The following is a 57,647-nucleotide window of genomic DNA, read 5'->3' as shown; positions in this document are numbered from 1 at the left end:
TCGTTCAACAACTGAGAAAACCATCGCTTGAAATGGTTCTTGCGTAAGTCCTAAAAGTTAAACCCAAGCGATTCGCTCCCTTAACCCGGAGGCCAAGTCATTTGCCGGCCGCCCAGCAGATGCAGATGCAAGTGGTAAACATCCTGTCCGCCTTTCCTGTTGCAGTTAAAGACGGTTCTGTAACCTGCTTCAGCTATGCCTTCCTGTTCAGCCAGCTTGGTTGCGGTTTGCAATATTTTGCCTGCCAGCAAAGTATCGTCAAGGTCATTCAAGGTTGCAATGTGGCGCTTGGGGATGATCAGGATATGTACCGGAGCTTGGGGACGAATGTCCCTGAAAGCCAGTACATTTTCATCTTCAAAAACCACGTCCGGCTTGATTTCACCGGAAACCATTTTGCAAAATAAACAATCAGTCATCGTTTCACCTTTTTTCGGTTAGTGGGAAATCGTTCGATCGCCTTTATATTTCTACTCGGCCGTTAAACGCATGCGATAAGGTGCTGCTGTCGGTAAACTCCAGCTCACCGCCCATCGGTACGCCATGGGCAATTCTGGTCGCCGCCACTTGGTGTTTCCTGGCCAGCTCGCCGATAAAATAGGCTGTTGCTTCGCCTTCAACCGTGGAGTTGGTCGCCAGAATCAGTTCCTTGATATGGCCTGTCGCCAGCTGTTGTTCAAGTTGATCCAGGCCCAGTTCATCGGGTCCTATGCCGTCCAATGGAGATAGGCGGCCATGCAATATAAAATAGCGTCCTTTGAACCCTGTTGCCTGATCGATAATCCAGGCATCGGCGGGACTTTCCACAATGCAGGTGATGGCGTCGTCTCTTGAGCCGTCGGTGCAGATTTCGCATAGCTCGCCTTCGGTCAAGGTGCGGCATTGCCTGCAATAGCCTATTTCCTCAATGGCCCGTAGCAGCGTTTGGGCCAGCATTTTGGCGCCGTTGCGGTCGCGCTGGAGCAGATGAAACGCCATGCGCTGAGCGGATTTAGGGCCGACGCCGGGCAGACAGCATAAATTTTGTATCAATTGCCCTAATAAGCCTCTTTTATGCATATTAAAAAGGCAGTTGGAATCCGGGAGGCAACGGAAGTCCTGCGGTGACATCCGCCATTTTTTCTTTTTTCATTTTTGCGACCTTATTGACCGCGTCATTGATAGCCGCGGCAACCAAGTCTTCCAGCATGTCTTTATCGTCGCCGAGCAGGGATGGGTCGATGGTTACTTTTCTGGCTTCGCGTTTGCCGGTCATCAGGATGGTCACCAGACCGCCGCCGGACTCGCCCATAACCTGCATGGAATTTAGCTCTTCCTGTGCTTTTTTTAAGTCTTCCTGCATTTTCTGGGCTTGCTGCATGATGTTGCCGAGTGCGTTTTTCATTTGTTTTTCTCCTGTCTCGTTAAATCGGTTCTATAGTACCGGGCATAACCCGGGCTCCCAAGTGTTCTTTTAAAGCCTGGACGTTTTCGTCTGAATTAACCGCGTCAACCGCTGCTTGCTGTTTGTCTTCTCGTGCCTTGGTCAATTGCACAGCGGGTGTGGCTATTGTTGTTTTTTCGGTGGTGATGACCAGTTTTAAAGGCGATTTACGGTAAGCCTGCAACGCCTTTTGTAAATTTTCTTCGGTGCGGCTGCTGCGCAGTTGTTTATGTCCAGGATCTAAGATCAAGGTACAAACGGTATCATCAATATTTTCCAATACGCAATTATGGGCCAACTCTCTGGTTAAGCCGTTAATCTTCATTGCTGCAACCATTTCCGCCCAAGTGCTGTGGTGTTGTGGCTCGACGGCTTGCGGAATATTATTTTCAGCGATAGGGCCGGGTTGTTTCGTTTCCGGTGGCGGGCTGTAGGCAGGCTGTGCTTGAGTGGGAACGGTTTTATTAGCAGGCTGACGGACCAGGGCGGGTTTGGCAGGCGTCGATTCTATGCCGGTCGGTCTGAAAGTCAGCATGCGTAACATGACCATTTCAAAACCGCTACGTGGATCGGGCGCCAAATCCAGGTCGCGTTGTCCTACCAAGCCTATCTGGTAATAAAGCTGGACATCTTCCGGCGTCAGTTTGGCTGCCAATGCCGCAATCATGTCCACATCAAAATCATGATCGATTGCGGTCGGTATTTGTTGCAGTAAGGCGATGCGATGCAGGACTTGCAAAATTTGTTGCAGCACATCGCTAAAGTCCGGCGTTAAATTGGCTAATTCATTTATTTTATCCAGTATCGCCGCCGCATCGCCGTCGGCCAAGGACGTTAAAATATCCTCAATAGGTTGTTGCGCTACGGTGCCCAGCATCGCGTTGACTTCTTCGGTGCCGACCTTGCCGTTGCCGTAAACAATGGCCTGATCGAGTAGGCTTAAGCCGTCCCGCATACTGCCGTCGGCAGCACGCGATAACAACTTTAACGCGGCCGGCTCGGCTTCAATGCGTTCCTGCTGAAGGATAAATTCCATCTGGGAAAAAATCTGGCCGGGCAGTAAACGTTTGAGATTAAACTGCAAGCAACGGGACAGCACGGTGACAGGGATTTTGTGGGGGTCGGTGGTAGCCAGCAGGAATTTTACATGCGGCGGCGGCTCTTCCAGTGTTTTTAGAAGGGCATTGAAACTATGGCCGGACAGCATATGCACTTCGTCAATCAGGTAGACTTTATAACGACCGTGATTAGGCGCGTATTGTGCGTTGTCGAGCAGGTCGCGGGTATCTTCAACCTTGGTGCGGGATGCCGCATCGACTTCGATTAAGTCCAGGAAGCGTCCTTCATCCAGATCGCGGCACACGCTGCATTCGCCGCAAGGATTGAAATCCTGGAGATTTTCGCAATTGATGGCTTTGGCTAAAATACGGGCAATGGTGGTTTTGCCGACGCCGCGCGTTCCGGTAAATAAATAGGCGTGATGAAGCCGGTCATGTTGCAAAGCGTTCATTAACGATTTGACGACATGCTCTTGTCCGACGACTTCTGTGAAATTATGGGGACGCCATTTTCTGGCGAGAACCTGATAATTCATGGCAGGCTCAAAGGTAAGTAAGAGTTGGGTGGCGATCATGCCAGCCACATCCCGGCACACGAATCTGCTGCTACCGTTGCTCCCTTCCGGGCCTGGCGGGGTTTACAGCGTATCGTTGCGGGAGGACCGACACGATCACCATTAAACATTAGCCGTACTGGCTAAAGGACGGTTATTATCGTTGAAGCGGTTTAATAACACAAGCCGAAAATGGCATATATTTTGAAATAAACTAAAGCGACGCGATGATATGACCAATTACCCCGGCCAAATGATCACCGCCGTCCTGAGCCGGCTCTTGCCGAAACTGGACATACGGTCGAAATCCTCGCAGGCGATAGGAATAAATTGGCAGTCAAGTTCGTTTTGGCGTATTTCTTCGGGGTCAGGATCGTGCATATATAGGCAGTCATCGTCGAAGCCGCTCATGACCACCCAGTGCGGCGCTTTTTTTCTATCCATTTGAAACGTGCTGATCAGGATTAACGGTATCGCCCCGGCCTTGAAAGCACCGATCAGGTCGCTCTGGCTGATATTGGCGTAATGTATTTTAATGTCTTGCTGTTGTGCCTCTTGCTTAAAACAGTTATCGACTAATTCGATGACCCGTTTTTTTTCATCACTGCGCACACTATCGATAAATAGCGGCCCAGTCTGGTTGACCCAAACCTCAACTGTAAATTGCCGCCGCTTTGCCGCCAGCGCCAAACCGATCGGGTGACAGCCGCCAGGCCCGGACGTCATAAAAATAGTGGTCGCTTCACGCCACAGGCTGAGTTCTTCCTCCTGCGACGGTTGATAAGACCTGTTTAAACCATGCATGGCCATCATCAGCGATGCCGGCCCACAGGTAAACGGCGTGGTTTGCCTTAGCCAGTGCACCGAACGGTGTTGGAAATTGCCGTGATAACGGCGGATGCGTTTTTGGTAACGCAATGCGTCTTTGTGGTCTTGATAATAATCGCGGTAGATGCCGAATTTTTTGTAGCCCAGCCATTCATAAAGTTTGATCGCCGAAGTATTATCGACGCTGACTTCAAGCCGTAGATACAGCCTGCCGGCATCGCTGGCGGCCTGTTCGCCGGCCGACATCAGCAATTTGGCGATGCCTTCGCCTCTATGCTGAGGTGCAACGGCCAGCGAATAGACTCTGGCCAGCCGGGTGCCGGGGTGGTAAATAATCAGGTTATAACCGACGATTGTTCCTTCCATATCGGCAACCAGTAGAGCGCGATGTTCTGTGGTTATCCAGTGCTTGAAGCTGCGTCGGCTTAATTGATCGGTGTCGAAACAGCTTTCCTCAAGCGTGACCAATTGATTAAGATCGGTTAACAACACAGGGCGAATTACAACACTCAAGAGGATACCCCCTGCAAGCCTTGCGCAATCACCTGTCTGGCGCGGAACAATACCATTTCCTGCCATGCCTGATCACTTGGACAAAAATGACGGCGCATGATTTTGCTGTGTTCCAGGCGGTCTTGCTCGTTACCGGATTGCGCCCATAACTGATGGTCGCGCAGTAGTATTTCAAATAATTGATCGGTGCTAAACGTGCCGAATTCGAGGGTGACGTAACAACTGCGTTTATTCATGATCGCATGCCAGGCATAATCCAGAAGCCCCGTTTTCGGCACCGAGCTGGACGTACCCAGCAGCGGCAATGCAACCGAATCGCCATACCAATGATGGGCTGTACGCGTTCCCCCACTGTCCGGCTGATGGTCGCAAATAATTTCGCCGTAGCCGTAAGAGCCCAGTCCGGTATGTAGGTCGATGACCGCCAAATCACGCTGTTGCAGGGTATATCGGCGCATCAGGTCTTCGCAGACCAGTCTGCCGTGCGCGGGCGCTTTGCCGCCATAAAACGGCCCGGGCGGATCGCTGTATTGTCCGGCGCTGACGGCTTTTTCCAGGGCTACGCGGCCATGTTGTTGTTCAAATCCGGCAAGAGCGATTTTTCGTTGTGCGGCATCTTCCAGGTAGAACGTATCTTTGAGCAGGTCATAGCCTTTGTTTTCAGGCAAGGGCCTGGAAAAATCGATAGCATTACGGTTAAGATCAATGCCGTCGGCATCGCAACGCCGTTGCCAGGTATAACCCCACGGCGTCAGCGCGTGTATCATTAACACCGCGGTATTGTCCGGAATGACGACATGCCCCCCGGTAATCAAGCCTATCTGATCGATTTGTATCGCGCTACCGGCAAAGCCTTCAATACCGTGCGTTCCACCGATTAGAACCAGTACTCTTGAAGCATCTTCCGAACCGATCCAGACCGTGTCGGTCGTCAGTTCTTCGCCTTCGGGCCCGCTGCCGGCACACCGATAAGATCGGCATTGCTTATGGCAGGACAATTTTATTGTCTGTTCCAGCCATCGCTGCCGGGCAACGGCATAACTGCCGGGAAAAACAGCGGTATCGAAAGCGGCAATAGGAAGATGATAAGACATAACAGTTACCTAAAAGTTTCTTTCATTAGCATAGCCCCTGTTAAGTTAAATTAGGAAATATTTTTCAATCCGTATAAAAACTCCTTGTGCAATCAACCGGCCGGTTACAGAATTAAGCCTTACCTAACTTACAGGAGTTTTTATGGCGCGTACTCTTCTGGTTGTTGACGATCTCTCCGACTGGAATCCTTATTACCCCAGTGATCAAGTCATCACTTTTGAAACTTATCTTGCGACCGAGCAGGATGAATCTCAGCAACGTGTCCGCATCATCAATCTTTGCAGCAGCTATCGTTATCTTTCCGACGGCTATTATTGCTCGTTGCTGGCCGAAGCCAGAGGCCATCACGTTATTCCTTCAGTTAAAGTGCTGAACGATCTGGGTAAGAAAGCGCTCTACCGCTTGCAGCTCGATGATTTGTCGCAAACGCTGGAGCGCGCATTTAAAACCGCCGACAAGGACAGGGAAGTCACCTTGATGAGTTATTTCGGCACCACGCACGATCCTGCTTTTCATGAACTGGCCAGATTATTGTTCGAGCGCTTTTCCTGTCCGATTCTGGAAGTGACCTTGCACTACTACCCGCAGCAATGGGAGATCATCGGCTTAAAGGCTATATCGCATCGGCATCTGGATGATGCCCAGCAAACCGTTTTTGCCGATGCACTGGATAAATTCAGCACCAAAGTCTGGCGCAAAGGCCGCGCCCGTAAAGCGGCCCGATTCGATCTTGCGATACTGGTTAATCCCGAAGAGCAGTTACCGCCAAGCAACCGTGGCGCATTGAAAAAATTCATCAAAATCGGCAGGCAATTGGGTATTGAAATAGAGCTGATCACCCAGCAGCATTATGTGCGTTTGCCCGAGTTTGACGGTTTGTTTATCCGCGAAACCACCAATATAGATCACCACACCTACCGTTTCGCCAAAAAAGCCGAAGCCGAGGGGCTGGTGGTTATCGACGATCCGACGTCGATGCTGCGTTGCACTAATAAAGTTTACCTCGCCGACTTGTTCCGTACCCATAAGGTACCTACGCCCAAGACCTGGCTGCTGCATAAAGGCAATACCGCGCATTTGGACAGAGTGGAAGCGGAAGCCGGATTTCCGGTGGTAGTAAAAATCCCGGACGGTTCTTTTTCTCGCGGCATCGTTAAAGTCAATGACCGGAAAGAGCTGGAACTTAAAGTGGAAGAGCTGTTCCAAAAATCCGCGTTGCTGCTGGCGCAGGAATTTCTCTATACCGACTTTGACTGGCGCATCGGGATTTTCAATAACAAAGCTTTATATGCATGCCGTTATTACATGGTTAAAAACCACTGGCAGATTTACCGTCACGGCGGCAGCCGAATCGATACCGGCAGTTTCGCCACCTTGCCGACTTTTGAAGTACCCAAAGCCGTACTCGACGCCGCTTTAAAAGCGACCCAGCCGATAGGTAACGGTTTATATGGCGTCGATGTTAAAGAAAAAGACGGCAAAGGTTATGTCATCGAAGTCAATGACAATCCCAATATCGATAGCGGTGTCGAAGATAAATATCTGGGCGATGAACTGTATCGATTGATTATGACCGAATTACTGCGGCGCATGGAAAATCGCAGTAAAGGCGTATGATTGCTTCTTATGCCATTATCCTCCTGCGAGCTATTTTCTTTCTAAAACTTTAATCAGAGGCAGCCATGTTCAAAGCCAATTTATTTACATTCTTGCTTATAGCAGCAATGACTTTTCAAAACGTTTATGCGGATGACGATATAAATTCTGCGTTGCTGAAAACGCAAGACTGCCTTAGAAACCAAAATTGCGATGCCGCGAAGACCGAGACAGGAAGGGCGGCTGAGCAGAAGGCTTTAGAGGCAGTGGGTGGAAACGCCGGTAACATGCAAGAGCTATATAACATCTCTGCCGATATCATGCCTATCCTGCTGCAACAAACGGGCGGAGATCCGGCAAAAATGCAAGCCCTGATGCTGAAAGCTCAGACTGATCCAGAGAGTTTCTTGAATTCATTATCGCCGGAAGTGCAAGCCAAGATTAAAAACGCCTCGGATGCAGTAGAAAAGAATAAGGCGGCCGGGCAAAAGCCGTAATTTTAAATCTTATAAACATCAATTTGATAAATTTAGGTGTGCAAGCTTCGCCTCGGCAATTGCTCCTGCATTGCTATCTCCTGCATCTTGCAGTCGTAAAGCGCCTACTTTTGATGCTGGCAAGGCAGGCGAAGCCTGCACTTCAAAGCATCTCTTTCATGCCAGTTGGATTAGGCGGAGCCCTCAAGCTTCGTTTTGTTGAAAATCTTGTTAAATAGAGGCTAATCATGCGGCGCAATGCGCTACAAGACGTTAAACTATGGCAATAATTTTTTGTAATCCGCTAAGCCGGATTGCGCCTTACCACCCTATTGAATCATCCTGTATTTAAGTGATGGCGGCCATACCAGATGGCTTTGATTTAAAAATGAAGAAAATTAAGAAAACTAAGAAAGTTAAGAACATCAATCAAACGGACTTGTTTGAACTGTTAGAACAGCTGGAACAATTGAAGGAGGTCGAATCGGAATTAAATATGACTTCTTCGCTTGGACTGTTGGAATTAAACACGATTGTAGAAAAACAAGTTGATTGGGTCGATTCGGAGCTATTAACTTAACCAGATCCGTAACCTTTAGATTGGGAACCCGGCAGCGAAGCTCTAGGTAACCGCTTCTGCATCCATGCAGTCGCAGTTTCGCGAAACGGGAAGCTGGAGCTTCCGTAGCTTAATTTCAAGCTAGAACTTTTTTTATCGTTCCCACGCTCCGGAGACTGTGAAAGTATTTTTGAAAATATGACGCATACTATTTTAGTGACTTCTAAGTCATTGTTTTATTCATGTGGGAGGGGCTTTAGCCCCGACTTTCGGGGCTAAAGCCCCTCCCACATGAATACTTTCACAGTCTCTCCGGCGTGGGAACGCCGTGATGAACGCTCCAGCGTCCCATTGACTGGTTGAGAGTTTTATCGTTATTGGTGTCCCGCAACGCTGGAGCGTGGGAACTATTAAAAATTCATGAAGATCAATTAAATTTCGAGGAGAGAAACATCATGCCGATTATCTCTATGTTTTATGGCATCATAATCCGTTTGTACTTGATGGATAACAAGCAGCATAACCTGCCGCATGTCCATGCCAAATATGCCGAGTTCGAGGCATCCATCGACATCGTTGACGGTGAAATTCTTTCAGGTGAATTGGCCGCGCAAGCAATTGCGTCTTGTGCAGGCTTGGATAGAGCTGCACCGCGACGAACTGATGGCCGATTGGGAACTGGCTGTCAGTGGCGAGAATCCGTACAAAATCGCTCCACTGTGAGGCCGCTATGTATTGGGATGTAAAAACTGTGAAGCCGTTGCCGGATTTTTGCATCTATGTCGAGATCGAAGATGGACGCAAGGGAGTATTTGACTTGAAGCCGTACCTCGATCACGGCGTTTTTCGTGAGCTTCGGAACGTGCATTATTTCAATCAGGTCGGCATTCTATTTGGGGCAGTAACTTGGCCCAACGAGCAGGACATCGCTCCTGAAACGCTACTTGCTGAAATGGTTCCGATGGAATCAGTCGCGTCTCATTAGGGCGGTAGTTCTGACGAAGGAAGCGCATCAATCATGAATTAACCAGGAGTCTACTATATATGCAAACCAGCAGCCAATTAATACACCATAACCAGACTACCCTTCCTGAACCCGTTTTGGAAGCCCTGAATCTGCGCGAAGGCGATGAGATTGTTTTTGAAATCGATTAGGCCGGTGTCCACCTGCGCAAAGCCCAGCCTATTGATGCTGCCTTTACAAAAGCGTTGCAAGATACTTTGAGCGAATGGGATTCTGCTGCGGACAACGAAGCGTATGCAGATCTTTGAATCATTTTCAGTTGTGATAGTGCCTTTCCCGTTCACGGATCAGGATACGACAAAAAGACGGCCTGCTATTATGCTTCCAATACCTTATTTAACGCTTCAGTGGGGCATTCAGTTTTGGCGATGGTTACCAGTGCCAAAAATTCCAATTGGTTACACGATGTGAATATCTCCGATTTGAAGAGCACCGGACTTTCTTCAGCTTCCATTGTTCGAATGAAATTATTTACCTTGGATAATCGCTTGATCATCAGGAAAGCCGGTATTCTAGCTGACTCCGATCAGTAAGCAGTTATAAACGCTTTCAATCAGTTGTTTAACCGTTTTTGAAACTATGTTCCAGGTTAGCGAAAAATAAATAGTTAGCTAGGCCTTAAGTTGGACTTCGTGTCTACGTAGTTGAAAGGTACGCACAGCGTACCCTACGAGGCTTGATTAAACAGGTTGCAGATTGGCCTTATTCAACTTTCCATCGATATGTTGATCAGGGGCTTTATTCGTTGGATTGGGCAACGTCCTCAAGTATTCGTTTTGTTGATGGCGAGCGTGGGTGAGTATTTTGCGAGATAGATGCTAATCATGCGGCGCAATACGCTACGCTATTGCGCCCTACGGATTCTACAGATACCCTCTTACCAACTGATTATTTATTTTTCCTGACCTTGGTTACGCCATTTTTGATAAAACGCAATAAAGCACACTGTAGGGCGTCAATAGCGTAGCGTATTGCGCCGCATGAAGTGCAGATAGCGCCTTACCGTGTTGTATAAGCCATCACGCCGATTCCTATCAGGTGAACGAACCTGTAGAATGGGTAATCAAAAAATTAAACCACTATTTATATGACCGAAAAAGAAGAATTTGCAAAAAAACTTGAAGAATTTGTCACCGAATTTAAAGAGCATATTAGTAGTGATGACGGTCAATGGACAATAAAAGGCTTCATCGATATTTTTAAAAACGTATACACAATTTCTTCTGATACGAAAATTGTATCGAAAATTCTTGAAATTCATCTATTCCCTAAAATTTTGCAGTTTGCACAAACTAATGGATACAAGGTAGTTCTTGCTGATCACCAGAATTATTACCCCGACATATCATTTGTCAAAGCCAGCGATGAATCCATCAGATTCGCTGTTGATTTTAAGACAACCTATCGGAACCCAAAAAAGTCACATTTATGCAATGGATTTACACTGGGCTCACACGGCAAATATTTTGAACATCGCACCAGTACCAAAAATATCCAGTTTCCCTACAGTACGTATTCAGGCCATTTCTGTCTTGGCATCATCTACGATAGGGTAGATGGCGCAACCATTGATGAAACAAGAGCGTACAATATCGATGAACTGCATTCAATTGCTTCGGTAGTAAGAAACTTCCACTTTTTCGTTGCAGAAAAATGGAAAATCGCCAGCGACAAAGGCGGTAGCGGTAACACAGCCAACATAGGAAGTATCAATAATATCGCCGATATAATCAGTGGTCAGGGTATGTTTTCAAAGCTTGGCGAACACTGGTTTGATGAGTATTGGATAAACTACAGAAAAATAACGATCCTAGACGGAAAAGGTGAAGCAAAAATAATCTCTACGCTACGAGATTTCGTAGAGTACAAAAACGGTGATCTATCTTTGGTTATAAATAAGAGGAATGGCGAAGAATGATCGCAAAAACCGGTGTGCCACCGATCAAGTCGCAAGGCATAAAAACCAAGCTTGTACCTTGGATAAAAAGTATTGTCCCTAGCGATTTTACTGGTGTGTGGATTGAGCCTTTTATGGGAACTGGTGCAGTAGCTTTTAATGTCGCGCCTCAGCGTGCAATTTTATGTGACGCCAATCCTCATTTAATTAATTTTTATTCCGGTATAGCTTCCGGGGAAATAACGCCAGAAGTGGTTAAGGAATACCTAATACGCGAAGGCGAACTCCTCTTATCAAAAGGTGAAGATCATTATTACTTTATAAGGGATAGGTTTAATTCCGAGCATTCTCCACTAGATTTTCTATTCGTTAATCGCGCCGGATTTAATGGCATGATCCGCTTCAATCGAAAAGGAGGATTCAACATCCCTTTCTGTAAAAAGCCGCAACGCTTCGCGCAAGCCTATATAACGAAAATCACTAATCAAGTGGATTGGGCTTGTAAAATAATTAAGACAAAAGAATTCGTATTCAAACATCAAGATTTTAACAAAACCATTTCTGAAGCATCACCATCAGACATTATCTATTGCGATCCACCTTATATTGGTAGGCATGTTGACTACTATAATGGCTGGGATGATTCTCACGAAAGAGAACTATTCGATAGGCTTTCTGATTTTGAAGGAAAGTTTATTTTATCAACATGGCATCATAATGATTACCGGGAAAACGAATACATCAAAACCATATGGTCAAAGCATTCCGTTCTCACCCGTGAGCATTTCTATCATGTTGGAGGTAAGGAAACAAACAGGAATCCTGTTATTGAAGCTTTAGTGACAAATTTCAATGCTATTTCTATTGAACGAAAAAAAGAAAGCCCAATTCAATACTCGCTGTTTGAAACGCAAGCGAAATATGGCGCGGCATAATAAATCATTTCGGCAAACACGCTAAAGTTCACTGTCGAGTTGAGCTTTTATTACTGTTCGTAATTAAACCCAGTCCATGCTAGCTACCCTAGTCCGCTTCTCCATCCGTTTTTACGGCATTGTTATCGCGCTTGCGATATTAATCCTACTCTACGGCAGTTACCGTTTCGCCACGGCGGGTCTGGATATTTTTCCCGAATTCTCGCCCAAGCAGGTCATCATTCAAACCGAATCGCCGGGCCTTTCTTCGGAGCAGGTTGAGGTGCTGGTCACCCAGCAAATCGAAACCTCGATCAGCGGTTTGATCGGCATGAAGTCGGTGCGTTCGGAATCGATTCAGGGCCTGTCGATTATTATTGCGACTTTTGTCGAAAATAGCGATGTGTACCGCAACCGCCAGCTGATCAGCGAGCGCTTGAGCACGCTATCGGGACTGCTGCCAATGGGCATTACGCCGGTTGCGATACCGTTGTCGTCATCTTCGGCGACGGTTTTAACGATCGGTTTAAGCAAGGATGGCCAGCCGGATTTAATGGCTCTGCGCAGTTTGGTCGACTGGACGATAGTGCCGCGCTTGAAGGCCGTTCCGGGAGTCGCCGACGTGAACGTGTTCGGTGGCGATATTCAGCAGCTGCAAATCCAGGTCGATCCGCTGCAATTGCATCGCTTTAACCTGACGCTGGAAGACATTATCCTGGCTGCGTCACAGGCCGGGCATATTCAGGGCGGCGGTTTTATCGAAAACGACAACCAGCGTTTTACCTTGCAGGTCACCGGGCAACCCGCCACGCCGGAACAATTCGGAAAAATTATCGTCAAGCGGGATCAGGGCCGCAACGTGACTTTGGGCGAAGTTACTACGATTAAATATGCACCGGAGCCGCCGATCGGTGCGGCGCAAATTCTGGGTAAGCCCGGCATTGTGATGATGGTGATCGGCCAGTACGGAGCTAATACCTTGTCGGTGTCCCGGCAGGTCGAGCAGACGCTGCAAGAGTTCGAGCCGATTTTCAGCAAGCAGGCTATTAATTTTTACTCGCACCTGTTCCGCCCTGCCGATTATATCGAACGCTCGATGAGCAATTTGTCCGGGCATTTGCTGATCGGCGGTTTGTTCGTGCTGATCATCCTGTACTTGTTTTTGTTTAATTTCCGCACTGCATTTATTTCCGCGCTGGCGATTCCTGTGTCGTTGGTCGGTGCGGTCATTGCGCTGCTGGAATTCGGGGTCAATCTCAACATCATGGTGCTGGGCGGCTTGGCTATCGTATTGGGCGAGGTGGTTGACGATGCGATTATAGATACCGAAAACATTTTCCGGCGCTTGCGCGAGAACCGTCTGTTAGCCCGGCCGCTGCCGGTAGCCGATGTGGTTTATAGTGCATCGCTGGAAGTGCGAAGTTCCGTGGTTTACGCCAGCTTCATCGTCGCGCTGGTTTTTGTGCCGTTATTAACCTTAAGCGGCGCTGCCGGGCGCTTGTTTGCGCCATTGGGATATTCCTACATTCTGGCGATTTTAATGTCTTTGCTGGTCGCGCTGACTTTAACGCCGGCGCTGTGCTATGCGTTGCTTGGCAATGCCGACTTCGCCAATGACGATCCGCCGCTGATCAAGCGCATCAAGCCGCATTACAAGGACTTGCTAAGCACGGTTTCCAGGCATTTCAAGCCGGTCATTATCGGCAGCGTTATCGTTTGCTTGGCAGGCTTGTCGGCTTTTTTCAGTCTCGACAGCAAGTTCCTGCCCGAATTGCGCGAAGGCCATTACATTGTGCATACCACCAGCATTCCCGGCACTTCGTTACAGGAATCGATCAGAATCGGCAGCAAGCTGACCGAGCAATTTATGACGATTCCCGGTATACAATCGGTATCGCAATGGGCGGGCAGGGCAGAACGGGGCGCCGATACTTACGGTAGCCATTACAGCGAGTATGAAGTGAGGCTTGAGCCGATGTCGGGCGCGGAGCAGCAGCAGATAAAGGATCGACTGCGGGCGGTTCTGGTCGGTTTTCCGGGCATTTTGTTTGAGGCCAATACTTTTTTAACGGAGCGGGTCGATGAAACCATTTCAGGCTACACCTCGCCGGTGGTGGTTAATATTTACGGCAACGACCTGAATCAGCTCGATGCGAAAGCGCAGGCGGTGGCCGAGATCATGCGCGACATAGACGGCGCTACCGATGTGCAGTTGCGCTCGCCGCCCGGTACGCCGCTGCTGCAAATTGTGTTGAATCTCGACCAGCTCAGCTTTTGGGGCGTGTTGCCTGCGCAGATTGTCGACACTTTGCAGGCCGCTTACGAAACCCGGGTGGTCGGCAAAAACATTCAGGGCAATAAAATCTATAACGTTGCGGTGACCTTGACGCCGGAACTAAGACAACAACCTGAATCGATAGCCAAGCTGCCGATCAGGACCCAGGACGGGACAATGATTACGCTGGAGCAGGTCGTGGAAATCAGGCATTCGGCCAGCCGTTACAATATTCTTCATCAAGGTTCGCAGCGGCGGCAAACCGTGACCGGTAATGTGATCGACCGGGATTTGGATGAATTTATGGCCGAACTTAAAAGTAGAGTATTAAAAGAGGTTCCGTTTTCTGCGGATGTTTATCCCGAATTTACCGGTGCGGCGGTTGAACAGGCGCAGGCGCGCAAGGAATTGATTTTGCATTCTCTGCTGGCCGGAGCCGGAGTACTGATTTTTGTGTATATCGCGATCGGCAGTACGAGGCATATGTTATTGACGCTCGCCAACCTGCCTTTTGCGCTGATCGGCGGGGTTGCCGCCGTGGTGTTGACCGGGGCTACGCTGTCGGTCGGTTCGGTCGTAGGCTTTGTGACACTGTTCGGCATTACCGTGCGCAACAGCATCATGCTGTTGTCGCATTATCGTTATCTGGTCGAAGTCGAAGGCAAGAGCTGGGACTTGGACACCGCCGTACTGGGCGCGCAGGAACGCTTGCCGTCGATCTTAATGACAGCGCTGGTTACCGCGCTGGCAATGTTCCCGATTGCGTTCAACAGCGATAATCCGGGACGTGAAATCATGGGGCCAATGGCGGCGATTATTATCGGCGGCCTGGCCTCTTCAACATTGCTGAACTTATTATTGCTGCCCGCCCTTTTGTTGCGCTATGGAAAATTTAACAGCCAAGCTGAAACCGATAGATAAAGATTCCGAGGCGATTATTCTGCTGCACGGTCTGACCAGAACCGGCCGCAGCATGAATAAAGCCGCCAAGCTGCTGACGGCTTACGGCTATCAACTCGTCAATGTCGATTATCCTTCGCGGAGCGCGGACATCGGCATTTTGGCGCAAAAATATATTACCCAGGCATTGAAGCAGTGCGACGGGAACAGTATTAAAAAAATCCATTTCCTGACGCATTCGATGGGCGGCATTTTGCTGCGGCATTTTCTGGCTAATCAAACTATCGAGAAGTTGGGGCGAGTGGTGATGCTGGCTCCACCCAATCAAGGCAGCGAAGTGGTCGATAAACTGGGAAACTGGAAGCTGTTTTATTTTCTAAACGGCCCGGCCGGATTACAGCTGGGTACCGCTGATAACAGTGTGCCGAATCAGCTTGGGCCGGTGAGTTTTCAGCTTGGGATAATTGCCGGGAATAAAACCGTTAATCTTTTGTTATCAAGGTTAATCCCCAGCGCCAATGACGGTAAGGTGTCGGTAAGCCGGGCGCAAGTGGAAGGTATGAAAGATTTTATTGTTATGCCGTATTCGCATTCTTTCATAATGCAGCGGGAAGCTGTTATAAAACAGGCGTTACATTTTATTCAGCAGGGAACTTTTGCCGGATGAGTCAGTCATGTTTTCCATCCCGGCTATTCGACATTAATTCGGCTTGAAGATGCTCACACATTTGTAGTGCCGAATCGCGTTCATGTTCGATTTGTTTAAGCTCGTCCTTAGCTTTTAAAACTTCGAATTCAAGTTTGATGGAACGCTTGAACCACTCATCGCCTGATAATTTAAGCGCCTTGTTTTTCCGGACTAAATCAAAAATTCGTTTGTTCGAACGGTCTAAATGTGCGGCTACGGCTTGTAGCTGGTTTTGAACGATGTAAAGCGATTCAACGCATTTTTTTACGCCTTCGCTCATTATTTGTTGGGCTTTGCAGCTTTGGTTCAATTCATGCGTTTTTTGTGATAACTCATCTTCAAGCCGTTCGATCTTTTCCATCGCGGCATCATATTTTTCGCTAATCCCAACGGCTCTTATATCCGTATCGACCAGAGCATTAGTATTACTATATTTTTTAGTGAAATTGAACATAGTTAGACATTTTTCATGAAGACGAAATACGTTAATCTAAAAAATCGGTTGTGTTGTACAGACGGCTTTAGGATAGAGAGTTCAACCTATTGAATCAATAAGTGCTGTTACCTATCAGGTTGAATTCGTTATTGGACTGAAAGTATCGCATAATCAATGGATTAGGCGTTTTTTAGTTCCGAATGATCTTTGGATGTCAATAAATACGGGCTAATGCAGAGCAGTTTTTCGATAAACGTGGGGTGATCAGGAGGCAGCGAGCCGCCATAGCGGTGCCGAGCCTGCCTGAGCCTGTTGAAGAGCGAATCGTTTGAGGGATTAATGTGCTTCATGGCATGAAGCACATCTTTTAAGTTGGGCAATATGTCTAATTAAAACTCTTCCCATTCGTCACTGGAAGACGGCGGAATCGGCTTAGGATGGATGGTCGCCACTTTTTTAGTTGCCGCTTGCCGTGTTTCTTTTTGCGGCGGCGCTGCATAAAAAGACGTGGCTTGGGACATGCCGCCCTGCGTATTGCGGGAATAACTGTCCACTTTAAATTGCGCTACCGTGACCGACAGGTTTTGCGCCTGTTCTTCCAGCGATTCCGCGGCAGCGGCGGCTTGTTCCACCAATGCGGCATTCTGCTGGGTTACGTCGTCCATCTGGTTGATGGCTTGGTTGACTTGCTCGATACCGGCTGTTTGCTCCGTTGAGGCGGAGCTGATTTCAGACATCATGACGGTAACGCCGCGAATGGAGTTGACGATTTCCTCCATGGTTTGCCCGGCTTGTGTGACCAGTTTACTGCCGCCGGCGACTTTAATGACCGAATCGTCAATCAGCTGTTTGATTTCACCGGCAGCCGTAGCGGCGCGTTGCGCGAGGTTTCGCACTTCCACGGCCACCACCGCAAAACCACGGCCTTGATCACCGGCGCGCGCCGCTTCAACGGCGGCATTAAGGGCAAGGATGTTGGTTTGGAACGCAATGTCGTCGATGACCGAAATAATGTCGCCGATCTTGCGCGAGGAATCGTTAATATCATCCATCGTCCGAACCACCTGATCGACCACTTCGACGCCTTTACCGGCTATATTGGATGCATCAACGGCAAGTTGATTGGCCTGTTTGGCGTTTGCGGCATTATGCTGCACGGTGGAGGTCAGCTCTTCCATACTGGCTGCAGTTTGTTCGAGGCTGGCGGCCTGCTCTTCGGTGCGATGCGACAAGTCATTGTTGCCGGAGGCAATTTCTTTCGATCCGGTATTAATGTTGTCAGTGGCTTCTTTAATTTGAAATACGATGTCCTTGAGTTTTTCCACCGTGATATTGGCGTCATCCTTGAGTTGCCCGAAACTACCGGCATAGTCATTGGTAATGGTTTGGGTCAGGTCGTTGCGGGACAGCGCGCCCAGAACGCGCACCACATCATTGATGCCGTTCTCGGTAGTTTCCAGAAGCTCATTAAGCACTTCGCCCAGCTGTTTAAAAAAGCCTTCTTTATCCTGTGTTTTGATACGCCGGGTAAAGTCGCCCATGACGGCATCGTATACAATGGTAGCCACTTCCTGCTCTACTGCGACTTCAACAGTGCGATCCAGCCATTCGGCCACAAAACCAATGCGCTCACCGCTTTCGCTGATAACCGGATCGGCAACGATGACCAAATTGTGACCGCCGATAATCAACTCAGAACGAAACGAGTCGGTTAATTTTCCGAGCATATCGCGTTGATGAGCCGGGTTTTTATGAAAAATATCAATATTGGCTCCCATCAATTTATCGGCGTTAAAATCCGGCAACTGTTCACGAATGCCGGTTTCCGCCTTTTTGAACATGCGTTGCACAGCGTGGTTCATATAGATAATATTAAAATTGGAATCGGCAACCATGACTCCCGAATGAACATTATCCAGCGCGCGGTTAACTCGCAAGGCATTCGTCGTCAGTTGCCTGGATTCGGCTAATTGCGAATTTAACATCACTTGTGCGACGTAAATGCCACGCAATAAATCGCCCAGTTGATCGTTCCTGCTTAAATCAAACTTATTTTTAAATTGCCCGCCCGCTATGGAATAAAGCGCATAAATACTGGTTTCCAGCGTAGCAACGACATCACGCGCCAGATTGATAATAATGCCGACAGCCGTTATGGTCAGTACAGATGTCGTCGCTAGCAGCAAATAGTCTTGAGCTAAAAACAACCGGTACATTAAAAAACCGGTCAGCGCCAACAGCATCGTTAATACCAACGCTATTTTTTTCGAGATAGCTATTTCGTTGACTGTTTTGACGGCGGCGGCAATCCCTGTAGGCCTTAGCTTTGCCGTATTGTCATTCAGCTTTTTGTATAATTCTTCCGCTTTGGCTATCTGCTCCCGGCTGGGCGCATAACGGGCAGACAAATATTCTTGCAGGACTCCATTTTTATAGATCGGCACCACATTGGCTTCGACCCAGTAATAGCCGCCGGATTTAGTCCGGTTTTTTACCGGAGCGGTCCAGGGCCTGCCTTGATTTATCGTCATCCATAAATCATCGAAAGCCGCTTCCGGCATATCGGGATGACGAACGATGTTATGGTTGGAACCGATTAATTCTTCCCTTGTAAAGCCGCTGATGGCGACAAACGCATCATTAGCGTAGGTAATACAGCCTTTTAAATCAGTCCGGCTAACCAATATCTCGCCTTTTTTCATCAAGACTTCTTTATCTGTTACCGGCATATTGATTTTCATAAACTGTCTCCTGTTATTATTATTTGAAAGGGTGGTTTATCAGGTTGTTAATCAGTGCCCTTAGGCCTTTTTTAATTATGGGTATTATAGGCATTGTCTGGGAATGTTGTTGCGGATTGATTGTAGATTTCATCCGAAGACTTCCTGTCGGCGGTGGTTTTTTGCAAAGTATCCCTGATCAGAACGATCAGTTCAGGCACGTCGAAGGGTTTGGTCAGGTAGGCCATAAAACCGGCCTTTAGTCCGGCTTCAACATCACTAGGCATGGCCGCCGCACTGACGGCAATCACAGGAATTAAGGCCGTGTGCGAATTGGACTTGAGTATATGCAGCGCTTCCAGACCGCTCATGCCGGGCAGGTTGATATCCATTAGCACCAGATCCGGTTGGTCTTCATTGATCATTGCCAGCCCGATTTCTGCGCTTTCGGCGATGAGCAGTCGTATGTCTTGATGCATATAGAAAATATGCTTCATGACTTCTATATTGATTGGGCTGTCTTCAACGTAGAGCACGCATTTTCCGGTTGGCCGGGATTTATCCGAGGACTCACTTTGTGACTTAATTGACGGTTCCATAAAGTTTTTGTAGTCGGATAAGGCATGAGGCAATTCGAACCAAAACCGGCTGCCGATACCCAGCGTGCTATCAAAACCAATACGTCCGCCCATACCTTCGATCAATCGTTTACAGATGACCAGACCGATACCGGTTCCTTCGATATTTGACTTTTCGGCTCCCAGCCGATGGAAAGCCTGGAATATTTCCGGGCGGCGCTCATTAGGAATGCCGGTGCCGGTATCGGCAATGGTAACGCGCACAGAATCGCCCGCCACAGCGCAGGATAACATCACGCTGCCGTCTTGCCGGTTGTACTTGAGCGCGTTGGACAACAGGTTTAACAGAATCTGCCGCATCCGCGACATGTCGGCACGCAGATGTAAATTAGCGGCGCAGGAATACTGTATAGCGACATTCCGGGATGTCGCGGCAGGAAGTGAGAGCGACACGGCTTCGCTGATTAACGGCGACAGCGCAATGGTTTCGATTTTAAAATCCGTCTTGCCGCTCTCAATGCGGGTCAGATCGAGAATTTCGTTAATCAGGTTCAGCAGATGACGGCCGCTGTTCATAATGTGTCCGACAGCTTCTTTTTTGGCATCGGCCGGGGTTAACTTGTCCATGTCCAGCAACTGGGAGAAGCCGATGATGGCGTTGAGCGGAGTGCGTAATTCGTGGCTCATATTGGTCAGAAATTCCGATTTAGCCAGGTTGGCGAATTCCGCATCCAGTTTGGCCTGTTTCAATGCGGCTTCGACTTGCTTGCGTTCGGTGGTATCTACACCCATACAAACGAATAACGGCATATCCTCACTAGGAATCGGAAACGTCGTGGAAGAGATAAAGAGTTGCCGGCCATCACGATGCCGGATGATGTCTTCAACAGGGCCGAGGGCTTTCTTGTGGGTGTTGATCCAGGCCAGCTTAGCATGAAAATCGTGCGCTTCTTCCTCGGTTTGAGCCAGCTGGTCGAGCGTTTTGCCGTAAGCCTCTGCCGCGCTCCAGCCGAAGATTAGCTCTGAGGCGTGATTCCAATACTGAACCCGGCCATCCAGGTCATACCATTGCACGGCGACATTCGGAGTGTTCTCCAAAGAAGCTGAAAGGCGCTGCTCCGCTATCTTAAGCGCGGTAATATCACGCATAAAACCATGCCACAATGTATCGCCGTTGGCCAGCCGTTCAGGCGTCGAATTGATCTCCACCCAGATAACGCCCAGCTGAGGACGCACGATTCGGAGCGATTCATAGCAGGGTGTAAGGTTGCGGCCGGAGGCCTGAATCGATTCCCGAATCCGTCCGGCATCGTCCGGGTGTATCAGCGAAAGAAATATTGCTGCGTCCGCCATCAGCAGTTCCGGGTCGATACCCAAAATGCGGCGCGAGCCCTCGCTGATATAAGGAAAGCTGGTATTGGCGTTGCTGCTGCATAAGAGCTGATAGATGACGCCCGGTACATTAGCCGCAATTTTTTGTTGGCGGGAGGCCAGTTTTCTCGCTACGGTTTCCCGCTCAAGCAAGCTCTGCATCATACGCGAACCGATGAGCGCGAAGATGACCGCATAAGCGGTTAAATTCCAAACCATATTCAACCAGGTCAATGGATGATAGGCGTAAACCTGATAGTCCAGGTCGAACTGGAGCCAATGACCGCTCGCCGCTATGCCGACCAGGATAAGGCACAGGGTATTGCCGGCAATCAGCCAGGCCGCAGTTCGTCCGCTCAGGAACAGGATAGAAATGAAGGCGAACAATATGGTGTACAGCGCACCCACTGCGACGGGACCCAGCTGTACCAGCCCGCCTATGGTTGTCAGCCAGATTACAGCCAGCAAACCGAAAACGCGGAATCGATAGGAACAGCGGTTGCGGCCCAGCCACATGAACCAAAGCAGGACCAGTAACAGAAGATGTATCAACAGCAATGGCTTCCAGCCGATAATCAACATCCTGGCAGCGGAAATAGACACGCCAGGGCCGGCGGCAATGCTTAACCAAAGTAGTGCATCGTTGAGCAGCCGGTTGCGCAAGCCGGCAAAGTCTTCCGGCAGTAATTTGTTCATATCAAACCTATCTCACTGGTTGCGGTTTTATTCAAAGCTTTCCTCACCTGAGCGATTAAATCAGGAACGTCGAACGGTTTGGTCAGATAGCTCGTCACGCCGGATTTTAAGCCGAGCTCAACATCGCCGAGCATGGCGGCAGCACTGACCGCAATCACCGGGATCGAGGCGGTGTCCGGATGGGTTTTAAGCCTGCGGATGGCCTCCAGGCCGGTCATTCCCGGAAGATTGATGTCCATCAGCACCAGACCCGGTTGCGTTTCAAAGATCATCTCAAGCCCCGATTCGGCGTTCTTGGCAGTTAGCAGCTCAATATCCGGGAGTAGCCGAAACACATGCTTCATGACGTTGATGTTGGTTAAGTTGTCCTCAATATAGACTACTCGATTGCTAAATACTTGGCTTTTAGTTGAGTTATTTTTCGAGGCCGCAACAGAAACTGCTGTGGCTATTTCACGAGTACCCGCGGCAGGAGGCAATTCAATCCAGAATCGGCTGCCGACGCCGGTAGTGCTGTCAAAACCGATACGTCCGCCCATGGCTTTAATCAGCCGTTGGCAAACGACAAGACCGATGCCGGTGCCTTCGATACTGGTTCTCTCGGCGCCCAGCCGATGGAACGGCTGGAACATTTCCGGACGGCGCTCATCGGGAATACCGAGGCCGGTATCGACGACGGTAATGCGTACATAATCGCTTACCCAATCGCAAAATAGTGTAACGCTACCGCCCTGCCGGTTGTACTTGATCGCATTGGACAACAGGTTCAGCAGAATTTGCCGCAAACGCTGCAAATCGGCACGAACGGCTATTTCATTCGAACATAATTGCCGAATGTTAATTTGTCGCGTTGTCGCGCTGGGAAGTGATAACGATACCGCTTCTTCAATCAGCGGCGCTAATTCAATGTTTTCCAAATGAATATTCAGGTTACCGCTTTCGATACGAGCCAAATCGAGGATTTCGTTAATCAGGTTCAGCAAATGTCGGCCGCTGGTCATGATATGGCCGACTGCGATTTTCTGTTCGTCAAACAAGGGCGTCAATTTATCCATTTCCAGCAATTGCGCGAAGCCGATGATGGCGTTAAGCGGTGTGCGCAGTTCGTGACTCATGCTGGCAAGGAACGCGGATTTCGCTTTACTGGCATCTTCGGCCGCTTGTTTGGCCAAAGTCAGCTCGGTAATGTCGCTGATGATGCCCTGTACCAGCCCTTGTCCAATGGGCGTCAAAATCAGATGCAGCCAAAGGCTGTCTGAGCCCGAGTCGAGTAGCTCGATATCTTCGGTTACAGTAATATCCGTTTGCAGGCATGTGCTTAAGGCTGCTTCTATTTTAGCGGGATAGCGGCAATGCAGCTTTTTAAGCGACGGGGAGTTTTCCAGTGGGTCCGGCGCGAGACACAGACCGGTCATGCGGGCAAACGCAGGATTATGGGAAGTTATCCGGCCGTCGGTTTCCAGCAAACAGATTCCTGCTTCGGCATTGTCGAAGATGGCAAGGTATTTTTTTTCGCCGGCTTCACGATACAAGCGTAGGGTCTGTTCCTCTCGCAGTGCGCAAACCAGGTCATCGACCAGGGCATTGACATTCTCCACCACTTGGCCGATTTCGTCGTTGGCGTGGCCGCGCGGCGGCGTTAGCTTATCGCCTGCCGGCGCATTCATTGCATGCAGGTCATCGGAAATGCGCCTGATAGGCCGGATGACCATCAGTACTATCATACTGATCACCACCAAACTGAGCACGGCAAGTTCGATGCCCAGCAGTCCTTTGACGTCATCCACGTTCTGGGCAATGCGCCGGGTAATTTCCATATGATCGGGAATCAGGACGATCTCGCCGACCACGCTATCCGGATCGAAAGGGGATATCACAGGGCGGCGTATTTCGGGCAGTCCATGCATGTCGGTATCAACGTGCTCTATCGGGCGAGACAGCCCGGCCAATTGCTCTTTCTTGGCATCGAAGATGGCAATGGACGCAATCTCCCTGTTCTTCATCAGTCCTTGAACCACCTCTCCTGCAAGCGGCTTATCGGGAAGATAGCAGGCGATACTGACAGTCCTTTCGACCGTGTCGATCAGCTCTCCCAATCTGCTATATGCCTGATGATGAAAGCGGTCGGCGATGACCGAGGCGGCCAAGTCGATGAATAACGCACCTACCAGTCCGGCCGAGATAGCGAGGATAAACGTGGTTCGTATCAGAATGCTGTTAGACCAGAAATTGCGCATCAGCGGGCTCCTGTTGACGGCAATTCCATGATAACCCTGACTCTTTTGTCGACGAAAGCCCGGTCGACATAACCAATGACGTTGGTCTCACCGGCCACGCGCTCGAGCATTTCTTGCAGGCTGCCGACCGTATGGGGTGGAGAAGCCCGACCCGAAAACACCAGACGGGCCCAATAAGCATCGATATCGGAGAGTTCCTTATTGACCAGGAGGCGGTAGAAAAGCGCTTTCTCTGTTCCGTTGGCCGGCAGGTCCAACGGTTGGGCAGATGCACCGGACGGAAACCGGCGCAAACGGCCCATGTAAATATTGATGGCCTCTTCACGGCTGATAGTGTTTTCGGCAATGGCGGGGTTGGCGATCAACACCAAATCTGCCTGAGCACTGCCGGTCCATGCAATCATCAGAAGAAACAGTAAGCTAAACAGGATTTTCGACATGGCGGTTTCCCTTTTATCAGAACGCAAAGTCGACAACTGCCGATAAAACATGAGTCTGACCGGTCCAGCCGGGTTGCTCCCAACGGTAAAGGAACTTGGAGCCGGGGGAGCCGCGAACCGCATCCCACTGGACTTTTACATCCATGCCGGAGTAAAGGTCCCATCGCAAGCCCAGCGTGTAGGTATGCTGGTCGCTATGGGTTTCGTCGATTGCGCCGGTCACCGCAGCATCAAGCGCCGGTATGCCGGTGCTGTGCACGGTAGCGGGATTGTTTCGGCTCCATGATAAGCCTGCGTATGGCGTGATATCGCCTACCCGGTAACCGGTCAAAAGATAACCGGCAACGCCATCCTGGAAAAAGGCGCTTTCATGCTTGGCGCCGCTGACCATAAGCTGCACTTGCAAGGGGCCTTCATCATAGATGACGCCTGCCGAATAATGACGGCTGGTTGTGCCTTGAATGGTAAGAGCATCTGCGGCCAACTGAGTGCCCGGCAACGGAATTCCGCGCAAGGTGGTCATCAAGGCTGCATAGTCCAGCGGCAGGTTATGTGTGTAGCGAATTTGGGCATAACTGAGCCGGAATTGCCAACTGCCCAATTGATAGCCGAGATTGCCGCCGAGCATCGGTGAGTCGCTCAAGTCCCATTGAGCTTCCGCGAAAGGAATCTTTTCCGGGCTATAGCCGCCGAACACTTTGGCTCGCAGGAGCCCTTCACCGACAACCAGCGTAACCGCGCCATCCAGTCCATCCAGGTATTGAAAGGGCAGGCCGCCGTAGTAGTCAACTGACGGTCTGACGGTGAGATATGAGTATCCCACAAGACGGGAGTCGGCGCGCATATAGAAGTCCATTCCCAGACGGCCGCCTCGCAGCTCTATATCGGGACGTGGCAAATATCTGGCGAAAGCCCAGGTCAGTTCGGGAATATAGGTGTCGTCATAGCGATGTTGGCTGACCGCTTGGGCTACGATTTCAAGCTGTTCATTGACTTGGAAATTAGCCTGTGCGCCGACCAGGGAATCCAGCTGGCCGGACCACTGTCCGCCTTTGGGGCCGTTGGGCTGGGATAAATTCCGTACAAAGTCGGCTTGGCCTGAGGTGACGTAGCTGAGTCCGGCCGTGCCGAAATAGTGCAGCGTCAAAGCCGGAGCGCTGTCGTCCGCTATCGACAAGCCGGGCGCCAACAGGCACAAGCAAAGCGTCAGCCTATGCATCCATTCCCTGACCGGTAGCGGATTATGCATCGGTTCAGGACGCGACGATTTAGCGATCGGTAAAGGTTGCGCTCGCAATTTGCCGTTGGTGTGTTGCTTCATGAATTCCTCATTGTATTTGCCGACTTGAACGGCCAGTCCATCAATTTTTTGCCGATTAAAAACGTTTCATTGCTTCTGACTGACCGGCAAGGGTTTCAGCAAGGCTTTGCGTATCTGGTTAATCAGTTCGGGCATATCAAACGGTTTGACCAGATAAGCCGTAAAACCGGCTGTTAACCCAGCCTCAATATCGCGCGGTGAGGCCGCGCCACTCAGTGCAATCACCGGGATGGAGGCTGTGTTCGGGTTGGATTTGAGTATATGTAAAGCTTCCAGGCCGCTCATACCCGGTAGATTGACATCCATCAGCACCAGGCTCGGCGGCGCCTTGTCGATCAGGGCCAGTCCCGTTTCGGCGTTTTCGGCGACCAGCAATTCGATATCCGAGAGCTGGCGGAAAACGTGTTGCATGACGCTAATATTGATACGGCTGTCCTCAATATAGAGTACATGGCCCGTGGTGGAGATATTTACGGTACTGTCAAAATACGCTATCGATGCAATTTTTCGCTCAGGTACGGCCAGAGGAAGCTCGAACCAGAACTGGCTGCCGATATCCACGGCGCTGTCGAAACCGATGCTGCCGCCCATGGCCTCAACGAGTTGTTTGCAGATGACGAGACCGATTCCGGTGCCTTCGATTGCCGTCTTTTCGGCACCCAAGCGTTGGAATGACTGGAATATCTTCAACCGGTTCTGATCGGATATGCCTATGCCGGTGTCGGCTACAGTGAAGCGCGCATCATTGCCGGTCATTTCACAGGACAATGTTATGCTGCCGCCCGGCCGGTTATACTTGATTGCATTGGACAACAGGTTTTGCAGGATCTGCCGGAGGCGAAGCGCATCGGCCCGGATGAATACTTTTTCATGGCAGATGCAACTGTGACTGATGTTGATGTGGCGCGTCGCAGCAACCGGCCGCATCAGCAATAACACGTCGTCCCTGAATGATTCCAGATCGACGCTTTCGATGTTGAGTTTAAGTTTTCCGCTTTCGATGCGTGCCAGATCGAGCGTTTCGTTAATCAGGCTTAGCAGTTGGCGACCGCTGGTCATGATGTGTCCGACCGCTTCTTTTTGCATATCGGCCAGCGGCGCTAGCTCACCAATTTCGAGCAATTGTGCAAAGCCGATGATGGCGTTGAGTGGCGTGCGCAGCTCGTGGCTCATGTGCGACAGAAAATCCGATTTGGCATTGCTGGCGGTTTCGGCGGCGATCTTAGCTTCCACCAGCATGTCTTCCATCTGTTTGCGTTCACTGATGTCCCATAAAATACAATGGGTACAGATAAATTTGCCGTTGCTGTCGCGCTGGACTCGTCCATCAATTAGCATCGTTAGGAGGCTGCCATTCCGGTGCCGCAATTGCAATTCGGAATTAACGCGATGTGTGGTTGTAAAGTTTTTGAACGCCAGCGAAAACTGGTCGTTGTCTGTTTCAGCCCAAAAATCGCCAAAGCAACGGCCTAACAATTGCTCGCGGCTATAGCCCAACATTTCCGCCGCTTTGTTATTCAAGTCCAGGTAGCAGCCTTCAATATCCAGCGATTGGTAGGCGACAGGAACATGTTCAAACATTTGCCGGAAGCGCCTTTCGCTGTTTTGCAGGGTTTGTTCCGCATGTTTACGCTCGGTAATGTCGCGAATAAAGCCATGCCACAAGAAAGCATTATTGGCCAGCCGTTCCGGAGTCGCATGGCCTTCAACCCAGATTTCGCCTTTTTTAGGGTGCATGACACGAAATTGTTCTATCCAATCGGTCATCTGCTGCGCGGAATGGCGGATAGATTGTTGGACGATCTCAATATCATCGGGGGGAAGCAGCGCAAAAACCGTTGCGGCATCGTGATTTAAGGCCTTTGGATCAAGGCCAAAAACATCGGCAATGCCTCCGCTTACGAAAGGTAGACAGCTGCTGCCGTCGGCATTGAGCTGAAATTGGTAAGTCATGCCCGGCGCGTTGCGGACTAATTTATCCAGCATTGATTTGGCGATGCGTAGCTTGTGGCGACTGTACACTACATAGCCGCTAAAAAGAGCCAATATCACCAGCAAAGCTATCCCGCCGCCCAGCCATGGATAAAAGCGCCGTAAATCGTAAGGATTAGGGGCGTAAAGCATGCCCGAGAAATCGAAGTTTTGCGGCAGCATGCCTAAATTTGCATAGGTATCGGCAATATGCCGCCAGCGGTTCGGGCTCATATGGCCCAGTTCGACCAGATCCGCCATAATGAAAGGCCGGTAGCGACGCGCTTCCCAAAGCAAATGGTCGAGTGAGCGATCGCTCGCATAATGCCGATGAATCAGTTCGGCAATTTCGTCCGGATGTTGCATCGCATAAGTCCAACCTTGCAGGCTGGCTTGGCGGAAAGCTTTTACCGGTTCGGGATGATCCTTAATGTATTGTTCGGTAGTGAACAATACATCGCCGTAAAAATCGATACCGCCATCCAGGGCCCTGAGCTCAAGGTAATCGACTCCGGCTTGTTCCAGTATATAAGGCTGGTTCGGCGTGTAAGCCGATAAGCCATCGGTGCGCCGGTTGATCAGGTCGATGATGTTTTGGCTGTGCGCTTGCCGGTGGAAACTGCTTTCGTCAACGCCGGCACATTTAAAGTAGGCTCGTAATTCAGCGCTATCGGGGCCTAGCATCAGTTTCCGGCCCACTAAATCCTTTACCGTGTGAATGCCGCTATCCTGGCGCACCACTAAACTCAACGGCGAGTGTTGCATAATTGCAGCCAAAGCCACTACCGGTGCGCCACGACTCCTGTCTAACAGCAGCTGGGTGTTGCTGACGCCAAAATCCGCGCCGCCGTTGATCACGGTTTCCACCGACGAATGTGTCGGACCGCCTTCCAATATCCGCACATCCAAGCCCGCTTCCCGGTAATAGCCGTTTTCCAGCGCAGCATAATAACCGGCAAACTGAAATTGATGCTTCCATTTCAGTTGTAAGGTAACCGGTTGCAACGGACGCGAAGCTTCATCGGCAAATACCTGCTGAGACAGCAGCAATACCGGTAAATAAAAGACAGCAACAAGCCCTTTGATGACGGCAATGGTTGTCAGGTCGGCAACAGATTCCTTACAGTTCAAGTGCCTCGCTCCTTCAGCCACACCAGCAGCTGTTCCAACGGCATCGCTTTGGCGATAAACCAGCCTTGGATGAGGTTACAGCCGAGTCCGCGCACCAAATCGAGGTCCTGTTGCGTCTCGACGCCTTCCGCTACTGTGGATAATTTGAGTTTAATGGCCATTCCCAGCGTCGATGCCAGGATAGCCCGTGCGGCGGGCTTTTCTGCCGCGCCCTGCACAAAGCTTCGGTCCAGCTTGAGTTCGCCGAAAGGAATGCGCTGCAATTGTTCCATCGACGAATAGCCGGTGCCGAAGTCGTCGATGGAAAGTTTGAAACCCTTGAGCCGCAGCCGGGTCATCACATCCAGGGCTGTCGATATATCTTCCATAACGCCGGTTTCGGTGATTTCCAGTATCAGGTTCTCGGCCTTGAAACCTGTGGCCTGGACGCTGGCCAAGATGAACTCCGGGAGCCGGAGGTCGGAGAGCCAGTTGGCCGAGAGGTTGACTGCCATGGTCAATGAATATCCCGCATCGGCCAGGCGGGTACCGCCGACCAGTGCTTTGGTGACCAGCACTTCGGAGAGTTCCGCAATCAGACCGTGTCGCTCGGCGATACCGATGAAGGTATCCGGAGGGACCGTGATGCCGTTATGCTGCCAGCGGGCCAAGGCTTCCATGCCGACGACGACCAGGGTGGCAGCGTTCACCTTGGGTTGGAAGTGTACTTCGAATTCGTTGCGGCGAATGCCTTGTTGAATATCATCCGGGGTGATGGTGATTTTTTCACGTTGCATTGAGGGTATTGCCGTTATCTTACAAGGATCGGCTAATAGATGCAGCAGTGCCTCTCGCGTGACCGGCTTGTTTAAGATGCCACGCAGGTTCATGCCTTTGGCTCGGACCATTTCAGCGGTGGTTTGCAATAAACGCTCGTCGACACCACTCGAAATTACCATACAGCCTTGATAGTTGTGGTCGGACAAATGGCGCAAGAACTCAACGCCGTCCATGCCGGGCATTCTCAGATCGCTGATCAACAAGTCTATGTTGCCGTTGGCGCGGGCGAGTTCTATCAGTGCCGCTTCGCCCCCATCAACGGTCAGCACCTCATGGATACCCAATGAGCATAACAATACGGTCAGTTGACGCCGTGCTACCGGGTCGTCGTCCACGACCAATACGCAATTCGGTAGCAATTCTGCTGCTATCGGCATCATATCTGCGAGGTTAATAACCGGTATGGACGACATGGCGAGTCGAGTCGCCGCGGTTTCCACATCGCTCAACGCATGCCCTAGTTCGGCGAATAAAGCTGTTGATGCTTCTAATTGATTTGCTTTGGCGGCATCTTCAAGTCTTTCAGCCACGTGGGCGAAGCCCAATGCGCCAACCATGCGCGCTGAAGATTTGAGTTTATGCATGACCAAGGATAACGCCCTGCTGTTGCGTTCGGCGAGATGTTGTCGGCAGGCCGACAGATCATTGCGTGCGGTGGTTGTAAATAAATCGATCAGTTCGCGCGTTTGCTTGGCATCGGCGTTGCCAATGATATGAGCCAGGTAAGTGGTATCGAGGATCGCTTTGTTTTCTGCTGTCGGCGCACTGGGAACATCGTTGCGGGATGCAAGCGGGGACGCTCGCGGCAACCAGCGCTCCAGCATATTGCGCAGGTCGTCCAGTTCAATGGGTTTAGGCAATATGTCGTCCATGCCTGCCTGCCTGCAAAGCGAGAGCTCCTCCGGGTGTTGAGCGGCAGTGATTGCGATAATGGGTACATAAGCACCGCTTTCTCTTTCAGTGGCGCGAATCGCACGCGTCAATTCCAGGCCATTCATGCTGGGCATGTTACGGTCTGCGAGAATCAGATCGTGTCCTCCGGCCTGCCATTTAATCATTGCCGCCACGCCGTCGGCGGCAATGTCGACAGCAAAGCCCAGTACGCCGAGTTGCATACGCAGCACAGCTTGATTGGCGGGGTTGTCTTCGGCGACAAGAATACGTTGTTGCGCCGAGCCGCTATTGGAATGAGCTTCGGCGATGGTCGGTGTTTTAAGTGATAATTTGGCTTCCTGCCATGTTTTGGCCGTGTCTTTAGCGTCGATGTGATTAAGCAAATCGTCAAACAAGCGGTTGAGTTGCTGACCGGCGTTCGCAATTTCGGCGAGCTGCTGCCGGGTTTCGTCAGCCAACGTATCGTTCATTTGCAGGGCTTGGCTATGAGTGAGCAGAGTGTTCAAAGGCGTTCGAAGTGCGAGTCTCCAGTCGGCAAGGAATTCCGACTTGGCTTGATTGGCGTGCTCTGCGCCATCCTTCGCCTGTTGCAGGTCGTGGATGACTCGTTGTTGAAGCTGTCTCTGCCGTTCCGCTTCCAGGATGTTGGCATAGGTGTCTGTAAAAGGTTGCAGGAAGTCGGTTATGGTTGATGTGCCGTAACCCTCGGGCCGGTTGGCCAGGCCGATTATGCCGATAAGCCTATGCTCATGGCGAATAGGTAGGCCGATAAAGTCTTCCCGTACCAAATGGTCTTCGGGCACGTTGTAGCGGTGAGAAGTACCGGCAGGGTCATTGGCCGTGGCGATTGCGCCCGTGCGTAAAACCGAGTCGATCAGGCTGTCAAGATTGCAGGACTCCATGCCTGCCGTATTTTTTTCCACACAGAGAGTTCGGGTAACGTCATTCCAGATGACATTATTCAAGGCATGAGTTTTGAGGTAAGGCTTATCGTTAGGGTCATACAGCACTTCGCCCAAAAAACCGTAGGCGCTATCGGTTAACAGCAGTATGCCGTCCAGCAGCACGGTGCTGATTATCCCGATGTCATGGTTGGCAATATATTGTTGTAACACTTGACGCAGCAGGTCGTGCAGGCGGGTTTGGTGTTGCCGTTTTGTCTGGATGCGCTTTTGCGCAGTAATATCGGTACGGATGGAGATATATTTTTCCGGTAGGCCGAGTTCGTTAAGAACCGGCACTATAGTGCTTTGTACCCAATAGGAACTGCCGTCTTTGTGCCGGTTTTGTACTTCACCGCGCCAAATTCGGCCTGCGGAAAACGTTTTCCACATACCTTCGAAAAATGCGGCGGGGTGATGGCCGGATTTGACGATGCGATGGTTACGGCCGATTAATTCCTCGCGGCTATAGCCGCTGAGCTCGCAAAACTTGGGGTTGATCTCAATGATAGCGCCGTCAGCGGCAGCAATGGAGACAATCGCATGCGCATCCACGGCTGCTTTAAGATCATCGAGCTGTTTCCAGGCCTGCCGGCGTTGTTGATATGCCGTTTCGAATATGCGAAATTGCTGAGCCCGCGCCATGACTGCTGTGACCAGCAAACGCGGATCGACCGGTTTGACCAGATAATCCTCGCCACCGGCATGGCGGGCGTCGAGTTGGTGGTCGATATCGGCAAAGGCGGAAATATAGATGACCGGCAAGTGAGTATAGCGCTTATCCCGACGCAGCAAGGCGGCGAGATCGGTGCCCCGGCAGGCCGGCATTTCCACGTCCAGCACACAAGCTTCGGGGGCGAAGTCGCCCAGAAAATCCCGGGCGGCTACCGGGTCGTCGATGGCCAGTACTTCGAAACCGGCGGATTGTAAGATGTTGGCGTGCAGGTTCAGTACGGCGGCATCGTCATCAATAAGGATGACTCGATAGGCAATGCGCGGCATCCAAGCCAGACCGGCCAACTCGGTTATCAGGTGCATGGCATCCACTGGAGGGTTGAGCAGAAGTTGCGCACCGATCTGTCGGGCCTTGACCTGGATCCGAAAGTCGTCGGTATCGACAATCGCCACCAGCAATGACGAAGCGGCAAAGCTATCTTCCGTTGCCGACAAGATGACGGTCATGCGCTCCGCGTTCTCGGCCAGCCAGCTTGCGGCTGCAATCAGGATAACTTGAGCGGCTCGGCAAGCTTCAGTCGCTTCATCGATACTGTCCACCCGAGTCACGGAAAATCCCAGCGAAGCCAAGTCTTCGGTCAGCTTTATATTACTGTCGAAAACATCGCCGGTCAGTGCAAATAACCAGTCCTGGGGCCGGACAGGCAGAAAATTCAGCTCCACATGGGCAGTGTGTTGACCTGCATCCAGCAGGTTCGCCAATGCCATGGCGGTTTTCAGCACAGATTTCAGCCTGATTTCCTTGGGCGCTTCCTGAGCGAACTCGCCGAGCAAATTGGCCAGCTCTTTGGCTCGACCGATGGTTTCCAACCAATTTACGCGTTTACAGTCTTCGATCGCAAGGGTTGCGACGTGCGCCAGACGAAGGCCGCGAAGACGATCCCAGCCGTCGATAGTCAATTGGGTCGCCAATTCCCGGATTTCTTGTGCCAGCTGTCGTTGGGCTGTGGTCATGCTGTTGCTCTCCTGCTCAAGTGCTCCACCAGCAGTCGCAGGGTGGCGAAGGGAATCGGTTTCGGATACACCGGAACGTCGGGTGGGAGTCCGCCTTGGGCTTCAATCTCGGATTCCGTAAGCGCTGTAACGACGAGTATAGTAGCGTCTGTCTTCGTCGATTGCATTTTCATACGCCGGATCATTTTAAAACCATCCATTTCCGGCATTGCCAAGTCAATGATAATCATATCCGGGTTATGACGACCGATCAGCATCAATCCTTCGAAGCCATCCTCGGCAGTCACTAACAGAACAGGCAGTTGCCATTCGGCGAATTGGCGGCGATAAAGTTCCCTCTGTACCGGGTCGTCTTCAACGACCAGTACTTTGAGTAATTCCGGCGCAATGGCGGGGCTTAGAATAGCTTGCTGCTGTAAGCGGATGGTTTCAATGGCATCGATTGCGATACGCCGGTGGCCTCCGGCGGTTTTCCAGGCGGGAAGAACTCCGCTTTCGACCCAAGCCTGTACCGTTGACAAAGCCACGCCCAACCGAGCGGCGGCCTCGCGTGTGGAAAGAAATTTTTCCGCTTGTGTGGTATCCGATTTACTCATGGCTTCGGCTGTTCCTGAGCTTTAGGGATTATTGCGAAGTGGGTTGCGGTGCAGTCAAGGGGTAATACGGAGATACCTTTCCGGTCTTTTTGTAGATGATTAGGTAGGGCAAGCATCAGTGTATTAATCAGGATTGACGGTTTTTGCATCGGCAGCCAACCGGTTAACTGATGTTTTACGACTAGGCAACTGTGTCCCGGAAAATTGAAGTTGATCAGCATAATTTCAAGAAGATCTTTCTATCGGCTGATGGTTTCATCACCGTCAGAGACGCTGATTGCAATAGGATCAATAACGAAGATAGGCATTTTTGATAAAACACGGATTCCTGATGAGCGACTAAATAGTTTTCGTTGTTTTAAGTATATTAATCATTTTCGTCATTTTACATGAAAATTTTACGTAATCTAATTCTTACTTTAATGCACTATAAAAACATGGCGAAACAGTAGCCCAAAAGACTATGAGACTTTGAGACATGCAAGGCCGAATGGTGTTAATGAAAAATACAAAGTAAAGCCGGTAAGCCGCAATACGGTATACAGTTAAATGATGCCCGGCTTTATTGAAAAAAATAAAGTAAAATAGCCGGTTTTTAAAATCCCACTCCGTAGATATTACGCAGATAGCAAAGGTACATATGAAGAATTATAAAATCGCAGTGCTAGCCGGTGACGGTATTGGTCCTGAAATTACTCGGGAAGCCATCAAAGTTCTCAAACTTATTGAAGAGCGTAACGATGTTTCTTTTGAATTGCTGCCCGCAGCTTTTGGTGCCTGCGCCTATTTTGAATTCGGCGATGCGTTTCCACAGTCGACTATCGATATTTGCGACCAAGCCGATGCCATTCTTAAAGGTCCGATTGGTTTGAGCCATGAACAATCCAAAACCATTCCGATTGATAAACAACCCGAACGCGGTGCGTTGCTGCCGATGCGTCGCCGTTACAATACTTACGCAAACTTTCGTCCGGTTTTCCTGCCTAAAGCCCTGGCTCATTTTTCCCCGCTGAAACCTGAAATTATCGGCGAAGGGATCGATATTATTATGGTTCGCGAACTGGTAGGCGGATTGTATTTCGGCAGCAAGGAAACCGGCATTAACGAGCAGGGCTTGCGTTATGTTAAAGAAACCCTGGAATATGATGAGCACCAAATCAGCCAGATTTTGCACCAGGCGTTCAAGCTGGCCCAAAAACGCAAGAAAGTGCTGCATAACATTCATAAAAGTAATGTGCTGAAATCCAGCGTGTTATGGAATGAAATACTGGATGAAGTCGCTAAAGACTATCCTGAAGTGGAAGTTATTCATCAGCTGGTCGACTCGGCAGCGACCAACCTGTGCCTGAAGCCTACCCAGTTCGACGTGATGGTTATGGAAAACATGTTCGGCGACATACTCAGCGATCAGGGCGGCGGCATATTGGGTTCTTTGGGACTGATGCCTTCCGCCTGTATCGGTGATGAAAAAGCCTACTACGAGCCGTCACATGGTTCGGCGCCGGATATCGCCGGAAAAAATATCGCCAATCCATACTCCATGATCGGTTCGGTTGCGATGATGCTGGAAAACAGTTTCGATATGGCCGAAGAAGCCAAGAATGTCTGGGCGGCAATGCAAGGCGTGTTTGGCGACGGTTATTCAACCGCTGACCTGTCCAAGCCGGGTAGTGGCGTTACGATGATCAGCACCGAAGAATTTGGCGATAAGGTTGTTGAAAAGCTGAAACAGATGCCGAGGGTATAGTCGGCTTGGAAGCGATAAACGCCGGATAAAATGCTTTTATTTACCGAAGAGTACGAGTTTTTTGTTGGTATTCAATAAGAGCCCGGAATAAAGCCGGTTCGAGCGAGAGCAAGAACCGGCGTTAAGCTTGGGTGGCCTTTTTGGGCTTACAGGTCTATTAACCCATGTAGCCGATATAAGCCCGATAACCTGCATAAACCGACAGCAGCAGGAAAATGGTTCCGCTGATCTTGTGCAAGAGGGCTAAAGGAACCTTTTGCAAGATAGTCCGGCCTGCCAGAATCCCCAAGGCCGATGTCGAGGCTAACGCGACTGTCGAGCCCAGCCATACCGCAGTCGGCACGGTGGTGCTGCTTAAGCCGACAACTGCCAGCTGGGTTTTATCGCCGAATTCGGCCACGGTAATCAATAAGAAAGTGGTGAAAAAAATGCTGTGGCCGCTTCTTTCTTTAACTTCCTCATTTTCATCTTCCGTTTCTACACGCAAGGAATGGATGCCGAACGCAGCAAACAGGACAGCGACGATGGTTGCAACTATATGTTCCGGTAGCCAACTGGCAATGGCGATGCCAAAAACAACGGCCAGAGTATTCAAAAAGGCAAAGGCCGCGATTGCGCCCAGTAAAACCGGCATGGCTCTGTGCCGGGATGCCAGCGTCATGCATACCAATTGGCTTTTATCGCCAATTTCAGCCGCTGCAATCAGCGCGAAACTGGTCGCTGCCGTGGCTGATATTTCGGTAAAATTGCCGTTGCTCAGCAAGGATAAAAACTGTTGGAAAGAGTTTTGAAGGTGTTCGAAAATATGTAGTGTGCTCAGTGATGTTAGAAAATGTTGTAAATAGCTTTGAAGATGATCCATTTTATTTCCTGAGAACGATTCTTTTGCATACTCCGTTGCAAGGTGCCTACAGCTTACCCTGCAACGGCAGTGATAGATAGGGTATTAACCCAGCATATTGTCCAAGGTCATCATGATGATGAAGCCGATCATTAATGCAAATGTGGCATAGCGGGAACGACCGTCGGAATGGGTCTCGGGAATAATTTCTTCGCTGATCACAAAGAGCATGGCGCCGGCGGCAAAGCCCATGGCTATCGGCAGGATAGGCTGGAACAGGGAGACCATGGTAATGCCGAGCAAGCCGCCTACAGGCTCGACTAAGCCGGTTAGTGTGGCAATGCCTACGGCTCGCCACTTGTTATAGCCCAGCCCTACCAAGGGCAGGGCAACGGCCAAGCCTTCCGGGATATTTTGCAGGGCTATCGCAATAGCCAGAACCACGCCGTTTTTCATTTCCCCTGAGCCGAAACTGACGCCGACAGACATGCCTTCAGGAAAGTTATGAATAGTGATTGCAATGATGAACAGCCAGACTTTTTTTAAAGAATTCAGCTGGGTATCGGACATTGAATCAAAATGCACGTGCGGCAGCTGGCGATCGGCGTAATGCAGGAACAGGGCGCCGATGATCATGCCCAGTGAAACGATGTAAATGCCTTTGCCGGGCCAGACCAGATTACCGTACGCCATGCCGGGAACCAGCAGGGAAAATGCGGTTGCCGCCAACATCACGCCGGCGGCGGCGCCGAGCATGCTGTTGAATAGGTTTTTGGATATGTTTTTAAAAAACAGCGCGGGTAAAGCGCCAAGACCCGTAGCCAGTCCGGCCAGGATGCTGGCAAAAAAACCGATAACAACCGTCTTACCGAAAATTAAATATAAACTGCCGAACACCACTAACTGTGACAACAGGAATAATCCCGCCACTGTCGCCCAACGTTTTAGCGGCGGCATAGCCAGTAGTTTTTGATAATTCTCGCTGGCTTTTATGGCGTCTACTTGATCTTCAAAATAGCGTTGCAATTTTGTTACAGTCATTGTTGTTACGGTCATAAGGTTTACCTGCATCGGCTTGTTTTGGAATATGCACCAGACATTATAACCAAATACCCATAACTTGGTTTTGTTTGTCGTGTATTACCCGAGGCGTATTCTGCTTTCATCGGAGAGTTCCGACATTTTTCAGGGGCATAGGAATATTTCCTTTTGTCGGCTGCTGCCTAGTGCCGAAGTAGCTGTTTGGCTATCATGGCGGCATAATCAATCTGGAGGGAAGAATGAAAAAACGTGCATACACGATACTTGGAGCAGCTAAGCTATCGTTCAAAGGTAACAGTCGTCATAGACGTTCTCGGCGGTACGATATTTTTACACTGGTCAATATTTAAACCTTTTCTTTCAAGCTGTTCGGAAAAGTCTAAAGAATCATCCGGGACCGATGACATTTTGGACTTTGTCGCTATTCAAGCATGAGTTGGAAGCTTACTAAATTAAAAACAACTAATAGCAAACTTATGAAATTATTTAATATCAAGCCATTTTCCGTTGTTCCCTTGGCGCTTGTCATGACACAGGCTTGGGGGGCACAAGAGCCTAATACGATGGAGCTTCCCGATATGGAAGTGGTGGATACCTCGCCTCTGCCGGGCTTGGGTCTCACCAAAGATCAAATCCCCGCGCCGGTGCAAACAGCGACGGACAAGGATATAGCCAAGACCAATGCCATCAATCTTACCGATTTCATGAACAGATCCTTGGGCAGTGTCTATATTAATGACACGCAAGGCAACGGCTTTCAACCTGATGTTAACTATCGCGGTTATACCGCCTCTCCACTGCTGGGCACCCCGCAGGGGCTTTCCGTTTATATGGACGGGGTGCGGCTGAATCAGCCATTCGGCGATGTGGTCAGTTGGGATTTGATCCCTAAGAACGCTATTTCTTCGCTCGCGATGATGCCGGGTTCCAATCCGTTGTTTGGCAGGAACACGCTGGGTGGCGCGTTGTCCTTACAGACCAAGGATGGCAAGCGCAATGCGGGTACTTCCGTTCAAGGTCTTGGGGGCGATTTTGGCCGTTACAATTTTGAGTTTGAACACGGTGGTTCTAACAAGCAAGGTTTGAACTGGTTCGCGTCGGGCAATTATTTTAATGAAGACGGCTGGCGGCAAAACTCGCAGACGAATGTTCGTCAGATTTTCGGCAAAGTAGGCTGGGAAGGTGAGAAAACAGATGTCAAATTCACTACCGCCTATGCCGACAATGAAATGTACGGCAACGGCTTGCAAGAACAACGCTTTTTAGCGAAAGATTACACCAGTATTTATACCAAGCCCGACATCACCGACAATCGCTCGCTGTTCCTGAACCTGGAAGGCACGCATGAGCTGAATGATAATATCGTCCTATCCGGAAATTCCTATTATAGGAATATCAGGACTCAAACCTATAACGGCGATATTAATGAAGGGGCGTTGGACCAGTCCGTTTATGCGTTGTCTGCGGCTGACAGGGCAGCGTTAACCTCTGCGGGAATAGCGTTCCCTACCGCTGCGATGAACAGCGCTAACACATCTTTTCCTTATTTGCGTTGCGTCGCCCAAGCCTTGCAACAAGATGAGCCGGGTGAAAAATGTAACGGTCTGATCAATCGCACCAGTACTTCGCAAGAAAACTGGGGCACTTCGGGACAGGCCGTGCTTAACAGTAAGTTATTCGGCAATACCAACCGTTTCCTTTTTGGTGGCGCTTACGACCAAAGCATAGCCAGATTTAACCAGTCCACCCAGCTTGGCTATCTGAACCCTGATCGCAGCATTACCGGTATTGCGGCTTACGCTGACGGTATGACCGGCGGAAACGTCGATGGTGAGCCGTTCGACAACCGGGTTTCGTTGAAAGGGGATACCCTGACCTGGAGTTTTTTCACCGAGGACACGCTGTCCATCGGCGAACATTTGCATATCACCGCCTCAGGCCGTTATAACTACACTTCGGTAAGTAATCAGGATCAGATTCATCCGAACGGCGGCAGCGATTCTCTTAATGGCAATCACGCTTTCGACCGTTTCAACCCGGCCGTGGGCTTGACTTATAACCCGATAAAAGCGCTTGGCTTTTATGCCGGCTATAACGAGGGCAGTCGTGCACCGACCACCATTGAACTCGGTTGCGCCAACCCCGATCAGCCTTGCAAACTGCCCAATTCGATGGCCGGCGATCCACCGCTCAAGCAAGTCGTCACGCAGACTTGGGAAACCGGGTTCCGTGGTCAAGCGCCGGGGCAAATTGATTGGCATGTCGGTTATTTTCATATTGAAAACCAAGATGACATTTTATTTGTGGCTGACAACCAGGCCGGCTTCGGCTATTTCAAGAACTTCGGTAAAACCCAACGCCAAGGTATGGAAGTCAGCCTGGATCGTAAAGTGGAACAATGGAGCGTAGGGGCGAACTATACCTATTTGGACGCGACCTTCCAGTCTCATGAAATCGTCAATGGCACCGGCAACAGTACTAACAGCGCAGGTAGCGGGTTGGAGGGTACGATTGCGATCAATCCAGGTAATAAGATTCCTTTGACGCCAGCACATATGTTCAAGACTTACGTGGATTATCAATTCACCAAGGATTGGGGCACTAATGTCAATATCATGGGATTTTCAGACTCTTATGCCCGGGGCAACGAAAATAATGCACACCAACCCGATGGTCGATACTACTTGGGTTCAGGCAAGGTTCCCGGATATGTTGTAGTGAACTACGGTTTGCGCTATACGCCCAGTTATGTACGCGGCCTGCAAGTGTTTGGACAAGTCAATAATATTCTGGATCAGCATTATTATACTGGAGCGCAATTGGGGCCAACCGGATTCGACGGCAACGGCAACTTTCAAGCTCGTCCATTCCCTGCTAATACTGCGTCAGTACAACAAGCCACTTTCTATTCGCCGGGTGCTCCGCGTATATTCTGGCTGGGGCTTCGCTACTCTTTTTAAATGCCGGCTATGTTGTAGCTGCTCCTTCTCCGCTACGTCAACCTATCTCTACGGGGCGCCTGTACTTTAATGAGGTATAGGTGAGTTGGCGTAGCGCGACCTGACCCATTACCGGGTTACGCTGCTAAAGATACGTCTTGCTGCATCGCTTCTGGATAATCTATATTCATAACGCCATGATTAACATGTAGCAGAGTGTTAAAAGTAGGTATTTTTTCGACAGCATGGGAGCGGTGGGATAGCAAATCGAACCGCTATTGTCGAGGCGATACAGAAGAGTAAATATCTTTTCTTTCAGGCAATAAAAAGCCCGCATAAAGCGGGCGTGTTGAGTGCTGTTATTATTGTTATTTAGTTGTCGTTTGCAACTTGACCCAAGCAGTGTCACTTATTTTATTATTATTATCAGCTAGTCTATAAAGACTAAATTCCCCCTCTTAGTCGGTAATTAAACCGCGCTCACTCCCTTAAGCTGGTGCGAATTCTATTCAAATGAATCCTCCTTGTCTATTTAAAAATGGGGTTTATCGGAAAAAATATAATCACGGTAGAAATGTATAGTAAATACAGTCTATTACAGGGTTTTAGATGGCTCTAATAAATAAAACGACAGGCAGTCATTGCCTTCTGTTCAGGTAACGTTCAGGTTTTTATCGATTGCGTCTGGCTTCTTCTTCCTGATTGGTAAAGAAGTTGAGCCGTTCATTAAGGATAGAGGATAGTTGGAAATTAAGGCCTTTTGATTTTTGAGCCAGTTTTATTTGCAAGATTGCATCTCTGGTTTGTCCCGTTGCATAGTAATATTCCGCAAGATAACGATGAGATTCGGCGGGTTGATTTAAATCGCTATAAACTTGCGCCAACAATTCCAAGTAAATCGGTTGCCGCTGGGTTTTAGGCTTTAACGTAGATAAATTTTTCCGTGCCAGATCGGCGTTACCTGTTTTTATTAGAGAAGAAATATATTCCAGCTTGATGGCTTCGTTATCCGGAAATTGCTCGGTCAGTTTTTTATACCGGGCGAGCGCTGTCGTGTAATTTTTAGATTCCAGTGCAGTGCGGGCAAGTGCGGTTACGTACTGCGCCTGGTTTGGGTATTCTTTACTCAGTTGTTGGAAAATTGTTTCCGCTTCATTGAATTTTTGTGAGTTAAGTGCGCACAATCCAAGTCCGTAGCGGATAACGGCACGTTGTTCAGTCGTGCCTTGAGTTGATCGAAGTTGAAAATATTTAAGCGCCTCGGCGCTGTCAGTAGTGGTTAGAACCCGAATTTTTGCCTTGGCTAATTGATAACCGAGCGAGTCGGGGTATTGTTTGTAAGGATAGATTTCAGCACGTCCCCGTGTGTCGGAAATACGCGAGGCAGTAACCGGGTGAGTTCTTAAAAATTCAGGAATATTCTGCCCGGAATAGCGGCTGGATTGTTGTAAGCGCTCGAAAAAAGTGGGCATGCTGCGCGGATCAAACTGGGAAGCAGCCAATGTTTGCATGCCTACCCGATCAGCCTCAGCCTCGTTTTCGCGAGTAAAATCGATTTGGAACTGAACATTGCCGGCCTGGATCGCCACGATGGCGGCTTGGCCAAGAGCGGGGGATTGGGTGCCTAATAAAATGGCGGCCAAAGTCGCGGCGGCAGTAGGGATCGATAAACGGCTGGAAGCCTCATACGCTCGGTATAAATGGCGCTGGGTAACGTGGCCAATTTCGTGCGCCATCACCGATGCTAATTCGCTTTCGGCTTCTGTGATTAAAATTAACCCGGAATTTACGCCGATATAGCCGCCAGGTCCCGCAAAAGCGTTAATATCATTTTCCATCACCACAAAAAAATGGAACGGGTTGCCCGGCGCATCGCTATTAGCCACCAGTTTTTCACCAATGGTTTGAATGTATTGCTGAATTTCGGCATCCTGATTGATGGAAATTTGCGAGTGCAGGCTACGGAAAAATGCTTCGCCGAACTCTTTTTCTTCGGCAGGCGTAATCAGGGTGCCGGAAGAGTCGCCCATGTCGGGTAATTCAATTTTGTTAATCTCAACAGCCTGTTGCGGGGCAGGGAAGAGAGCGAGGCTCAAAGCCAGTGTAATAGCGGATGGTTTGAATTTCATACGATGAGACTGAATAAAATTTAACGTGAGTTTAACAGGGTTGTTAATGACTCAACCATCATGCTTCGTCTGGGCTGTGATGATTAAGCTTTATAGGGTGGGTTTGCTCTATTGTTCCAGATATTCGTGGGTTTCGCAAAGCGGCAGGGAAATATATTGGTTGCGGCCTTTTTGCTTGGCTTGATAGAGCGCTGCGTCAGCTTTGTTTAACAGGTTGTCATCATTTTCCGGAATGCCGGTGCACAGACCGATGCTAATTGTTAACCGATGGAAGGGGCTGGCATTTATATGCGGTATTGCCAGATTAAAAACCGCGCGTCTTAATTTTTCAGCAAACTGTTCGGCAGTGGCTTGGGGTAAGTGCGGCATGACCAGGACGAATTCTTCTCCGCCGTAACGCGCAACAATGTCGGTGGCGCGCGATAATTGCGATTGTAATGCACCGGCTACCAGCTTTATTGCATTATCGCCGGCTATGTGTCCGTAATAATCGTTATAGGATTTAAAAAAATCAATATCGATCATATAAATGGATAAAGGATGTTTTTGCCTTTTTGCTTCGGCTACGGCTATTTCGTAATGCGCATCGAAAAATCTGCGATTGTTGATATCAGTCAAGCCATCCGTTGTTGCTTCTTTTTTCAGGATTTCCGAATGTGAGCGCAGCATTTTTTCACGCTTGATCGAGGTGCTGGAATCCGTTACCTGAATGAGGCAGCAGGACTCATCCTGTTGTGACTGGATGGGCGTGATGGTGATTGATTGATACATCCTGGTTTGCGGTTGATTTGCTTCGGATGCGTTATACAGCGGCAGTGGCGTGCGATGCAGAGCGGTAGACAAAACCACGGGTAGTCGGTAGGCCAAAGTATTTTTGAGCGCGGTCATGAATGCCGCCGACACGGGCTCTGAAAATGCATTTTCAAGAAGCCGATTAAGGGCATCGGCTTCTTGAATGTCGCTATGTTTGGCAATCCAGTTGTTCCAGAGTAATACTTTGCTATCGGCATCAACGACAATTAACCCGATATTAATTGCGTTGGAGATATCTTCCATATTAAAACGTTTCGTAGTGATCGTATTCATGCAATGCTGCCAAGAAATTGATCGACATGGATAACAAGATTGGTCAAAGATGCTGAGCTTAATAGAAACACGAGATTGCCTGTTGTATGGCGCTTTTCGATGACGAGATCAATGTGTAATAACATAACATAGGGTTGATCGGAGTTATCTTTGAATCGATGTAATATTTCATTGGCTGACGCCACTCTGTAATGGGGTAAAGAGCTTTCCAGCGTGAAGTGGAGTATGTCGGCCATTGCGGATAGGCAAGCGTTCAAAATGATGTTGCCCAATTCACACATGGCTTCGTGCTCAAACTCTGCAAGCTCTTCAAGGCTCATTTGCGAGCCCATCATATCGCTGACGATTTTCAATGCTTGTTCTTCGGTAAACAAAAGCACGGCCTCGGCATTAAACGGGCCGCTAAAATGCTGACTTACCGCACCAAAGCGTCCGCTGTTTAATGACAATGTTGCCGAATTTATATCTTCTGAGTTAAGGACTTGCACATAGGGGACGGAAATATGGACTTCGTCTCCGACAATTTCGCTCAAGCTTAATGCTGCGCGACCTGCACCGATGCTAAATATCTCAGCCAAGGCATCAAGGTGAAGTTCGCTGAGTCCGCTCATTTGGAATTTGAAAAATAATCTAGCGTCAGAGCAATTGATTTTTCTGTGACCGGTTTTGCCACTAATATGGTTCCTAGTGAGCGGGCACGGTTTTGATGGGTTTCTTGAATGTTTGCCGAGAAAATAACGATCTTTATTGAAGGATATTTAGAAAGTATCTGTTCAGCTGCATCGGTTCCTGCAATTCCCGGCATGTTAATATCCATGGTGCAGTAATCCGGATGCTCACTATCAGCAAGTTCAATAGCGTCTTTTCCGCAGACTGCTTCAGAGATTATCCATTGAGGACGTTGGGCAAGAATGTGTGTGCGGATTAACATGCGTGATACTTTGCTATCATCGACGATCAAAAGTTTTTTTATTGAACTGTCCACAAGTATTATTTTTGTTGAGGTTAGGCTCCAAATATTCTACATGAAAAGATAAAAGTCTCGAAGCTATTCTCTCTAGGGATGCGCAGAACAAATCGCTTTCCGGTTTTTTTGGTTTTCAGTATTATTGTTTTATTTTCATATGCATACCGGTCATTTGAATAGATAAGCGACGATAACATGCGATTAAATGCCGTTTATGGATTTTTGATCGCAACGATTACCCGCTTACTTGGCGTTGAAACTTACATTTTATTTCCAGTGCCGGTACCCGGGGTTAGTACGGTCGGCGGTTCGTTTTGCGATAGTTCAACACGTACAGTGTCCGGCAGTGCATCTGCCAGCGTCGCATTATCCAGGACTTGTAAATAGGCATCGCCCGCGCGTGCCAATAAGTGCTTTAAGCCGCAACCGGGCAGTAACCGGCAGTGCTGCTGTCCGGGATCGAAACACTCTACCCAGTTAAAATGACTTTCCATACTACGCACCACCTCACCAATACGGATCATTTCCGGAGGATGCTGCAAGGATAAGCCGCCGCCTTTACCGCGCGTCGTTTTAACAAATCCTTTGCTACCCAGTTGATGCACAATCTTCACCAGGTGATTGCGGGAAATGTCAAAAAAATCAGCAATTTCGGTAATATTCGCCTGCCGGTTCGGTGACATTGCCAAGTAAAGTAATACTCTGAGAGCGTAATCCGTATAACTGGTCAGTTGCATGTTGCTTGATGTTGGGAAAAGAACTATATTATAAGCTGTATTTTTAATATATCTTTGGCGGAGGATATATTGTAATCATTAATTTTTCTGAAATTATACCTCAAGCCCTCATTTTATTGGGACGAGATGCAGCTTTTCAGGGGAGTGCTGTAAAAACTCAAATTATTTAGTGCACTAGCAAAGGTCATTATGTCTATTGTTGATAACATCACACCCGCCCAGCGATCCCGGGCACTCTGGTTAAGTACTGTTGCCTTCACCACCTGTTTTGCAGTATGGACACTCTTTTCCATCATCGGTTTGCAGATTCAGAAAGACTTGCATTTAAGCGAGACCGAATTCGGCTTGCTGGTCGGTACGCCGATACTTTCAGGTTCACTGATTCGATTGATTCTGGGTATATGGAGCGACCAGTACGGCGGGCGTATCGTTTATGCATTGGTCATGGTGACCGCGGCGATTGCCACCTTGCTGCTGACCTTTGTTGAAACGTATACGATGTTTTTAGTGACTGCACTGGGTATCGGCGTTGCCGGCGGATCATTTGCAGTGGGCATCGCCTATGTTTCGCGTTGGTATCCCAAAGAGAAGCAAGGCACGGCGTTAGGTATTTTCGGACTCGGCAACGTCGGGGCGGCGGTGACAAAATTCATCGCACCTTTTGTAATGGTCGCATTCGGATGGCATGCGGTCGCGCAAATCTGGGCGGCGGGATTATTGTTGATGGCGACAATTTTCTGGTTTGTGACCGACGATGAACCGATGCTTAAACAGCGCCGTGAATCAGGCGCCAAGCCGGATTCATTTCTAAAGCAATTGGAACCGCTGAAGGATATGCGGGTTTGGCGTTTTTCGCTGTATTACTTTTGCGTATTCGGCGCTTTTGTCGCGTTGGCGTTGTGGCTGCCGCGCTATCTGGTCGGCGCCTACGGTTTAGATATCAAGTCTGCGGGCATGCTGGCTGCGGCTTATTCCATTTTCGCCAGCCTGTTCCGTGCATTGGGCGGCTGGTTGTCCGACCGTTATGGCGCACGGCTATTGATGTACTGGACGTTTATCGTCGCTTCGATTTGTACGTTTTTCCTGTCCTATCCGCCTACAGATTACATCGTTCACGGCATCAAGGGCGATATTGCGTTCAGTCTGGCGCTTCAACCTGTTGGTTTTATCTTTCTGGTGTCGGTGTTGGGTCTGTTTATGTCATTCGGCAAGGCGGCCGTGTACAAACATATTCCGGTTTATTATCCCGATAATGTTGGCGCTGTCGGCGGCGCAGTTGGCATGATAGGCGGTCTGGGCGGATTCCTGCTACCGTTGACTTTCGGCATGTTGAACGATTTGACCGGCATTTGGAGCAGCTGCTTCATGTTGCTGTTTGTGTTGATGACGATTGCGCTGACCTGGATGCATTTCTCGATTGTCAGGATGGAGCGCCGTGTCGTACCTGAGCTGGCTAAAATATCGACCGATCTGCATGAACTGAGTCATCCGGCTCCGCTGGTGCTGACCGATTGGAATCCCGAAGACCGGGATTTTTGGGAAAAGACCGGCAAGCGCATTGCTGCCCGTAACCTGTGGATCAGTATCCCCGCTTTATTGCTGGCTTTTGCGGTGTGGATGGTGTGGAGCGTCGTGGTGATTAACCTGCCCAGCATCGGCTTCAAATACACCACCAACGAGTTGTTTTGGCTGGCTGCGTTGCCGGGCTTGTCGGGAGCTACCTTGCGGATTTTCTATTCGTTCATGGTGCCTATTTTCGGCGGCCGCCGCTGGACTACGATCAGCACCGCCTCGTTGCTGTTGCCGTCGTTATGGATAGGTTTTGCGGTGCAAAATCCTGAAACGCCTTATGTGTTGATGGTGGTGTTGGCCTTGTTATGCGGTTTCGGCGGCGGTAATTTTGCGTCCAGCATGGCGAATATCAGCTTTTTTTATCCGCAGTCCCAAAAAGGCACCGCTCTGGGCCTGAATGCCGGTTTAGGCAATTTGGGCGTCAGCACTGTGCAATTTGTGGTGCCGCTGGTTATCGCTGCCGGGGTGTTCGGTTCGCTGGGCGGTGAACCGCAACAGTGGGTTAAGGGTGCGGTGACCAAATCCATCTGGCTGCAAAATGCCGGTTTTATCTGGGTGCCGTTTATCATCGCAACCAGCATCGCGGCATGGTTCGGCATGAATGATATTGCCTCCGCCAAGGCATCCTTCAAAGAGCAGGCGATTATTTTCAAGCGCAAGCATAACTGGTTGATGTGCTGGCTTTATACCGGCACCTTCGGTTCGTTTATCGGTTATGCGGCCGGTTTTCCGATGTTGATTAAAATCCTCTTTCCCGATATTAACCCGACCGAATACGCCTTTTTGGGGCCGCTGGTGGGTGCGTTAATCAGGCCGGTCGGCGGTTGGCTGGCTGACAAGCTGGGCGGCGCCAGGGTGACGCTGTGGAATTTCGTGATCATGATTTGTGCAGTGTTTGGGGTGTTGCATTTTATGCCTTCGGCGGGCAATGCGGGCGATTTCTGGGGCTTTCTGGCGATGTTCATGCTGTTGTTTATCACTACCGGCATCGGCAACGGCTCTACGTTCCGCATGATTCCGGTCATCTTTATGACCGAACGCTTGTGTGCGGCAAAAGGGCTGGGCGATGAAGCTGTTGCCGAAGCCCAAAAAGATGCCGGTAAAGAAGCGGCGGCGGTGTTGGGTTTCAGCTCTGCGATTGCGGCTTACGGCGCGTTCTTTATCCCGAAAAGTTACGGCACGGCGATCAGTATGACCGGTACGCCTAATGCGGCTTTGTATTGTTTTATAACTTTTTATCTGGTGTGTATCGGCATAACCTGGTGGTTTTATGCGCGTAAAACGGCGGCTATGCCTTGTTGATCGTTAAAATAAAAGCTATCACCACGAAGACACGAAGGGCACGAAGTTTTTACTTTGTTTTTTCTTTGTGAACTTCGTGTCTTCGTGGTGACACATCAATTTGTTTAAGTCGATGTGTTGGGGATGAGGTACGAACCCCAAACAATCATCAAAACCCTAAAATATAGGTAAACCTTATGAGTCATTTCCTGGACCGCTTGCTCTTCTTCAAGAAAAAAGTAGATACCTTCTCCGGCGATCACGGCGTGGTGACCAACGAAGACCGAAGCTGGGAGAACAGCTACCGGTCGCGCTGGCAGCACGACAAGATCGTGCGCTCCACGCACGGCGTCAATTGTACGGGGTCTTGCAGCTGGAAGATCTATGTCAAAAACGGTTTGGTAACCTGGGAAACCCAGCAAACCGATTACCCTCGCACCCGCCCCGATCTGCCTAATCACGAACCGCGCGGTTGTCCTCGAGGTGCGAGCTATTCCTGGTATCTGTATAGCGCCAACCGCCTTAAATATCCGCTGATACGCGGCCGCCTGGTCAGGTTGTGGCGCGATGCCAGACTGACTTTAGACCCTGTTGACGCCTGGGCGTCGATAGTCGAAGATCCGGCTAAAACCACAGAATACAAGTCGGTGAGGGGCTTGGGTGGTTTGGTTCGCGCCAATTGGGAGGAGGTCAACGAAATCATCGCGGCGGCCAATATTTATACCGCCAAAACTTTCGGCCCCGACCGTATTATCGGCTTCTCACCGATTCCGGCGATGTCGATGGTGTCTTATGCGGCCGGCAGTCGTTATCTGTCGCTGATCGGCGGCGTCAGCATGAGTTTTTACGACTGGTATTGCGATTTGCCGCCCGCATCGCCGCAAACCTGGGGCGAGCAAACCGATGTGCCGGAATCGGCTGATTGGTATAACGCCGGATTCTTGATGCTGTGGGGCTCGAACGTACCGCAAACCCGCACGCCCGATGCCCATTTTATGACCGAAGCGCGCTATAAAGGCGCGAAAGTCGTGGTGGTCAGCCCCGATTATTCCGAGGCCAGCAAGTTCGCCGACCTGTGGCTGCATCCGAAGCAAGGCACCGATGCCGCGTTGGCGATGGCGATAGGGCATGTGATCCTGAAGGAATTTCATGTCGAGCGACAAAGCCCGTATTTCAACCAGTATGTGCGCGAAAATACCGACTTGCCATTCCTAGTCATGCTGAAAGAACAGGACGGTTATTATGTGCAGGACCGTTTTCTCAGGGCCTCTGACTTTTCAGGTCAGCTCGGCCAAGACAATAACCCCGACTGGAAAACCGTTGCCTATGATGAAATCAACGGGCAGATAATCCCGCCTTGCGGCTCTATCGGTTTTCGTTGGGGCGAAAGCGGACATTGGAATATCGAACAAAAAACCGTAGACAATCAGGAAGTAAAATTACGCTTGAGTCTGATCGATATTAAGGATGATGTCGCCAGCGTCGGTTTTCCTTATTTCGGCGGCTCCGAACATCCGCATTTTACCCATTCCGCGCACGACGCGATTCAAAAGCGTAACGTGCCGGTTAAAAAAATCACCTTGGCCGACGGCAGCGAAGTAGTGGCGACCACGGTGTTCGATTTACTGGTTGCCAACTACGGTATAGATCGTGGCTTGGGCGGAGCTAGCGTCGCCGGTTCTTATGACGAAAATGTACCGTACACGCCCGCATGGCAGGAAAAAATCACCGGCGTTACCCGGAAAAATGTAATCGCGGTAGCGCGGGAATTTGCGTCCAACGCTGAAAAGACGAAGGGCCGCTCGATGGTCATTCTGGGCGCGGGCATCAATCACTGGTACCACATGGACATGAATTACCGCGGCATCATGAACATGCTGATGCTGTGCGGTTGCGTCGGCCAGTCCGGCGGCGGCTGGGCGCATTATGTCGGACAGGAAAAACTGCGTCCGCAAACCGGCTGGTTGCCGCTGGCGTTCGGCCTGGATTGGAAGCGTCCGCCGCGGCAGATGAACAGCACCTCGTTTTTCTATAATCACACCAGCCAATGGCGCTATGAAAAGCTCAAAGTTCATGAAATTTTGTCGCCGCTGGCAAAACCCAAAGACTGGCAAGGCAGCCTGATCGATTTCAACGTGCGTTCAGAGCGCATGGGCTGGCTGCCGTCCGCGCCGCAACTGCAAACCAACCCGCTGCAAGTGGTCAGGGATGCGGAAAAAGCCAAACAAGATCCGATTGACTATGTCCTCAAATCGCTGAAAAGCGGCAAGCTGAAGATGTCCTGCGAAGACCCGGATAATCCGCAAAATTTCCCGCGCAACATGTTCGTCTGGCGCTCCAATTTGCTGGGATCGTCCGGCAAAGGTCATGAATACTTCCTGAAATATTTGCTGGGTACGCAACACGGCTTGCAGGGCAAAGATCTGGGCGATAGCGCAGACAAGCCATCGGAAGTCGAATGGCATGACACCGCCGCGGAAGGCAAACTCGATTTATTGGTCACGCTGGATTTTCGGATGTCCACGACCTGCCTGTATTCGGACATTATCCTGCCGACTGCAACCTGGTACGAGAAAAACGACCTGAATACCTCGGATATGCACCCGTTCATCCATCCGTTGTCCAAGGCCGTCGATCCCGCTTGGGAATCGCGCTCCGATTGGGATATTTACAAAGGCATCGCGAAGAAATTCTCGGAATTAACCGTAGGGCATTTAGGTCTGGAAAAAGACATAGTCGCCGTACCTATCCTGCACGACACACCGGCAGAGCTGGCTCAGCCGTTTGACGTTAAGGATTGGAAAAAAGGCGAATGCGAGCCGATTCCGGGCAAAACCATGCCGACGCTGGTCGTGGTCGAGCGTGACTACCCGAACACCTACAAGATGTTTACTTCGTTGGGACCGTTGATGAGTAAAGTCGGTAACGGCGGTAAAGGCATCGCCTGGAACACCGATACAGAAGTCAAACAACTGGGCGAGCTGAACCGGCTGGTGACCGATGAAGGCATCAGCAAAGGCTTGCCGCGCATCGAATCCGATATTGATGCAACCGAAGTTATCTTGATGCTGGCGCCTGAAACCAACGGTCATGTCGCGGTTAAAGCCTGGGAGGCTCTGAGTAAAATCACCGGACGCGATCACACCCATCTGGCTCTGCCGCGCGAAGACGACAAAATCCGTTTCCGCGACGTACAGGCGCAGCCGCGCAAGATTATCTCGTCGCCGACCTGGAGCGGTGTTGAATCCGAGCAAGTCTGTTATAACGCCTGCTATACCAATGTCCATGAGCGGATTCCCTGGCGTACGCTGACCGGCCGCCAGCAGTTTTACCAGGATCACAGCTGGATGCGGGCGTTCGGCGAGACTTTGTGCGTCTATAAGCCGCCGGTCGATACCCGCTCCATTGCGCCGATTTTGGGCCAAAAGCCCAACGGCAATGATGAAATCGTGTTGAATTTCATCACACCGCATCAGAAATGGGGCATACACAGCACTTATACCGATAACCTGTTGATGCTGACCCTGTCGCGCGGCGGACCGATCGTGTGGATGGGCGAAATCGATGCGGCCAAAGTCGGTATCAAGGATAACGACTGGATTGAAGCCTTTAATGTCAACGGCGCGCTGGTCGCCAGGGCGGTGGTCAGTCAGCGCGTTCCGGAAGGCATGTGCATGATGTATCACGCCCAGGAAAAAACAGTGAACATGCCTGGCTCAGAAATGACCGGCGGGCGCGGCGGCATCCATAACTCGGTTACCCGCGCGACGCTTAAACCGACGCATATGATCGGCGGTTACGCCCAGCTAAGTTACGGTTTTAATTATTACGGTACGGTCGGTTCCAATCGGGATGAATTTGTGATTATCCGCAAAATGAGCAAAGTCGATTGGCTGGATGAAGAGCCGACTCATCAAGATGCCAATCAACAAGAGGGCGCATAAATGACTAATTTATTAGGAACGAACGCGGGTTCAGTAGAAACTCAAGCCAAAAGGCCGCGCAATATTCGCGCACAAATAGGCATGGTGTTGAATCTGGATAAGTGTATCGGCTGTCATACCTGCTCGGTTACCTGCAAAAACGTCTGGACCTCGCGTAAAGGGGTTGAGTATGCGTGGTTTAATAACGTCGAAACCAAGCCGGGCGTAGGTTTTCCTCAGCAGTGGGAAAACCAGGACAAATGGAACGGCGGCTGGGTGCGAAAAATCAACGGCAAGATAGAACCGCGTCAAGGCAACAAGCGTCAAATATTGCGTAATATTTTCGGCAACCCCGATTTACCTGAAATAGACGATTATTACGAACCGTTCGATTTCGATTACCAGCATTTACATACCGCCAAAGAATCGAAAAACCCGCCCACTGCGCGCCCCTTTTCGGTGATTACCGGCGAGCGCATGGAAAAAATCGAAGGTGGCCCGAACTGGGAGGAAATCCTGGGCACGGAATTTTCATCGCGTTCGCGCGATACCAACTTCGATAACATCCAGAAAGACATGTACGGTGAATTTGAAAACACCTTCATGATGTATCTACCGCGTTTGTGCGAACACTGCCTGAACCCTACTTGCGTTGCGGCCTGTCCCAGCGGCTCGATTTACAAGCGCGAAGAAGACGGCATTGTGTTGATCGACCAGGACAAGTGCCGCGGCTGGCGGATGTGCGTTTCGGCCTGCCCGTATAAAAAAATCTATTACAACTGGGAAACCGGGAAATCGGAAAAATGTACGTTCTGCTATCCGCGCATTGAAGCGGGCGAGCCTACTGTTTGCTCTGAAACCTGCGTCGGGCGGATTCGTTATCTGGGCGTGTTGTTGTATGACGCCGACCGTATCGAAGCCGCGGCAAGCTGCGAGAACGAGCAGGACTTGTACCTGCAACAGCTGGATGTTTTTCTCGATCCATTCGATGAGGAAGTGATAGCGGAAGCGCGGACAGCAGGCATTCCCGAATCCTGGCTGACAGCGGCGCAACAATCGCCTGTTTATAAAATGGCGATAGACTGGAAAGTCGCGTTTCCGCTGCATCCTGAGTTCCGCACGCTGCCGATGGTCTGGTATGTGCCGCCGTTATCGCCGATTCAATCGGCAGCGGAAAGCGACCAGATCGGCATGGATGGCGACATTCCCGACGTGCGTTCGTTGCGTATTCCTGTGCAGTATTTGGCTAACTTACTGACAGCGGGTAAAGAAGAACCCGTTGTATTGGGTTTGGAGCGAATGCTGGCGATGCGGGCTTATATGCGCAGCCTTAGCGTCGATGGGGTAGTCAATACCGAGGTGTTGGAGCGCGTCGGTTTGAGCCGGTTGCAGGTCGAAGAAATGTATCGCTATATGGCGATTGCCAATTACGAAGACCGTTTTGTGATTCCAACCAGTCATCGTGAATATGCCAGTTCTACCTTCGATGCTTACGGCGAGCAAGGCGGCTGCGGATTCAGTTTCGGTAGCGGATGTTCTACGAGCAATAGTGAAACCAATCTGTTCGGTGGCAACAAGAAGCCTCAACGAAGTGGCGGCATTCCGATCAAGATCCCTATTAAAGTTGAATCGGCAAAATAAAGGTATTAGTGTCAATTAAAGACAATTCACCACGAAGACACGAAGGGCACGAAGAAAGACAAGGTAAAAACTTCGTGGACTTCGTGTCTTCGTGGTGAGTAAATCAATCTGTTTAGACTTAAATTATTATGCTTACACTAAAAGTTCTATCGTTACTGCTGAGTTACCCCGAAGCCGAGATGCTTGCAGCATTAGACGAAATGGCCGCGGTCGTCGAACAGGAAAATCTGCTGCTGGAAGACCATAAAAAATCCGTGCTGGCGCTGATCGATTCCTATCGCGGAGCAGACTTGCTCGATAGCCAAGAGCAATATGTAGCGCTATTCGACCGGGGACGGTTTTTGTCGCTGCATATCTTCGAGCATGTCCACGGCGAATCCCGCGATCGGGGACAGGCCATGGTTAACCTGCTGCAAATGTACGAAGCGCACGGTTTTGAAATGTCCACCCATGAACTGCCGGACTACATCCCATTATTTCTGGAGTTTCTTTCACAGCAAGAACAAACGGAAGCAGTGCAGTTACTGCACGATGCGATGCCGGTGTTAAGCTTACTGGGCGCAAGACTGACCGAACGCGGCAGCGATTTCCATGCAATTTTCGATGCCCTGGCAGGTTTTGCAGGCGAACCCGAAGCACTGGAAGAAATCCGTCAGCAAGCAGAGACCGAAGGCGAGGATGAAACCTTGGCCAACATGGATGAAATCTGGGAAGAAGAAGCCGTCAGTTTTATGGGGGCTGGGGATGCGTGTAAAAGCCAAACAGCCGCTGTCAGTCCAATCACAATCACGCCACGCGATCAGTTTTTGAAATCGCAAAATCGTTCTCTTTAGAAGGAGTCAATCGTGGATTATCTCAATACCCTGCTATTCGGTTATTACCCCTATATCGCGATCAGCGTATTCTTCATCGGCAGCCTGGCGCGTTACGACCGCGATCAATACACATGGCGCACCGGTTCCAGCCAATTCCTGCGCGCCAAAGAATTAAGGCTGGGCAGTAACTTATTTCATATCGGTATCTTGCTGCTTTTCGTCGGGCATTTCGTCGGCCTGTTGACGCCGCCGGCGGTTTACCATGCCTTAGGTTTATCTACGTCGGCAAAACAAATCCTGGCTGTGGTTGCGGGGGGCGTTTTCGGCGGCGTGTGTTTAAGAGGCATCATCATCCTGATACGCCGTCGCCTGACCGATGCCCGGATTCGCGCGACCAGTAGCCGTATGGATATTTTCATCCTGTTGCTGATCGGGGTACAGCTGGCGCTGGGCCTGATGACCTTACCCATTTCGCTTTATCATTATGACGGCGCCAATATGCTATTGCTGGCGGAATGGGCGCAACGCATCGTGACTTTTCGTAGCGGCGCGGCGGATCAAATCAGCGAGATCGGTTTTATCTTCAAATTGCATTTATTTTTAGGGCAGACTTTATTCCTGGTTTTTCCGTTTAGCCGTTTAGTGCATGTCTGGAGCGTTCCGCTGGGCTATGTCACTCGGCCTTATCAAGTCGTTCGCAGGCGTTAAATGATAGGGCGTGCGATGCGCGCCTTTTCTACGATGTTTATCAAGTTGGCGCTGATGAATCAGAAGCACAAGGTTACTAGCATTAGATGAATGAGGCATGCCGCCAGTCTTTGTCTAAAGTTTCTGGCGCGCACGGCACGCCCACAGCATGTAGAGCACCGCGAAGCCCATAGCATCAAGCAAATAAAGGAATTATTTCGTCTTAAATAGAGATACCATCGTCCTGGACGGATTGTTACTGCTGCATATAAAGATGTTCAATAAAGCGGACTGGTTGAGGCGAATTCTCGAACCCTGCCGTTAGCTTGAAAGATGTTAATACAGGGCATAAAAAGCATGTTTAATTGAATTGAGCCCGTTTTTGTCCGATTATCGCTTCTTCGCGCCATGAGTGTGTTAAGTCATTTGCTCTGTATAATCTTCTGTGCGCCCGGAAATAATCATGGATAAAATCAAATTGCATACCGTATGGCATCAATGATGCGTTCGCTCAGAATTAAACTTTCATTAGCGCTTATTATCACCAGCATGAGCGCTGTCTCTGTTGTCGGAATTATCACCCAGTGGCGTGTATCGACAAGATTCGATCAAATGGCAATGGAGCATGCTTTTGAAAATTTCCAAGCGGATGTTGGAGCCTATATTGATTCTTACGGTTCCTGGGATGAGGCGAAGAAGATAGAACGGTTTGGCCAGTTTGTCAGACGCAGGCGCGCGTTAATAGGCCCACATGCCGATGAACCGTTTTTTTCCAGGCCTGAAGACGGGATACGGCCTGCGGGTCGGCGGTTAACCCCGCCGATGCCGGATGAACCGGAGTGGGCGCCGCCGTTCCTGTTCATATTGCTTGATCCGCAAGGCAAGGTGTTGCTGGGCGGCGGAAAATATGAAGAGGGAGAATTTGTGCCGGAATCGGCCCGTTTGGGAGTGAGTCCCATTATGCGAGGCGGCCAAGTATTGGCATTGGCGATTCCGCAAGGCAAGCCCAATTTGTCAGCGGTCGATATGAATTATCTGGCGATAATCAGGGAAGCACTGATATATGCTTTTCTTATTGCCAGTGCACTGGCGATTTTTCTCGGCTTTATGATCAGTAAACGGCTAAGCAAGTCGCTTCATGAACTGACAATAGCTATCAGGGCTATGAGCCAAGGGAAGCTTCGTCAAAAAGTAACCGTGCATGGCAAGGACGAAACAGGCATGCTCGCTGAAGCATTTAATCGTATGAGCGCTGATCTTGCCCATGCCTATGAGCAATTGGAGGAATCCAACTGCACCATTAGCGAGCAGGCATTGTTGTTAAAAGAGCTGAGCATCCGAGACGAATTGACCCAACTTTATAATCGTCGCTATTTTAATGAGCAGGCAAATAAGCTTTTTATGCACATGAAACGGTATAAGCGCCCATTGAGTTTTATGATTGGCGATCTTGACCATTTCAAGCAGGTAAATGACCGGTTTTCCCATGCCACCGGCGATGAAGTGCTAAAAGCAGTCTCTGGCATATTGAAAAACAACACACGCGCAAGCGATATTGTCGCCCGTTATGGCGGCGAGGAGTTCGTCATTATTTTTCCTGAAACGCCATTGATGCAGGCGGTGGAACAATGCGAAAGACTACGTAAAATGATTGAAAGTTTTTCCTGGTCGGCCATACATCCCGAGCTTAAGGTTAGCATGAGCATAGGCTTGAATGACGATCTTGGCTTTGATCGCTTCGAACAGATGCTGGCAGTCGCCGATAAGAATCTGTTTCAAGCAAAAGCCGACGGCAGAAACCGGCTCTGTTATCAGTCTTCGGTGGATTTGGAGCTTCGCGCGGGAATGCTTTAGAGAGGCCGCTTGTAGAGCGAAGCCGGTCAAATTTTATGCACAGGCGTTTATTTATATTCGGGATAAAAGCCCTGTTAGACAGATATCACCCTCCGATATTTTTGGTTCAATTCCTTAATGATCCCAGCTTAAATCTGCTAAAATTGCAATAAAGGTAAATACTTATCCAATCATCGGTGATGATTGCTCTAAATATCAGAATAACCCGTAGTAGAACTTAAATTTATAGGCGATTAACCATGACGATTTTTCATAATACTGCTACAGCAGCGCAATTAAGTAATGGTGTAGAAGACACAACATATACCATTGCAACGGCGGATTTGTTAAATGGACTTTCCACTGATGCCGGTTCATTAAGCGTTACTGGTTTGTCGTCAACACATGGTGGTTTTGTTCTCGATACTAATAGTGGCAATTGGCAATTTCACCCGGATCACAATTACTGGGGAAATGTTGTTATCAGTTATCAAGTAACCGATGGCAGCGGCGCGATATTGTCAACCAGACAATCCTTTGTATTAAACGCTGTCAACGATGCGCCTGAGTTAACCGGTACGGCGGCTACGTTAGTCTCCGGCACTCAAGGTATACCCTATATCATCAATGCAGCGGATTTATTGCAGGGATTCACCGATGTTGACCGTGATGCCTTAGGCGTTGGCGATACCTTAAGTATTGCAGGCCTGGCAGCTAGTGTTTAATTACGTAAATTAGTTACCGTATTTCTTATTTGGCTACCTTTTA

Annotated in this window: 41 protein-coding genes, 1 other RNA gene and 1 pseudogene; 20 read left to right on the top strand and 23 right to left on the bottom strand. The window is 49.8% G+C overall.

The features are described from left to right. Positions 1-80 precede the first annotated feature (80 nt). The 7 genes from V7051_RS17020 to V7051_RS16990 all read right to left on the bottom strand — a co-directional run bounded on the left by V7051_RS17020 (position 81) and on the right by V7051_RS16990 (position 5,470). Positions 81-419, bottom strand: coding sequence for a histidine triad nucleotide-binding protein (locus tag V7051_RS17020; RefSeq protein WP_333876846.1), 339 nt, complete (start codon positions 417-419; stop codon positions 81-83). 43 nt (positions 420-462) lie between these two features. After that, a complete protein-coding gene (recR, locus tag V7051_RS17015; protein ID WP_333876847.1) occupies positions 463-1,059 on the bottom strand; it encodes a recombination mediator RecR in 597 nt (198 codons plus the stop codon). Position 1,060: 1 nt separating this feature from the next. After that, entirely contained in the window at positions 1,061-1,384 is a 324-nt protein-coding gene (locus V7051_RS17010) for a YbaB/EbfC family nucleoid-associated protein (RefSeq protein WP_305274120.1), read from the bottom strand. Between the two features lie 19 nt (positions 1,385-1,403). Continuing rightward, on the bottom strand, positions 1,404-3,017 hold the full coding sequence (gene dnaX / locus V7051_RS17005) for a DNA polymerase III subunit gamma/tau (protein WP_333876850.1): 1,614 nt from the start codon (positions 3,015-3,017) through the stop codon (positions 1,404-1,406). A gap of 35 nt (positions 3,018-3,052) precedes the next feature. Further along, positions 3,053-3,149: signal recognition particle sRNA small type (ffs, locus tag V7051_RS17000), an RNA gene on the bottom strand. Between the two features lie 126 nt (positions 3,150-3,275). Further along, the gene (locus tag V7051_RS16995) at positions 3,276-4,376 is read right to left on the bottom strand and encodes a GNAT family N-acetyltransferase/peptidase C39 family protein (RefSeq protein WP_333876851.1); all 1,101 of its coding nucleotides are present in this window, start codon (positions 4,374-4,376) and stop codon (positions 3,276-3,278) included. After that, the gene (locus V7051_RS16990) at positions 4,373-5,470 is read right to left on the bottom strand and encodes a DUF2817 domain-containing protein (protein ID WP_333876853.1); all 1,098 of its coding nucleotides are present in this window, start codon (positions 5,468-5,470) and stop codon (positions 4,373-4,375) included. Before V7051_RS16990 ends, V7051_RS16995 begins: the two co-directional genes overlap by 4 nt. Before the next feature lie 142 nt (positions 5,471-5,612). Between V7051_RS16990 and V7051_RS16985 the strand changes: the two genes are divergently transcribed. From V7051_RS16985 to V7051_RS16935, 11 genes and pseudogenes are all read left to right on the top strand, one after another. Then, entirely contained in the window at positions 5,613-7,088 is a 1,476-nt protein-coding gene (locus V7051_RS16985; RefSeq protein WP_333876854.1) for a RimK family protein, read from the top strand. 107 nt (positions 7,089-7,195) lie between these two features. Then, complete coding sequence (locus V7051_RS16980; protein ID WP_333876855.1) at positions 7,196-7,564, top strand: hypothetical protein; 369 nt, start codon at positions 7,196-7,198, stop codon at positions 7,562-7,564. 334 nt (positions 7,565-7,898) lie between these two features. Beyond that, positions 7,899-8,123 carry a hypothetical protein gene (locus V7051_RS16975; RefSeq protein WP_333876856.1) on the top strand — a complete coding sequence of 75 codons (225 nt, stop codon included), beginning with the start codon at positions 7,899-7,901 and terminating at the stop codon, positions 8,121-8,123. A gap of 434 nt (positions 8,124-8,557) precedes the next feature. Continuing rightward, positions 8,558-8,662 (top strand): annotated as a pseudogene (locus V7051_RS16970) (DUF4160 domain-containing protein); the annotation flags it as partial. Beyond that, positions 8,634-8,825: a DUF4160 domain-containing protein gene (locus tag V7051_RS16965; RefSeq protein ID WP_334168760.1), complete on the top strand. Its 192-nt coding sequence runs from the start codon at positions 8,634-8,636 to the stop codon at positions 8,823-8,825. The pseudogene V7051_RS16970 and the gene V7051_RS16965, both read left to right, overlap by 29 nt. A gap of 7 nt (positions 8,826-8,832) precedes the next feature. Next, positions 8,833-9,087: a DUF2442 domain-containing protein gene (locus tag V7051_RS16960; protein WP_333876857.1), complete on the top strand. Its 255-nt coding sequence runs from the start codon at positions 8,833-8,835 to the stop codon at positions 9,085-9,087. Between the two features lie 287 nt (positions 9,088-9,374). Next, the gene (locus V7051_RS16955; protein WP_334168761.1) at positions 9,375-9,659 is read left to right on the top strand and encodes a type II toxin-antitoxin system PemK/MazF family toxin; all 285 of its coding nucleotides are present in this window, start codon (positions 9,375-9,377) and stop codon (positions 9,657-9,659) included. 554 nt (positions 9,660-10,213) lie between these two features. Continuing rightward, positions 10,214-11,044: a type II restriction endonuclease gene (locus V7051_RS16950; protein ID WP_333876858.1), complete on the top strand. Its 831-nt coding sequence runs from the start codon at positions 10,214-10,216 to the stop codon at positions 11,042-11,044. After that, positions 11,041-11,958 carry a DNA adenine methylase gene (locus tag V7051_RS16945; protein ID WP_333876859.1) on the top strand — a complete coding sequence of 306 codons (918 nt, stop codon included), beginning with the start codon at positions 11,041-11,043 and terminating at the stop codon, positions 11,956-11,958. The genes V7051_RS16950 and V7051_RS16945 overlap by 4 nt, the downstream gene beginning before the upstream one ends. Positions 11,959-12,034: 76 nt before the next feature. Then, positions 12,035-15,133 (top strand): efflux RND transporter permease subunit, encoded by a 3,099-nt coding sequence (locus tag V7051_RS16940; RefSeq protein WP_333876861.1) that lies wholly within the window; start codon positions 12,035-12,037, stop codon positions 15,131-15,133. Beyond that, the gene (locus tag V7051_RS16935) at positions 15,096-15,779 is read left to right on the top strand and encodes an alpha/beta hydrolase (RefSeq protein ID WP_333876862.1); all 684 of its coding nucleotides are present in this window, start codon (positions 15,096-15,098) and stop codon (positions 15,777-15,779) included. The genes V7051_RS16940 and V7051_RS16935 overlap by 38 nt, the downstream gene beginning before the upstream one ends. A gap of 1 nt (position 15,780) precedes the next feature. Here the strand turns inward: V7051_RS16935 and V7051_RS16930 are convergent, their stop codons facing one another. The 9 genes from V7051_RS16930 to V7051_RS16890 form a co-directional block, all read right to left on the bottom strand. Continuing rightward, on the bottom strand, positions 15,781-16,254 hold the full coding sequence (locus tag V7051_RS16930; RefSeq protein WP_333876864.1) for a hypothetical protein: 474 nt from the start codon (positions 16,252-16,254) through the stop codon (positions 15,781-15,783). A gap of 371 nt (positions 16,255-16,625) precedes the next feature. Beyond that, positions 16,626-18,977, bottom strand: coding sequence for a methyl-accepting chemotaxis protein (locus V7051_RS16925; protein WP_333876866.1), 2,352 nt, complete (start codon positions 18,975-18,977; stop codon positions 16,626-16,628). Positions 18,978-19,048: 71 nt separating this feature from the next. After that, positions 19,049-21,601 carry a hybrid sensor histidine kinase/response regulator gene (locus V7051_RS16920; protein ID WP_333876868.1) on the bottom strand — a complete coding sequence of 851 codons (2,553 nt, stop codon included), beginning with the start codon at positions 21,599-21,601 and terminating at the stop codon, positions 19,049-19,051. Next, positions 21,598-23,838 (bottom strand): ATP-binding protein, encoded by a 2,241-nt coding sequence (locus V7051_RS16915; RefSeq protein WP_333876871.1) that lies wholly within the window; start codon positions 23,836-23,838, stop codon positions 21,598-21,600. Before V7051_RS16915 ends, V7051_RS16920 begins: the two co-directional genes overlap by 4 nt. Further along, positions 23,838-24,278: a hypothetical protein gene (locus V7051_RS16910; protein WP_333876872.1), complete on the bottom strand. Its 441-nt coding sequence runs from the start codon at positions 24,276-24,278 to the stop codon at positions 23,838-23,840. The genes V7051_RS16915 and V7051_RS16910 overlap by 1 nt, the downstream gene beginning before the upstream one ends. 16 nt (positions 24,279-24,294) lie before the next feature. Beyond that, entirely contained in the window at positions 24,295-25,599 is a 1,305-nt protein-coding gene (locus V7051_RS16905) for a hypothetical protein (RefSeq protein ID WP_333876874.1), read from the bottom strand. Between the two features lie 66 nt (positions 25,600-25,665). Further along, positions 25,666-28,701 (bottom strand): ABC transporter substrate-binding protein, encoded by a 3,036-nt coding sequence (locus V7051_RS16900; protein ID WP_333876876.1) that lies wholly within the window; start codon positions 28,699-28,701, stop codon positions 25,666-25,668. Next, positions 28,698-33,044, bottom strand: a complete 4,347-nt coding sequence (locus V7051_RS16895) for a response regulator (protein ID WP_333876877.1) — start codon at positions 33,042-33,044, stop codon at positions 28,698-28,700. The genes V7051_RS16900 and V7051_RS16895 overlap by 4 nt, the downstream gene beginning before the upstream one ends. Next, positions 33,041-33,640, bottom strand: a complete 600-nt coding sequence (locus V7051_RS16890; RefSeq protein ID WP_333876878.1) for a response regulator — start codon at positions 33,638-33,640, stop codon at positions 33,041-33,043. The genes V7051_RS16895 and V7051_RS16890 overlap by 4 nt, the downstream gene beginning before the upstream one ends. A 640-nt stretch (positions 33,641-34,280) precedes the next feature. Between V7051_RS16890 and leuB the strand changes: the two genes are divergently transcribed. Then, entirely contained in the window at positions 34,281-35,387 is a 1,107-nt protein-coding gene (leuB, locus tag V7051_RS16885; RefSeq protein ID WP_333876879.1) for a 3-isopropylmalate dehydrogenase, read from the top strand. Positions 35,388-35,544: 157 nt separating this feature from the next. On the opposite strand, the gene V7051_RS16880 is transcribed toward leuB, so the two are convergent. Together V7051_RS16880 and V7051_RS16875 are read right to left on the bottom strand one after the other, a co-directional pair. Continuing rightward, on the bottom strand, positions 35,545-36,249 hold the full coding sequence (locus tag V7051_RS16880; protein WP_333876881.1) for a TMEM165/GDT1 family protein: 705 nt from the start codon (positions 36,247-36,249) through the stop codon (positions 35,545-35,547). 84 nt (positions 36,250-36,333) lie between these two features. Further along, positions 36,334-37,284, bottom strand: coding sequence for a ZIP family metal transporter (locus tag V7051_RS16875; protein WP_333876883.1), 951 nt, complete (start codon positions 37,282-37,284; stop codon positions 36,334-36,336). Between the two features lie 461 nt (positions 37,285-37,745). Between V7051_RS16875 and V7051_RS16870 the strand changes: the two genes are divergently transcribed. Continuing rightward, complete coding sequence (locus tag V7051_RS16870; protein ID WP_333876885.1) at positions 37,746-40,229, top strand: TonB-dependent receptor; 2,484 nt, start codon at positions 37,746-37,748, stop codon at positions 40,227-40,229. Between the two features lie 650 nt (positions 40,230-40,879). Here V7051_RS16870 and V7051_RS16865 read toward each other — a convergent pair. The 5 genes from V7051_RS16865 to V7051_RS16845 form a co-directional block, all read right to left on the bottom strand. After that, complete coding sequence (locus tag V7051_RS16865) at positions 40,880-42,337, bottom strand: beta-barrel assembly-enhancing protease (protein WP_333876886.1); 1,458 nt, start codon at positions 42,335-42,337, stop codon at positions 40,880-40,882. Positions 42,338-42,445: 108 nt separating this feature from the next. Beyond that, positions 42,446-43,423, bottom strand: a complete 978-nt coding sequence (locus V7051_RS16860; protein WP_333876888.1) for a GGDEF domain-containing protein — start codon at positions 43,421-43,423, stop codon at positions 42,446-42,448. Continuing rightward, positions 43,420-44,034, bottom strand: coding sequence for a chemotaxis protein CheX (locus V7051_RS16855; RefSeq protein ID WP_333876889.1), 615 nt, complete (start codon positions 44,032-44,034; stop codon positions 43,420-43,422). The genes V7051_RS16860 and V7051_RS16855 overlap by 4 nt, the downstream gene beginning before the upstream one ends. Beyond that, positions 44,031-44,408, bottom strand: a complete 378-nt coding sequence (locus tag V7051_RS16850) for a response regulator transcription factor (protein WP_333876891.1) — start codon at positions 44,406-44,408, stop codon at positions 44,031-44,033. The genes V7051_RS16855 and V7051_RS16850 overlap by 4 nt, the downstream gene beginning before the upstream one ends. 242 nt (positions 44,409-44,650) lie before the next feature. Continuing rightward, positions 44,651-45,127 carry an Rrf2 family transcriptional regulator gene (locus V7051_RS16845; RefSeq protein WP_333876893.1) on the bottom strand — a complete coding sequence of 159 codons (477 nt, stop codon included), beginning with the start codon at positions 45,125-45,127 and terminating at the stop codon, positions 44,651-44,653. 189 nt (positions 45,128-45,316) lie between these two features. Here V7051_RS16845 and V7051_RS16840 point away from each other — a divergent pair, with 189 nt between their 5' ends. The 7 genes from V7051_RS16840 (at position 45,317) to V7051_RS16810 (ending at position 57,604) form a co-directional block, all read left to right on the top strand. Then, the gene (locus V7051_RS16840) at positions 45,317-48,001 is read left to right on the top strand and encodes a nitrate/nitrite transporter (RefSeq protein ID WP_333876895.1); all 2,685 of its coding nucleotides are present in this window, start codon (positions 45,317-45,319) and stop codon (positions 47,999-48,001) included. Between the two features lie 176 nt (positions 48,002-48,177). Further along, entirely contained in the window at positions 48,178-51,924 is a 3,747-nt protein-coding gene (locus tag V7051_RS16835) for a nitrate reductase subunit alpha (protein ID WP_333876897.1), read from the top strand. Continuing rightward, complete coding sequence (narH, locus tag V7051_RS16830) at positions 51,925-53,544, top strand: nitrate reductase subunit beta (protein ID WP_333876899.1); 1,620 nt, start codon at positions 51,925-51,927, stop codon at positions 53,542-53,544. A gap of 128 nt (positions 53,545-53,672) precedes the next feature. Further along, positions 53,673-54,377, top strand: a complete 705-nt coding sequence (gene narJ / locus V7051_RS16825) for a nitrate reductase molybdenum cofactor assembly chaperone (RefSeq protein WP_333876901.1) — start codon at positions 53,673-53,675, stop codon at positions 54,375-54,377. Between the two features lie 12 nt (positions 54,378-54,389). After that, a complete protein-coding gene (narI, locus tag V7051_RS16820; RefSeq protein WP_333876902.1) occupies positions 54,390-55,067 on the top strand; it encodes a respiratory nitrate reductase subunit gamma in 678 nt (225 codons plus the stop codon). 477 nt (positions 55,068-55,544) lie between these two features. Beyond that, positions 55,545-56,900 (top strand): diguanylate cyclase, encoded by a 1,356-nt coding sequence (locus tag V7051_RS16815; protein ID WP_334181161.1) that lies wholly within the window; start codon positions 55,545-55,547, stop codon positions 56,898-56,900. A 239-nt stretch (positions 56,901-57,139) separates the two neighbouring features. Continuing rightward, the gene (locus V7051_RS16810) at positions 57,140-57,604 is read left to right on the top strand and encodes a cadherin-like domain-containing protein (protein WP_333876906.1); all 465 of its coding nucleotides are present in this window, start codon (positions 57,140-57,142) and stop codon (positions 57,602-57,604) included. Positions 57,605-57,647 lie beyond the last annotated feature (43 nt).

Source organism: Methylobacter sp. (assembly GCF_036845245.1).
Classification (GTDB): domain Bacteria; phylum Pseudomonadota; class Gammaproteobacteria; order Methylococcales; family Methylomonadaceae; genus Methylobacter_A.
This window is presented reverse-complemented; position numbering and strand designations above follow the sequence as displayed.

What these genes read in the sequence shown, in the direction of transcription:
- V7051_RS16935 (WP_333876862.1), top strand. Translation starts at nt 15,096, where the DNA reads ATGGAAAATTTAACAGCCAAGCTGAAACCGATAGATAAAGATTCCGAG.
- V7051_RS16930 (WP_333876864.1), bottom strand. Translation starts at nt 16,254, where the DNA reads ATGTTCAATTTCACTAAAAAATATAGTAATACTAATGCTCTGGTCGAT.
- V7051_RS17020 (WP_333876846.1), bottom strand. Translation starts at nt 419, where the DNA reads ATGACTGATTGTTTATTTTGCAAAATGGTTTCCGGTGAAATCAAGCCG.
- V7051_RS16985 (WP_333876854.1), top strand. Translation starts at nt 5,613, where the DNA reads ATGGCGCGTACTCTTCTGGTTGTTGACGATCTCTCCGACTGGAATCCT.
- V7051_RS16835 (WP_333876897.1), top strand. Translation starts at nt 48,178, where the DNA reads ATGAGTCATTTCCTGGACCGCTTGCTCTTCTTCAAGAAAAAAGTAGAT.
- V7051_RS16860 (WP_333876888.1), bottom strand. Translation starts at nt 43,423, where the DNA reads ATGAATACGATCACTACGAAACGTTTTAATATGGAAGATATCTCCAAC.
- V7051_RS16965 (WP_334168760.1), top strand. Translation starts at nt 8,634, where the DNA reads ATGTCCATGCCAAATATGCCGAGTTCGAGGCATCCATCGACATCGTTG.
- V7051_RS16880 (WP_333876881.1), bottom strand. Translation starts at nt 36,249, where the DNA reads ATGGATCATCTTCAAAGCTATTTACAACATTTTCTAACATCACTGAGC.
- V7051_RS16810 (WP_333876906.1), top strand. Translation starts at nt 57,140, where the DNA reads ATGACGATTTTTCATAATACTGCTACAGCAGCGCAATTAAGTAATGGT.
- recR (WP_333876847.1), bottom strand. Translation starts at nt 1,059, where the DNA reads ATGCATAAAAGAGGCTTATTAGGGCAATTGATACAAAATTTATGCTGT.
- V7051_RS16895 (WP_333876877.1), bottom strand. Translation starts at nt 33,044, where the DNA reads ATGACCACAGCCCAACGACAGCTGGCACAAGAAATCCGGGAATTGGCG.
- V7051_RS16960 (WP_333876857.1), top strand. Translation starts at nt 8,833, where the DNA reads ATGTATTGGGATGTAAAAACTGTGAAGCCGTTGCCGGATTTTTGCATC.
- V7051_RS16870 (WP_333876885.1), top strand. Translation starts at nt 37,746, where the DNA reads ATGAAATTATTTAATATCAAGCCATTTTCCGTTGTTCCCTTGGCGCTT.
- V7051_RS16905 (WP_333876874.1), bottom strand. Translation starts at nt 25,599, where the DNA reads ATGAAGCAACACACCAACGGCAAATTGCGAGCGCAACCTTTACCGATC.
- V7051_RS16945 (WP_333876859.1), top strand. Translation starts at nt 11,041, where the DNA reads ATGATCGCAAAAACCGGTGTGCCACCGATCAAGTCGCAAGGCATAAAA.
- V7051_RS16815 (WP_334181161.1), top strand. Translation starts at nt 55,545, where the DNA reads ATGATGCGTTCGCTCAGAATTAAACTTTCATTAGCGCTTATTATCACC.
- narJ (WP_333876901.1), top strand. Translation starts at nt 53,673, where the DNA reads ATGCTTACACTAAAAGTTCTATCGTTACTGCTGAGTTACCCCGAAGCC.
- V7051_RS16975 (WP_333876856.1), top strand. Translation starts at nt 7,899, where the DNA reads ATGGCGGCCATACCAGATGGCTTTGATTTAAAAATGAAGAAAATTAAG.
- V7051_RS16840 (WP_333876895.1), top strand. Translation starts at nt 45,317, where the DNA reads ATGTCTATTGTTGATAACATCACACCCGCCCAGCGATCCCGGGCACTC.
- V7051_RS16865 (WP_333876886.1), bottom strand. Translation starts at nt 42,337, where the DNA reads ATGAAATTCAAACCATCCGCTATTACACTGGCTTTGAGCCTCGCTCTC.
- V7051_RS16920 (WP_333876868.1), bottom strand. Translation starts at nt 21,601, where the DNA reads ATGAACAAATTACTGCCGGAAGACTTTGCCGGCTTGCGCAACCGGCTG.
- narH (WP_333876899.1), top strand. Translation starts at nt 51,925, where the DNA reads ATGACTAATTTATTAGGAACGAACGCGGGTTCAGTAGAAACTCAAGCC.
- V7051_RS16845 (WP_333876893.1), bottom strand. Translation starts at nt 45,127, where the DNA reads ATGCAACTGACCAGTTATACGGATTACGCTCTCAGAGTATTACTTTAC.
- V7051_RS16890 (WP_333876878.1), bottom strand. Translation starts at nt 33,640, where the DNA reads ATGAGTAAATCGGATACCACACAAGCGGAAAAATTTCTTTCCACACGC.
- V7051_RS16910 (WP_333876872.1), bottom strand. Translation starts at nt 24,278, where the DNA reads ATGTCGAAAATCCTGTTTAGCTTACTGTTTCTTCTGATGATTGCATGG.
- V7051_RS16855 (WP_333876889.1), bottom strand. Translation starts at nt 44,034, where the DNA reads ATGAGCGGACTCAGCGAACTTCACCTTGATGCCTTGGCTGAGATATTT.
- V7051_RS16990 (WP_333876853.1), bottom strand. Translation starts at nt 5,470, where the DNA reads ATGTCTTATCATCTTCCTATTGCCGCTTTCGATACCGCTGTTTTTCCC.
- dnaX (WP_333876850.1), bottom strand. Translation starts at nt 3,017, where the DNA reads ATGAATTATCAGGTTCTCGCCAGAAAATGGCGTCCCCATAATTTCACA.
- V7051_RS16950 (WP_333876858.1), top strand. Translation starts at nt 10,214, where the DNA reads ATGACCGAAAAAGAAGAATTTGCAAAAAAACTTGAAGAATTTGTCACC.
- V7051_RS16980 (WP_333876855.1), top strand. Translation starts at nt 7,196, where the DNA reads ATGACTTTTCAAAACGTTTATGCGGATGACGATATAAATTCTGCGTTG.
- V7051_RS16875 (WP_333876883.1), bottom strand. Translation starts at nt 37,284, where the DNA reads ATGACCGTAACAACAATGACTGTAACAAAATTGCAACGCTATTTTGAA.
- V7051_RS16940 (WP_333876861.1), top strand. Translation starts at nt 12,035, where the DNA reads ATGCTAGCTACCCTAGTCCGCTTCTCCATCCGTTTTTACGGCATTGTT.
- leuB (WP_333876879.1), top strand. Translation starts at nt 34,281, where the DNA reads ATGAAGAATTATAAAATCGCAGTGCTAGCCGGTGACGGTATTGGTCCT.
- V7051_RS16915 (WP_333876871.1), bottom strand. Translation starts at nt 23,838, where the DNA reads ATGCGCAATTTCTGGTCTAACAGCATTCTGATACGAACCACGTTTATC.
- V7051_RS16925 (WP_333876866.1), bottom strand. Translation starts at nt 18,977, where the DNA reads ATGAAAATCAATATGCCGGTAACAGATAAAGAAGTCTTGATGAAAAAA.
- V7051_RS17010 (WP_305274120.1), bottom strand. Translation starts at nt 1,384, where the DNA reads ATGAAAAACGCACTCGGCAACATCATGCAGCAAGCCCAGAAAATGCAG.